This is a genomic window from Serratia sp. LTN-2 (genome assembly GCF_059740205.1).
Window position 1 is genome coordinate 3,816 of the sequence record NZ_JCAXDO010000005.1, and the last position, 55,923, is coordinate 59,738.

Annotated in this window: 55 protein-coding genes and 1 other annotated feature (1 of these 56 cut by a window edge); of the genes, 35 read left to right on the top strand and 20 right to left on the bottom strand. The window is 60.6% G+C overall.

Annotation, left to right across the window (positions count from 1 at the left end):
• Positions 1–172 precede the first annotated feature (172 nt).
• Positions 173–295 (bottom strand) — a sequence feature (Phe leader region).
• From pheM to AC6BYQ_RS11890, 6 genes are all read right to left on the bottom strand, one after another.
• A complete protein-coding gene (gene pheM / locus AC6BYQ_RS11865) occupies positions 247–291 on the bottom strand; it encodes a pheST operon leader peptide PheM (protein ID WP_139074214.1) in 45 nt (14 codons plus the stop codon). Its footprint overlaps the feature before it by 45 nt.
• A 113-nt stretch (positions 296–408) precedes the next feature.
• Positions 409–765, bottom strand: coding sequence for a 50S ribosomal protein L20 (rplT, locus tag AC6BYQ_RS11870; protein WP_004931417.1), 357 nt, complete (start codon positions 763–765; stop codon positions 409–411).
• Positions 766–809: 44 nt separating this feature from the next.
• Positions 810–1,007, bottom strand: coding sequence for a 50S ribosomal protein L35 (gene rpmI / locus AC6BYQ_RS11875; RefSeq protein ID WP_004931418.1), 198 nt, complete (start codon positions 1,005–1,007; stop codon positions 810–812).
• A gap of 98 nt (positions 1,008–1,105) precedes the next feature.
• On the bottom strand, positions 1,106–1,657 hold the full coding sequence (gene infC / locus AC6BYQ_RS11880) for a translation initiation factor IF-3 (RefSeq protein ID WP_048233542.1): 552 nt from the start codon (positions 1,655–1,657) through the stop codon (positions 1,106–1,108).
• A 3-nt stretch (positions 1,658–1,660) separates the two neighbouring features.
• Positions 1,661–3,589 carry a threonine--tRNA ligase gene (gene thrS / locus AC6BYQ_RS11885; protein WP_025159696.1) on the bottom strand — a complete coding sequence of 643 codons (1,929 nt, stop codon included), beginning with the start codon at positions 3,587–3,589 and terminating at the stop codon, positions 1,661–1,663.
• Positions 3,590–3,807: 218 nt separating this feature from the next.
• The gene (locus AC6BYQ_RS11890; protein WP_154746121.1) at positions 3,808–4,431 is read right to left on the bottom strand and encodes a hypothetical protein; all 624 of its coding nucleotides are present in this window, start codon (positions 4,429–4,431) and stop codon (positions 3,808–3,810) included.
• A gap of 247 nt (positions 4,432–4,678) precedes the next feature.
• On the opposite strand from AC6BYQ_RS11890, the gene AC6BYQ_RS11895 reads away from it, so the two are divergent.
• Both AC6BYQ_RS11895 and AC6BYQ_RS11900 read left to right on the top strand, forming a co-directional pair.
• Positions 4,679–4,876, top strand: a complete 198-nt coding sequence (locus AC6BYQ_RS11895) for a hypothetical protein (RefSeq protein ID WP_156785411.1) — start codon at positions 4,679–4,681, stop codon at positions 4,874–4,876.
• Positions 4,877–4,982: 106 nt separating this feature from the next.
• Positions 4,983–5,672 carry a MarC family NAAT transporter gene (locus tag AC6BYQ_RS11900; protein ID WP_019454910.1) on the top strand — a complete coding sequence of 230 codons (690 nt, stop codon included), beginning with the start codon at positions 4,983–4,985 and terminating at the stop codon, positions 5,670–5,672.
• Positions 5,673–5,706: 34 nt separating this feature from the next.
• On the opposite strand, the gene AC6BYQ_RS11905 is transcribed toward AC6BYQ_RS11900, so the two are convergent.
• The 6 genes from AC6BYQ_RS11905 to AC6BYQ_RS11930 all read right to left on the bottom strand — a co-directional run bounded on the left by AC6BYQ_RS11905 (position 5,707) and on the right by AC6BYQ_RS11930 (position 13,362).
• On the bottom strand, positions 5,707–6,840 hold the full coding sequence (locus tag AC6BYQ_RS11905) for an ABC transporter substrate-binding protein (RefSeq protein WP_025159920.1): 1,134 nt from the start codon (positions 6,838–6,840) through the stop codon (positions 5,707–5,709).
• A 148-nt stretch (positions 6,841–6,988) separates the two neighbouring features.
• Entirely contained in the window at positions 6,989–8,272 is a 1,284-nt protein-coding gene (locus tag AC6BYQ_RS11910) for an SLC5/6 family protein (RefSeq protein WP_498056907.1), read from the bottom strand.
• 257 nt (positions 8,273–8,529) lie between these two features.
• The gene (locus AC6BYQ_RS11915; RefSeq protein ID WP_074054383.1) at positions 8,530–9,867 is read right to left on the bottom strand and encodes a c-type cytochrome; all 1,338 of its coding nucleotides are present in this window, start codon (positions 9,865–9,867) and stop codon (positions 8,530–8,532) included.
• Positions 9,868–9,879: 12 nt separating this feature from the next.
• Positions 9,880–11,661: a GMC family oxidoreductase gene (locus AC6BYQ_RS11920; protein ID WP_025159923.1), complete on the bottom strand. Its 1,782-nt coding sequence runs from the start codon at positions 11,659–11,661 to the stop codon at positions 9,880–9,882.
• A gap of 2 nt (positions 11,662–11,663) precedes the next feature.
• Entirely contained in the window at positions 11,664–12,389 is a 726-nt protein-coding gene (locus AC6BYQ_RS11925) for a gluconate 2-dehydrogenase subunit 3 family protein (RefSeq protein ID WP_015377689.1), read from the bottom strand.
• A 307-nt stretch (positions 12,390–12,696) separates the two neighbouring features.
• Complete coding sequence (locus AC6BYQ_RS11930; RefSeq protein ID WP_025159924.1) at positions 12,697–13,362, bottom strand: transglycosylase SLT domain-containing protein; 666 nt, start codon at positions 13,360–13,362, stop codon at positions 12,697–12,699.
• A gap of 109 nt (positions 13,363–13,471) precedes the next feature.
• Here AC6BYQ_RS11930 and ghoS point away from each other — a divergent pair, with 109 nt between their 5' ends.
• The 6 genes from ghoS (at position 13,472) to AC6BYQ_RS11960 (ending at position 18,557) form a co-directional block, all read left to right on the top strand.
• Positions 13,472–13,771, top strand: coding sequence for a type V toxin-antitoxin system endoribonuclease antitoxin GhoS (gene ghoS, locus AC6BYQ_RS11935; protein ID WP_025159925.1), 300 nt, complete (start codon positions 13,472–13,474; stop codon positions 13,769–13,771).
• A 131-nt stretch (positions 13,772–13,902) separates the two neighbouring features.
• Complete coding sequence (locus AC6BYQ_RS11940) at positions 13,903–14,847, top strand: metal ABC transporter substrate-binding protein (RefSeq protein ID WP_019454903.1); 945 nt, start codon at positions 13,903–13,905, stop codon at positions 14,845–14,847.
• Positions 14,844–15,734 carry a manganese/iron ABC transporter ATP-binding protein gene (locus AC6BYQ_RS11945; RefSeq protein WP_019454902.1) on the top strand — a complete coding sequence of 297 codons (891 nt, stop codon included), beginning with the start codon at positions 14,844–14,846 and terminating at the stop codon, positions 15,732–15,734. Before AC6BYQ_RS11940 ends, AC6BYQ_RS11945 begins: the two co-directional genes overlap by 4 nt.
• On the top strand, positions 15,734–16,594 hold the full coding sequence (gene yfeC, locus AC6BYQ_RS11950; RefSeq protein ID WP_019454901.1) for an iron/manganese ABC transporter permease subunit YfeC: 861 nt from the start codon (positions 15,734–15,736) through the stop codon (positions 16,592–16,594). The genes AC6BYQ_RS11945 and yfeC overlap by 1 nt, the downstream gene beginning before the upstream one ends.
• Positions 16,594–17,448 carry a metal ABC transporter permease gene (locus tag AC6BYQ_RS11955; RefSeq protein ID WP_498056908.1) on the top strand — a complete coding sequence of 285 codons (855 nt, stop codon included), beginning with the start codon at positions 16,594–16,596 and terminating at the stop codon, positions 17,446–17,448. Before yfeC ends, AC6BYQ_RS11955 begins: the two co-directional genes overlap by 1 nt.
• Positions 17,449–17,687: 239 nt before the next feature.
• Entirely contained in the window at positions 17,688–18,557 is an 870-nt protein-coding gene (locus AC6BYQ_RS11960) for a fructosamine kinase family protein (protein ID WP_025159926.1), read from the top strand.
• Between the two features lie 38 nt (positions 18,558–18,595).
• On the opposite strand, the gene AC6BYQ_RS11965 is transcribed toward AC6BYQ_RS11960, so the two are convergent.
• Entirely contained in the window at positions 18,596–19,156 is a 561-nt protein-coding gene (locus tag AC6BYQ_RS11965) for a YniB family protein (RefSeq protein ID WP_004931453.1), read from the bottom strand.
• 193 nt (positions 19,157–19,349) lie between these two features.
• On the opposite strand from AC6BYQ_RS11965, the gene AC6BYQ_RS11970 reads away from it, so the two are divergent.
• From AC6BYQ_RS11970 to AC6BYQ_RS11990, 5 genes are all read left to right on the top strand, one after another.
• On the top strand, positions 19,350–20,630 hold the full coding sequence (locus tag AC6BYQ_RS11970; protein ID WP_432525255.1) for an HdeD family acid-resistance protein: 1,281 nt from the start codon (positions 19,350–19,352) through the stop codon (positions 20,628–20,630).
• Between the two features lie 68 nt (positions 20,631–20,698).
• Positions 20,699–21,364, top strand: a complete 666-nt coding sequence (gene hxpB / locus AC6BYQ_RS11975; protein WP_019454897.1) for a hexitol phosphatase HxpB — start codon at positions 20,699–20,701, stop codon at positions 21,362–21,364.
• 59 nt (positions 21,365–21,423) lie between these two features.
• Positions 21,424–21,717: a hypothetical protein gene (locus tag AC6BYQ_RS11980; RefSeq protein ID WP_498056909.1), complete on the top strand. Its 294-nt coding sequence runs from the start codon at positions 21,424–21,426 to the stop codon at positions 21,715–21,717.
• A gap of 71 nt (positions 21,718–21,788) precedes the next feature.
• Complete coding sequence (locus AC6BYQ_RS11985; RefSeq protein WP_049212644.1) at positions 21,789–22,337, top strand: metal-dependent hydrolase; 549 nt, start codon at positions 21,789–21,791, stop codon at positions 22,335–22,337.
• Positions 22,338–22,518: 181 nt separating this feature from the next.
• Positions 22,519–23,910 carry an L-cystine transporter gene (locus AC6BYQ_RS11990; protein ID WP_019454895.1) on the top strand — a complete coding sequence of 464 codons (1,392 nt, stop codon included), beginning with the start codon at positions 22,519–22,521 and terminating at the stop codon, positions 23,908–23,910.
• 63 nt (positions 23,911–23,973) lie between these two features.
• Here AC6BYQ_RS11990 and phnX read toward each other — a convergent pair whose 3' ends face one another.
• Together phnX and phnW are read right to left on the bottom strand one after the other, a co-directional pair.
• Positions 23,974–24,783 (bottom strand): phosphonoacetaldehyde hydrolase, encoded by an 810-nt coding sequence (phnX, locus tag AC6BYQ_RS11995; protein ID WP_019454894.1) that lies wholly within the window; start codon positions 24,781–24,783, stop codon positions 23,974–23,976.
• 9 nt (positions 24,784–24,792) lie between these two features.
• Positions 24,793–25,896, bottom strand: a complete 1,104-nt coding sequence (phnW, locus tag AC6BYQ_RS12000) for a 2-aminoethylphosphonate--pyruvate transaminase (protein WP_019454893.1) — start codon at positions 25,894–25,896, stop codon at positions 24,793–24,795.
• A 155-nt stretch (positions 25,897–26,051) separates the two neighbouring features.
• On the opposite strand from phnW, the gene phnR reads away from it, so the two are divergent.
• The 5 genes from phnR (at position 26,052) to AC6BYQ_RS12025 (ending at position 30,763) form a co-directional block, all read left to right on the top strand.
• Complete coding sequence (phnR, locus tag AC6BYQ_RS12005; RefSeq protein ID WP_019454892.1) at positions 26,052–26,771, top strand: phosphonate utilization transcriptional regulator PhnR; 720 nt, start codon at positions 26,052–26,054, stop codon at positions 26,769–26,771.
• A gap of 177 nt (positions 26,772–26,948) precedes the next feature.
• The gene (locus AC6BYQ_RS12010; RefSeq protein WP_019454891.1) at positions 26,949–27,959 is read left to right on the top strand and encodes a 2-aminoethylphosphonate ABC transporter substrate-binding protein; all 1,011 of its coding nucleotides are present in this window, start codon (positions 26,949–26,951) and stop codon (positions 27,957–27,959) included.
• A gap of 8 nt (positions 27,960–27,967) precedes the next feature.
• The gene (gene phnT, locus AC6BYQ_RS12015; RefSeq protein ID WP_498057020.1) at positions 27,968–29,092 is read left to right on the top strand and encodes a 2-aminoethylphosphonate ABC transport system ATP-binding subunit PhnT; all 1,125 of its coding nucleotides are present in this window, start codon (positions 27,968–27,970) and stop codon (positions 29,090–29,092) included.
• A gap of 1 nt (position 29,093) precedes the next feature.
• Positions 29,094–29,957 carry a 2-aminoethylphosphonate ABC transporter permease subunit gene (phnU, locus tag AC6BYQ_RS12020; RefSeq protein ID WP_025159927.1) on the top strand — a complete coding sequence of 288 codons (864 nt, stop codon included), beginning with the start codon at positions 29,094–29,096 and terminating at the stop codon, positions 29,955–29,957.
• A 2-nt stretch (positions 29,958–29,959) separates the two neighbouring features.
• Complete coding sequence (locus AC6BYQ_RS12025) at positions 29,960–30,763, top strand: ABC transporter permease (protein WP_498056910.1); 804 nt, start codon at positions 29,960–29,962, stop codon at positions 30,761–30,763.
• A 47-nt stretch (positions 30,764–30,810) separates the two neighbouring features.
• Here AC6BYQ_RS12025 and kdgR read toward each other — a convergent pair whose 3' ends face one another.
• Complete coding sequence (kdgR, locus tag AC6BYQ_RS12030) at positions 30,811–31,602, bottom strand: DNA-binding transcriptional regulator KdgR (protein WP_025159928.1); 792 nt, start codon at positions 31,600–31,602, stop codon at positions 30,811–30,813.
• A gap of 231 nt (positions 31,603–31,833) precedes the next feature.
• On the opposite strand from kdgR, the gene AC6BYQ_RS12035 reads away from it, so the two are divergent.
• Positions 31,834–33,228: an MFS transporter gene (locus AC6BYQ_RS12035; RefSeq protein ID WP_063919298.1), complete on the top strand. Its 1,395-nt coding sequence runs from the start codon at positions 31,834–31,836 to the stop codon at positions 33,226–33,228.
• A gap of 51 nt (positions 33,229–33,279) precedes the next feature.
• Here the strand turns inward: AC6BYQ_RS12035 and htpX are convergent, their stop codons facing one another.
• Positions 33,280–34,164, bottom strand: a complete 885-nt coding sequence (gene htpX / locus AC6BYQ_RS12040) for a protease HtpX (protein ID WP_004931482.1) — start codon at positions 34,162–34,164, stop codon at positions 33,280–33,282.
• 370 nt (positions 34,165–34,534) lie between these two features.
• Between htpX and AC6BYQ_RS12045 the strand changes: the two genes are divergently transcribed.
• From AC6BYQ_RS12045 to AC6BYQ_RS12070, 6 genes are read left to right on the top strand one after another with little or no spacing between them, the layout of a single operon-like run.
• The gene (locus AC6BYQ_RS12045) at positions 34,535–35,626 is read left to right on the top strand and encodes an ABC transporter substrate-binding protein (RefSeq protein ID WP_049239999.1); all 1,092 of its coding nucleotides are present in this window, start codon (positions 34,535–34,537) and stop codon (positions 35,624–35,626) included.
• 2 nt (positions 35,627–35,628) lie between these two features.
• Positions 35,629–36,669 (top strand): FecCD family ABC transporter permease, encoded by a 1,041-nt coding sequence (locus AC6BYQ_RS12050; protein WP_345790193.1) that lies wholly within the window; start codon positions 35,629–35,631, stop codon positions 36,667–36,669.
• Positions 36,666–37,451 carry an ABC transporter ATP-binding protein gene (locus tag AC6BYQ_RS12055; RefSeq protein WP_063919296.1) on the top strand — a complete coding sequence of 262 codons (786 nt, stop codon included), beginning with the start codon at positions 36,666–36,668 and terminating at the stop codon, positions 37,449–37,451. Before AC6BYQ_RS12050 ends, AC6BYQ_RS12055 begins: the two co-directional genes overlap by 4 nt.
• Positions 37,439–38,236 carry a nicotianamine synthase family protein gene (locus AC6BYQ_RS12060; RefSeq protein ID WP_309531162.1) on the top strand — a complete coding sequence of 266 codons (798 nt, stop codon included), beginning with the start codon at positions 37,439–37,441 and terminating at the stop codon, positions 38,234–38,236. Before AC6BYQ_RS12055 ends, AC6BYQ_RS12060 begins: the two co-directional genes overlap by 13 nt.
• Positions 38,229–39,536: an opine metallophore biosynthesis dehydrogenase gene (locus AC6BYQ_RS12065; RefSeq protein WP_498056911.1), complete on the top strand. Its 1,308-nt coding sequence runs from the start codon at positions 38,229–38,231 to the stop codon at positions 39,534–39,536. Before AC6BYQ_RS12060 ends, AC6BYQ_RS12065 begins: the two co-directional genes overlap by 8 nt.
• A complete protein-coding gene (locus AC6BYQ_RS12070) occupies positions 39,533–40,378 on the top strand; it encodes a DMT family transporter (RefSeq protein ID WP_498056912.1) in 846 nt (281 codons plus the stop codon). The genes AC6BYQ_RS12065 and AC6BYQ_RS12070 overlap by 4 nt, the downstream gene beginning before the upstream one ends.
• A 67-nt stretch (positions 40,379–40,445) precedes the next feature.
• On the opposite strand, the gene prc is transcribed toward AC6BYQ_RS12070, so the two are convergent.
• From prc to AC6BYQ_RS12085, 3 genes are all read right to left on the bottom strand, one after another.
• The gene (prc, locus tag AC6BYQ_RS12075; RefSeq protein WP_063919293.1) at positions 40,446–42,494 is read right to left on the bottom strand and encodes a carboxy terminal-processing peptidase; all 2,049 of its coding nucleotides are present in this window, start codon (positions 42,492–42,494) and stop codon (positions 40,446–40,448) included.
• Between the two features lie 19 nt (positions 42,495–42,513).
• Positions 42,514–43,224, bottom strand: coding sequence for an RNA chaperone ProQ (gene proQ, locus AC6BYQ_RS12080; RefSeq protein WP_019454878.1), 711 nt, complete (start codon positions 43,222–43,224; stop codon positions 42,514–42,516).
• A 96-nt stretch (positions 43,225–43,320) separates the two neighbouring features.
• Entirely contained in the window at positions 43,321–43,818 is a 498-nt protein-coding gene (locus tag AC6BYQ_RS12085; RefSeq protein WP_154746107.1) for a free L-methionine (R)-S-oxide reductase MsrC, read from the bottom strand.
• Between the two features lie 256 nt (positions 43,819–44,074).
• Here AC6BYQ_RS12085 and yebS point away from each other — a divergent pair, with 256 nt between their 5' ends.
• The 10 genes from yebS to AC6BYQ_RS12135 all read left to right on the top strand — a co-directional run.
• Positions 44,075–45,322: a membrane integrity lipid transport subunit YebS gene (gene yebS, locus AC6BYQ_RS12090; protein ID WP_154746106.1), complete on the top strand. Its 1,248-nt coding sequence runs from the start codon at positions 44,075–44,077 to the stop codon at positions 45,320–45,322.
• A complete protein-coding gene (locus AC6BYQ_RS12095; protein ID WP_435981202.1) occupies positions 45,291–47,921 on the top strand; it encodes a PqiB family protein in 2,631 nt (876 codons plus the stop codon). The genes yebS and AC6BYQ_RS12095 overlap by 32 nt, the downstream gene beginning before the upstream one ends.
• A gap of 102 nt (positions 47,922–48,023) precedes the next feature.
• Positions 48,024–49,460, top strand: a complete 1,437-nt coding sequence (gene rsmF / locus AC6BYQ_RS12100; protein WP_498056913.1) for a 16S rRNA (cytosine(1407)-C(5))-methyltransferase RsmF — start codon at positions 48,024–48,026, stop codon at positions 49,458–49,460.
• Between the two features lie 259 nt (positions 49,461–49,719).
• Positions 49,720–50,256 (top strand): Csu type fimbrial protein, encoded by a 537-nt coding sequence (locus AC6BYQ_RS12105; RefSeq protein WP_063919291.1) that lies wholly within the window; start codon positions 49,720–49,722, stop codon positions 50,254–50,256.
• A gap of 274 nt (positions 50,257–50,530) precedes the next feature.
• Positions 50,531–51,067, top strand: coding sequence for a Csu type fimbrial protein (locus AC6BYQ_RS12110; RefSeq protein WP_498057021.1), 537 nt, complete (start codon positions 50,531–50,533; stop codon positions 51,065–51,067).
• 2 nt (positions 51,068–51,069) lie between these two features.
• A complete protein-coding gene (locus AC6BYQ_RS12115; protein WP_197667533.1) occupies positions 51,070–51,573 on the top strand; it encodes a Csu type fimbrial protein in 504 nt (167 codons plus the stop codon).
• On the top strand, positions 51,567–52,109 hold the full coding sequence (locus AC6BYQ_RS12120; RefSeq protein ID WP_498056914.1) for a Csu type fimbrial protein: 543 nt from the start codon (positions 51,567–51,569) through the stop codon (positions 52,107–52,109). Before AC6BYQ_RS12115 ends, AC6BYQ_RS12120 begins: the two co-directional genes overlap by 7 nt.
• 20 nt (positions 52,110–52,129) lie before the next feature.
• Positions 52,130–52,897, top strand: coding sequence for a fimbrial biogenesis chaperone (locus AC6BYQ_RS12125; protein ID WP_498056915.1), 768 nt, complete (start codon positions 52,130–52,132; stop codon positions 52,895–52,897).
• Between the two features lie 46 nt (positions 52,898–52,943).
• Complete coding sequence (locus tag AC6BYQ_RS12130; RefSeq protein WP_498057022.1) at positions 52,944–55,391, top strand: fimbria/pilus outer membrane usher protein; 2,448 nt, start codon at positions 52,944–52,946, stop codon at positions 55,389–55,391.
• Positions 55,392–55,407: 16 nt separating this feature from the next.
• Positions 55,408–55,923, top strand: partial view of a Csu type fimbrial protein gene (locus AC6BYQ_RS12135; protein WP_177342836.1) — the 5' portion only. Its footprint extends 420 nt past the window's final position; only the first 516 of its 936 coding nucleotides appear in the window; it begins with the start codon at positions 55,408–55,410; its stop codon lies off the right edge, out of view.

Sequence of the window (55,923 nt, forward strand, 5' to 3'; positions counted from 1 at the left end):
TTCCTCTGGCCGGGATGGCCCTAAGTAATTGTTATCTATATTCGAACACGCCTTTGACCATTATTCAAAGACTTTTCAATACGTTGCCGGCCGGCTCGCCTGCGCGCCGCATGGCCCGCGTTGCGTCTGCCGCCCTCACCGCAACGCCTGGCAAGGCGGGACGATGGCCAAAAACAAAAAAGCCTCCACGAGGGAGGCTTAGGCGCTACTTTTCGTTTCTTTTCTTACGCGCAAAGCCTCCTGAAATCAGGCGCTAAAGTAAAAAAAGAAACGAAAAAGAGCTGCGTGCATGATTGCGGTACCTTGTCGATGATTGTCCACCAGTGATATAGCGGCGGCCAATGAAAGTCAATATTTGTCGCTGAAAACAAAGATTAAAAGAGGGAGCAAGCTCCCTCTTCTACTGACTTACGCCAGAGCTGCTTTCGCTTTCTCAACCAGTGCGCCGAAGGCCACTTTGTCGAAGACTGCGATGTCAGCCAGGATCTTACGGTCAATTTCGATCGAAGCTTTTTTCAAGCCGTTGATGAACTTGCTGTAAGACAGACCGTTCTGACGAGCAGCTGCGTTGATACGTGCAATCCACAGCTGACGGAACTGACGCTTACGTTGACGACGGTCACGGTAAGCATACTGACCTGCTTTGATTACTGCCTGGAAGGCAACACGATATACGCGCGAACGGGCACCGTAGTAGCCTTTCGCCTGCTTCATGATTTTCTTGTGACGTGCGCGTGCAATTACACCACGTTTTACGCGAGCCATATGCTCTCTCCTAAAGTCTTATTCTAAATTCAAAAAAAAATGGCTTATGCGTACGGCAGGCACGCGGTAACCAGGACCAGATCGTTTTTAGACACCATGCCTTTCGGACGCAGGTGACGTTTACGCTTGGTTGCTTTTTTGGTCAGAATATGACGCAGGTTGGCATGTTTACGCTTAAAACCACCGCTGCCGGTCTTTTTGAAGCGCTTGGCTGCACCACGTACAGTTTTAATCTTTGGCATTTTAATTAAATCCACTTCGCATTGTTAAACAACGAATCAGTTGGGCGAATAAAGCCCACACAGCGCAAGCGCCGCGCGGGTTCCATTACTTGTAAGCCTTACTGTTTCTTCTTAGGAGCGAGCACCATAATCATCTGGCGGCCTTCGATCTTCGTAGGGAAGGATTCGACCACTGCCAGATCCATATCTTCACACAGGTCTTTACGGACGCGGTTAAGCACTTCCATACCGATCTGCTGGTGCGCCATCTCACGCCCACGGAAACGCAGGGTGATTTTGGCTTTATCGCCATCTTCCAGAAAGCGAATCAGGTTGCGTAGTTTGACCTGATAGTCGCCATCATCGGTGCCAGGACGGAATTTGATTTCCTTGACCTGAATAACTTTTTGCTTCTTCTTCTGTTCTTTCGTCGACTTGCTCTTCTCGTAGAGGAATTTGCCGTAATCCATGATTCGGCAAACTGGCGGTTCGGCATTTGGGCTGATTTCTACTAAATCAACGCCCGCTTCCTCAGCTTTTTCAAGAGCTTCATTCAGACTGACGATACCAATCTGCTCGCCATCGACGCCGGTTAGGCGAACTTCTTGCGCGCGAATTTCTCTGTTAATGCGATTAGGACGCGCCGGTTGAACTCGTTTTCCGCCTTTAATACTTTATTCCTCCAGTTGATGAAGACTACGGCTGCGAATCTCTTTCAGCAGCTTGTCTACGACTTCGTTTACGTCCAGGCTTCCCAGGTCTTTGCCACGGCGGGTACGAACGGCAACTTTGCCTGCTTCGACCTCTTTGTCGCCGCACACCAACATGTAAGGGACTCGACGTAAAGTATGTTCGCGAATTTTAAAGCCAATCTTCTCATTTCTCAAGTCCGCTTTCACGCGAATACCTGCATCCTGCAGTTTTTTGGTCAATTGCTGGACGTAATCAGACTGGCTGTCGGTGATATTCATCACCACCACCTGCACCGGAGCGATCCAGGTCGGGTAGAACCCGGCGTATTCTTCGGTAAGGATACCGATGAAGCGTTCCATGGAGCCCAAAATGGCGCGGTGAATCATTACCGGCACGACGCGATCGTTGTTTTCGCCAACGTACGAGGCGCCCAAACGGCCCGGCAAGAAGAAATCGAGCTGCACGGTACCACATTGCCATGCGCGATCCAAACAATCATGCAGGGTAAATTCAATTTTCGGTCCGTAGAAGGCGCCCTCGCCCGGCTGGTACTCGAACGGAATGCCGTTCTCGGTCAGCGCGGCGGCCAGGTCTTCTTCCGCACGGGTCCACATGTCGTCGGTACCGATGCGTTTTTCCGGACGCGTGGACAGCTTGACGGCGATCTTGTCGAAGCCGAAGGTGCCGTACACGTCATAAACCATGCGAATGCATTCGTTCACTTCGGCGCGCACCTGCTCTTCGGTACAGAAGATGTGGGCGTCATCCTGCGTGAAGCCCCGCACGCGCATCAGACCATGCAGGGAACCCGAAGGCTCGTTGCGGTGGCAGCTGCCGAATTCGCCCATGCGCAGCGGCAGATCGCGGTACGACTTCAGGCCCTGGTTGAAGATCTGCACGTGGCCCGGGCAGTTCATCGGCTTGATGCAGTATTCGCGGTTCTCCGACGCGGTGGTGAACATGGCGTCTTTGTAGTTTTCCCAGTGGCCGGTTTTTTCCCACAGCACGCGGTCCATCATGAACGGACCTTTCACTTCCTGGTACTGGTACTCTTTGAGCTTCATGCGCACGAAGGCTTCCAGCTCGCGGAAAATCGTCCAACCGTCGTTATGCCAGAACACCATGCCCGGCGCTTCTTCCTGCATGTGATACAGGTCGAGCTGTTTGCCGATCTTGCGGTGATCGCGCTTGGCCGCTTCTTCCAGGCGCTGCAGGTAGGCGTTCAGCTGCTTCTTGTCTGCCCAGGCGGTACCGTAGATACGCTGCAGCATTTTGTTTTTGCTGTCGCCGCGCCAGTAAGCGCCGGAGGTTTTCTGCAGTTTGAAGTGGTGGCAGAAACGCATGTTCGGCACGTGCGGGCCGCGGCACATGTCGACGTATTCTTCGTGGTGATACAGGCCCGGACGATCGTCATGGCTGATGTTCTCATCCAGGATCGCCACTTTGTAGATTTCGCCGCGCTCAGCGAAGGTGTCGCGGGCTTCTTGCCAGCTGACCTTCTTCTTGATGACGTCGTAATCCTTATCGGCCAACTCGTGCATCCGCTTTTCCAGCAGATCCAGGTCTTCCTGCGTCAGGGTGCGGTCGATATCCACGTCATAATAGAAACCGTTGTCGATCACCGGACCGATCGCCATTTTGGTATCCGGCCACAGCTGCTTGATCGCATGACCCAGCAGGTGCGCGCAGGAGTGGCGCATGATTTCCAGACCGTCTTCATCTTTGATGGTGATGATGGCCAGCTGCGCATCCGATTCGATCAGATCGCCAGCGTCAACCAGCTCGCCGTTGACGCGGCCGGCGATACAGGCTTTCGCCAGGCCAGGGCCGATATCGCGCGCGACATCCATCGGGGAAACGGGGTGGTCGAAATGACGCTGACTACCGTCAGGAAGAGTAATAACAGGCATTAATAATTCCTTATCTACAGTGGTGACCCACACGACAGATCACATGCAGTACGAAAATTGGGTTTTGGGTTTGGTCAGCCAGGTTTCAGATCTCGCCCACAATTGCCAGATTGAAACCTCACTGGGTATACAGAATGGAACGCATACCTTCTCAGCCGCATTCGGCTAAGCGAATAGTATCACTAAAATTGTTCCGGATAAATAAAGTGCCGCCGCCCTCACATTTTCGCTTTATTCGACACAAAAACGCTTTTCAGGTAGCTGAAGGTGGCCAACAGGCACAGGCCGTAACCCAACAGTTCGCAGCCTTCTTCCACCATGTTTTTCACCACCCGGTTGTAACCGTCCAGCATCAGCGTTTGCCACAGCGCACCCATGCCGAACAGGCGTGAAAACACCAGAATGCACAGCAGACCGGCACACATCATGCCGTAGCCGGGATGTGTCGCAAAATAGGCCAGCCCACGCACCGTCGCCGCGACGTGCCTTGCGGCATGCCACAGACAGGCCAAGGCGACCGCCAGCGCAAACCACACCCAGGCGCCGTGCCACAGCGCATCGAAGGCGAAATCCATCTCGCGGATCAGCATGCAGAGAAAGAAGCCGCCGACCAGCATCCAGGCGGAGCGGCGTTCAGCCTGCCGTCTGGCCGCGGCGAAAAAACCGCCGGCGATGGCGAGCAGCAACAGCTCCTGCGCCACTTCGGTCAGCGAGGTTTCATGCACGAAATTATGCAGCCAGTGCACGTCGATAAACACCAGGCCGACCAAGGCCGCCAAAAAAGCGCCGGAAAGCGCGAAGGCGCCAATTTTCCCCAGTAAAAGTTTCAGTTCGTCTTGCATAGTCAGTCTCATTCTTGTTTTAAAGCGCGCCTATGGTAGGCAGCTGAGCCTGCAGGGTGTAGCAATTGATGCGAAACGTCGGCCTTTACCGGCCAACTGCGGCGAAAAAGGCCATAAAACACAAAAAATGTGCGCATTTTCCAGGCACCGCTCGCTTTGTCGCCGGCGTTTGGCGGCATACCGGCTTCGCGTGGCGATCTTCGCCGCCAGCCGCTATTCTGAAACCAGTCTGTTCCAATCGAGACTTATGCAGAAGATGAACCGGTTACTCGCAGTCCTCGGCGTAGTGTGCGCGGTATTGGCGACCTTGTATGGGCTGGTGCATTTTGGCGCGCGTTCGGTGCCGCGGGCGATCGCGGTCAACGAAGCGCCGCTGGGGTGTGAGGATGAACCAGAACTCACCGCCGAGTGCAGCGGTGAAGATGAAGCGCCCGCCGACGGTTAATTAACGTTACGAGCTATCCCCATTGCCGCCGGCCGTACGGCAGGCTAGGCTGTGGAGCTCATGGGCCGCCGCCTGGCGGCTTGAACGTTGCACAGGGAGTTATTTTATGACGGGTATTTTGCAGTTATTCCAGGCCATCGGACTGGGTTTGGTGCTGCTGTTGCCGCTGGCCAACCCACTGACCACGGTGGCGTTGCTGCTCGGGTTATCCGGCAATATGACGCGTGAGGAGCGCAATCAGCAGTCGCTGATGGCCTCGGTTTATGTGTTCTGCATCATGACGGTGGCGTTTTACGCCGGCCAGGTGGTGATGAACACCTTCGGTATTTCGATCCCCGGCCTGCGCATCGCCGGCGGCCTGATCGTCGCCTTCATCGGTTTCCGCATGTTGTTCCCGCAACAAAGCGCCGATGAGGCGCCGGAGGTGGAGAGCAAGTCGCACGAGCTGCGCCATAAGACCTCGGCCAACATCGCCTTCGTGCCGTTGGCCATGCCGAGCACCGCCGGGCCGGGCACCATCGCGATGATCATCAGCTCGGCGTCGAGCGTCAAAGATAACACGCTGGGTTTTGAACCCTGGGTGCTGGCCGTGGCGCCGGTCGCCATCTTCCTGACGGTCGCGGTGATCCTGTGGGCCTGTCTGCTCAGCTCCGGCGCCATCATGCGGTTGGTGGGGAAAAGCGGCATTGAGGCGATCTCGCGCCTGATGGGCTTCCTGCTGGTGTGTATGGGCGTGCAGTTCATCATCAACGGCGTGTTGGAGATCATCTCCACCTATACGCCGGCCGCCGCCTAAGGATCAAAAACGGGCGCGATCGCGCCCGTTGCCGTTATTTCCCCGCCGGCGCCTGCGCGCCCAAAATGCCCTTGCCTTCCGGCACTTCGGTAAAACGACTGAGGATCTCGCTGTAGGTCTTGGCCGGGTCCAGATCCGGGAACTGCGCCGGATAGATAAACTTCGCCAGATACTCCAGCCCGACGATGTTGTACGGGTGGTTGTAGAAGTTATGGTAGATGCCGTAGAACCGCCCCGCCTTCACCGCCGACACCTGAGAGAAGCCCGGGCGCTGTTTCATGCGGTTGAAAGCCTCATCCACCTGCTGCTGCGTCACGCCGTAGCCGAACGGCACCGCAGCGTTGGTCTTGCTGGCCCACTGCGAGCCGGAAACGATGTAGGCGTCCGGCTTCATGGCGATCACTTTTTCCAGCGCGACATCGCCGGTCGCGCCCGGCAACAGCGCGGAGCCGATGTTGCGCGCGCCGACCGCCTCAACCAGCGCCCCCCAGCCGACGTGCGCATGGGTGAAGCAGCAGGATTCCAGCCCGTTCAGGCCGGCCTTGGCTTCGAAGAACACCTGTGGTTTGGGTTCCACCGCCTGCGTCTTGGCCAGAATCGCCTGATAATGCTGCTGATAATAATCGGTATATTGCCGGGCCTCGCTTTCGCGGTTGAGGGTTTCCCCCAGCAGCGTCACGCTTTTCGGCGTGTTTTCCACCGGCTTGAGCATGGTGTCGATGAACAGCACCGGCACGTTCAGCGCCTTCAGCCGATCCAGCACGCCGGTCTGGCTCAGCGAAGGCTTGGAGCGCAGCTGGGCGATCATCAGATCGGGCCGCTTGGCGATCACGCTCTCCAGGTTCACTTCGCCCTTATCGCTGAATCCCATATCGATGATGTTTTTCGCCGCCGGCCATTTGCTCTGCAAGATATCCCAGGTCGCCGCATCGCTTTTCTTCAGCAGGTTATTCCAGGCCACCAGCCGGCCGAACGGGTTGGCACGATCGAGCAGCGCCAACGTGAGAATGTCGCGCCCGTCCTGCACTACGATGCGTTTCGGCTCTTGCGGGAGGGTGATCGTCTGGCCGGAAGTGTCGGTCAGCGTCAGCGGATAAGTGGTGGCCATCGCCGGAGAGGCGAGCAAGGCGGCGCAAACCAGCGCCGGCAAGGTGATTCGACGGTGCACGAAAACTCCTTAGTCAAGAACGCAATCGGGAAATACTAATGAGAATGGCTTGCATTATCAAAAATAACGCCCGGCAAACCGGCGATTAATTGCAAAGGGATGTGTAGAGGGACGTTAAGAGGCGCGCCGGAAGTGGCGCGCCCGGGGATCACACCAGGCCGTAGATCAGCGCCGACAGCGCGATCAGGCCCATCACCAGCACGAAGACGTTGCTCGCCGCGCGGTATTGGCGCATCGCCGGCACCGCACGCACGGCGTACATCGGCAGGATGAACAGGATCGCCGCAATCAGCGGGCCGCTGATGGTTTCGATAATGTGCAGCGCGCTGGGGTTCCACACCGTCGCCGCCCAGGTGAGCAGGAACAGCAATACCGCGGAGATGCGGTGCGTCAGGCGCGAACTGAGCGGCTTGCCGACCGCGCGCGTGACGCCGTCGATCAGGCTGGTCGCCCCTTCCGTCACCCCCAGCGAAGTGCCGAGATAGGACTTGGCCATCGCCAACATCGCCATCACCGGGCCAAGATAGGCGATCAGCGGATTGGAGAACTTGTTGGCCAGCGTAGTCAGCACGGTGATGTTCTGCTCCTTCGCCTGCAGCATGTCTTCGTGAGACAGGCTCAGCACGCAGCTGAACACGAAGAACAGCACGGTGACGCAGATCAGCACATAGCTGTAACGCATGATGCGTGCGCAGCGGCGTTCCGCCTTGTCGCCGTACAGGCTCTTCTGGGTCGAGGCGAAGGAAGAGATGATCGGCGCATGGCTGAAGGAGAACACCATCACCGGCACCGCCAGCCACAGCGAATGCCACAGCCCCGGCGTGTCAAAGCGGGTGGCGGCCAGGCCGTGAACGAAGTTGGCGGTATTCCAGCTCGGCATCAGATAGAGCGAAATGCCCATCAGGAACACCAGCAGCGGGAACACCAGCATGCCCATCGCCGCCACGATGCTGTCTTTGCCGCGCAGCAACACCAGATTGAGCACCACCACCACCGCCAGGCTGAGCCAGATGCGCGGCAGCGGCGCCACGTGAAACTGGTGGATCAGGAAGCTGTCCAGCGCGTTGGTGATCGAAATGCTGTACACCAGCACGATCGGGAAGAACGCCATCAGATACAGCACCATGATGATTTTGCCGGCCAGCACGCCGAAGTGTTCCACCACCACATCGTGAATGTTGCCGTCGCGGCTGGAGCCGGAAAGCACGAAGCGACTGAGCGCGCGGTGCGGCAAATAGGTCAGCGGGAAAGCGAACAGCGCCATCAACAGCAACACCAGCGGGCCGTTCAAGCCGGCGTTGATCGGCAAGAACAGCGTGCCGGCACCCACCGCGGTGGCATAGAGACCGAACATCCAGACGGTGTCGGTTTTGTTCCATTTGGCAGGCTGAGCGGCCGTCAGCGTGCCTGAATCGGGAGAAATCGTACTCATGAGACAGTCTACCTTAATCTGCGGCGCCAACGATTGCGCCTAACGGGATATCCTTCTCCGCGAATTTTTTAATAGTAATCAGTGAATTAAAGCGATATTTCATACTTACGCCTGATGAAAGGACGGCAAAGGATAATGAAAAATCCGCTGCGGGTCTATGTTTTATCGGCCAAGCGAACGATTTGCGAACAGGAAATGCTGAAAAAACCGGCGCAGGCAGAAAAAACTAAGGGCCCCTTGCGGAGCCCTTAAGCGGTTTATTTCTTCGCGTCCGGGTGGTCCGGCACCTCGGCGCTGCCCATCTCCTTCTCGTCGCGGATCATCGAGCGGTCTTTACGCACGTCGGCCACGTCGGAGGCGCTCACCGGCTTGGCGCTGTTGCCCCAGCTGGAACGGATGAAGTTCACCACGTCCGCCACCTGCTGATCGTTCAGACGCCAGCCGAACGGCGGCATGGTGATGTTGGATACCGCACCCTGCACCGCCGGCGTGGTGTTGCCGGTCAGCACGATGTGGATCAGCGAGGTCGCGTCCTCGGTCTGCACCACCGGATTGCCCTTCAGCGACGGGAAGGCGCGCTTGTAGCCCACGCCATCGGTGCGGTGGCAGGCCGCGCAGTTATCGACATACAACGCCGCGCCTGGCTTGCTGTCGTCGCCACGCCACAGATCCTTGGCCACGCTGTCTTCGACCGGCGCCGCCTGCTGCTTGCCGTCTTTCGGCGGCAGCGATTTCAGGTAGCGTGCGATGGCGGTCAGATCGTCGTCGCTCAGGTATTGCAGGCTGTGTTCCACCACGTCGCTCATGCCGCCAAACACGATTGCCTTGTCGTTGCGGCCGGTTTTCAGGAACTCGGTCAGTTCGGCTTCGCTCCAGCTGCCCAGGCCGTCCTTACGGTCACCGCGCAGGCTGGAAGCGACCCAGCCGTCGATCGGCGCGTTGCTGCCGGACAGGTAGTCGTCGCTGTCGCTGTTGCTCAGCGCTTTTTCCTGCATGGTGATGCTGCGCGGGGTATGGCAGGCGCCGCAGTGGCCCAGGCCTTCCACCAGATAGCGGCCGCGCTCAATCACCGGATCGGCCTTGGCGTCGGCGACGAAGTCCGCCGGCGACGGCGCGAACATACCGCGCCAGATGCTCAGCGGCCAGCGCATCGACAGTGGCCACGGGATGTCGGAGTCCTTGTTGGCCTGCTCCACCGGCTGCACGCCGTGCATGAAATAGGCATACATGGCGCGCATGTCGTCCTCTTTCACCAGCGCGAACGACGGGTACGGCATCGCCGGGTAGAGCGTGCTGCCGTTTTTGGCTACGCCCTTACGCACCGCGTTGTCGAAATCCTCGAAGCTGTAATCGCCGATGCCGGTTTTCTTGTCCGGCGTAATGTTGGTGGAGTAGATGGTGCCGATCGGCGTCTCCATCGCCAGACCGCCGGCGAAGGTCTTGCCGCTCTTGCCGTCGGTATGGCAGGCCACGCAGTCCCCGGCGCGCGCCAGGTATTCACCGCGCTTGATAAGCTCGCTGCTGACGGTGGCGTCCTGCGCCCAAACGGAAAAACTCACTGCACTGAGAACCAGTGCCGGTACAAATGCTTTCATCGTTCGCCGTCCTTATGCCTGCACCAATGGGCCTGGGTTTTTCAGATACTGCTCGCGAATGGCGCGGGCAGACCAGTAAGCCAACGCCGCCACGGTGCCGGTCGGGTTGTAGCCCAGCCCCTGCGGGAAGGCCGATGCGCCGATCGAGAACACGTTGTGCACGTCCCAGCTCTGCAGATAACGGTTTACCGCGCTGGTCTTCGGATCTTCCCCCATCACCGCGCCGCCGTTCATGTGGGTGGTCTGGTAACTGGTGGTATCGAAATGGCTGTTGGCGTTTTTCGGGCTGCCGGCGATCAGTTTCGGGTTCATCGCCTTGGCGATCGGCGCCATCTTGTCGTACATGAACTGCGCCATCTTGATGTCGTTCTCCTGCCAGTCGAACGTCATGCGCAGCAGCGGCTGGCCGAACACGTTCTTGTAGTTGGGATCGAGATCCAGATAGTTGTTGCGGTACGACTGGTGCGCGCCGTGGGCGTCCATCGAGACGTGGTGGGTGTAGGCATCCGCCACCGCCGCTTTCCACTTGCTGCCCCAGGCCGGGGTGCCCGGCGGGGTCGGCAGGCCGGAGATCGGCTTGGTGCCCGCCTGGTTGACCCAGAACGGCGAACCGCCGACGAAGCCTTCTTTGGCGTGATCGAAGTTGTCGGCGTTGAAGTCGTCCACGCCCACGCCGTTGCCGCCGGCGCCGATGAACGGGTTGGTGAACACGTCTTTATCGAAGAACGCCTTGATGGTGGTCATGTTCTGGTAGGCGAAGTTGCGCCCGACCACGCCTTCGCCGGTCACCGGATCGTAAGGCTTGCCGATGCCGGACAGCAGCATCAGGTGCACGTTGTGGAACTGGAACGCGCCCAGGATCACCAGATCGGCCGGCTGTTCAAGCTCGCGGCCCTGCGCATCGACGTAGTTCACGCCGGTGGCGCGGGACTTGTCGTCGGTCAGGTTGACCTTCAGCACGTTGGCGTTGGTGCGCAGCTCGAAGCGTTTTTCCATCCGAAGCGCCGGCAAGATGTTGACGTTCGGCGAGGCTTTGGAATACATGTAGCAGGCATAGCCGCTGCAGAAACCGCAGAAGTTGCACGGCCCCATCTGCGCGCCGTACGGGTTGGTGTAGGAGTCGGAGGTGTTGGCGGACGGCAGGTTATAAGGGTGGTAGCCCACTTCCAGCGCGGCTTTCTCGAACAGCTGGGCGGAGTAGGTATTCTTCTGCGCCGGCAGCGGGAAGTCGCTGGAGCGATCCGCCGCAAAGCGGTTGCCGCCCTTCTGCGCCACTTTCTGCCCCTTGATGGTCCAGGCGGTGCCGGAGGTGCCGAACACTTTCTCCGCCTTGTCGAAGAACGGTTCCAGCTCGTCGTAGGTCACGCCGAAGTCCTGGATGGTCATGTCCTTCGGAATGAAGTTTTTGCCGTAGCGCTCTTCATAGTGGCTGCGCATGCGCAGTTCGATCGGATCGACGCGAAAATGCACGCCCGACCAGTGCAGGCCGGCGCCGCCGACGCCGGTACCCGGCAGGAACGCCGCCAGCTGGCGATAAGGCACCGCGGTCTGGCTGCTGTTGTGGCGAATGGTGACGGTGCTTTTCGACAGATCCTGGAACAGTTTGCGCCGGATGTTATAGGTCAGCTCGTCGATCACCTGCGGATAGGAACCGTCCGGATAGGTGTCGCGCATCGGGCCGCGTTCCAGCGCCACCACGTTGAGGCCGGCCTCGGTCAGCTCTTTGGCCATGATCGCGCCCACCCAGCCGAAGCCGACGATCACCGCGTCTACTTTTTTCATTACCGTTGCCATGATTAGCCCCTCTCCCCACGAATCGATACCGGTGGGAAGGGATAACGTTCCCCTCGCTCAACCCAGTCCATAAAATCGGCGCGCGCGCCCGGAAAATTAATCAGCTTCCAGCCAACCATGTCTTTGTTGCCGCCATGGATCGGATCGCTGAAGAAACCTTCACGGGTGTTTTGCAGCAGATAGGAGAAGAACAGTTTCGACGGCAACTGCTGGAATTCCGCCTCGCCGGATTCGAACTTTTGCAGCATGGCGTCTTGCTGCGCGCCATCCAGTTCGGCGAAGGGCTTGCCGGCGGTTTTTTTGCTGTAGGCGTCGGCGTCAGCGATGCCGAGATTGTAGATCTGCTTGGGCACCAGCGGCAGCTGATAGCCCATCTCCTTCGGCACATCGGGGTTGAACGGCCCCTGCATGTACCAGATGGAGCCGGTGGCGTACGGGGTGTTCATCTGACGATCGATAAACTCCGGCACGCCGGCTTCCAGCGCGCCGGGGCCGCGATCGTCGGCCGGGATCAGGCGCGCGACGGCGGCCTTGATGAAGGCCCACTCTTCCGGGGTGAAAAAGGTCGGTTGGTAATCGTTCTGCGTTGAAGTGTTCGAGGCAGCGACCGCCGGTGTCGGTGCCGTCAGCGCGCCAACGCCGCTGCCACCAATTACCGCCGCAGGAATTAAGGTCATCGATTTCAACAAGAAATCGCGCCGCGAATTGTTGGTTTTATGATTCGACATGTCACATTCCATCCAAAGATAGTCACAACTATTTAACCGCAACCTTGCGATCGATACGGGTTTTTAAAATAATTTGTTACTTATTTGTATATTTATTGAAGGTCAGAATGCGCGCAAAAGCAAAAATGTTACCGGTAACTTATTGAATGAACGTAAAGATTTATCTGCTAACGTAAATTTAACTTTTTGTGCGGTTTTTTCGATAAGCGGTGAGGAAATAACGAAAAATGAGAGGTGTGTCGCGCTCTGAAGCGACAACGGAAAGCAAATCGGCCGCGTTTTGCGGCCGATTCGACAGGATGAAGGGTTACTGCGACATCGCCTGGTAGGCGGTGGTCACCTTCCACAAATAGCGCGGCGCCTGCGGGGCCGGGTGCTTTTTCTGGATGTGCTGATAAAACTCGTCGGGGCTCATCTGATTGATGCGATTAACCGCCACGCGCTTGTCCGAGGAGAAGGTGCGCAACATGGCGCCCGCCCCGTTCACGTACGAAACGATGGTGGCATAACGCAAAGTCTGTGGGTTGTTGATCCCGGCTAGCTGCTGGCTTTGAAGAATATTGATATAGGCCGTTCCCAGATCAATATTGACCGCCGGATCCTTCAGCTCACGCGAGCTGGGCTGCCCGCTTCGTCCTTTCATGCGATAGGCGTCGCGGCCGGCGGTAGAAGCCTTAAGCTGCATCAATCCCACTGCGTTCGAGGTGCTGACCACGTTCGGGTTAAACCCGGACTCCACCTGAATAATCGCTTTAATCAGCGTTTCGTCGACGCCATAGTTGCTGGCGGCCTGACGAATGTAATCGTTATAAACAACCGGAGTGCCTGTGCGGTTTACCGGTGCCTGCGGAGGGGGTTTTAACCAGCCGCCGCGCGTTGTGCCACTGCCTGAAATGTTGCTTGCCGTTTGCGGGTCTTTGGCGCACCCCGACAAAAGCAAAATTGCCGTAAGGCAACCTATTTTTGTTTTCACAGAATCCCTCACTCCTTTCAATGAGTTGCGTAGCATATACAACTTGTAAGGACACCTGCAGTAATTTTTTGGACTAATCTCAAGCTATCCATATACCAAGAGGTGATTTATGAGTCAATCTGCAACAAGCTGCTTTGTCGTGACTTTTCGCTATCAGGAAGAGGGATTGACCGACCTGGCCAAGCTGACCGGGCAATTGACGCGTGAGGGTTTTGTCACGTCGGTGACAGATGAAAATGGCGTTCACCACGAACTCGGCAGCAACAGTTTTGCGTTCATAACCGTTCTGGATCAAGAAGATGTACAGCGCCTGGCGCAGGGGTTCGGGCAGTTGGCATTGGGAAAACAGCCGGAGGTGGCGATCTGCACCTGTCAGGACTACCTTCAGCGGTTACATACTGATACATAAAATGCTATAACTCCCCGGACGGTATTATTTTTTCAGTTGGAGAAATACCCCGCCGGCGGTGGGCAAGTGACGCTTGACTTCGCTTCAATTGATATTGATAATCATTTTCATTTGAACCAGGAGACGTCATCATGCCTTTGATTAATTGCGTTTTTCGTCGCGGTCGCCTTCCCCGCGCCGCCGCACTGTTGCGCCCCTTCACGCTCGCCTGTTTATTGCTTGGCGCCGCCTTGGCCAGCCAAAACGCGTTGGCGGAAAAAAAGCTGCGCGTGGTGACCACTTTTACCATCATTCAGGACATCGCCCAGAACGTGGCGGGTGACGCCGCCGTGGTGGAATCCATCACCAAACCGGGCGCCGAGATCCACGACTACCAGCCCACGCCGCGCGACATCGTCAAGGCACAGCACGCCGACCTGATCCTGTGGAACGGCATGAACCTGGAACGTTGGTTCCAACGTTTCTTCGAGAACATCAAACAGGTGCCGGCGGCGGTCGTAACCGAAGGCATCACCCCACTGCCGATCCGCGAAGGGCCGTATAACGGCAACCCGAACCCGCACGCCTGGATGTCGCCGAGCAACGCGCTGGTGTATATCGAAAACATCCGCAAAGCGCTGGTGGAGCACGACCCGGCCAACGCGGAAACCTATAACCGCAACGCCAAGGCCTACGCAGAGAAAATCGGCGCGTTAGACGCCCCGCTGCGCGAACGCCTGGCGCGCATTCCGGCCGCGCAGCGTTGGCTGGTGACCAGCGAAGGCGCCTTCAGCTACCTGGCGCAAGACTATCAGTTGAAAGAGGTTTACCTGTGGCCGATCAACGCCGACGAGCAAGGCTCACCGCAGCAGGTGCGCCGGGTGATCGACGCGGTGCGCGCTCACCATATTCCTGTGGTGTTCAGCGAGAGCACCATTTCCGACAAGCCGGCCAGACAGGTGGCGAAAGAAACCGGCGCCAAATACGGCGGCGTGCTGTACGTGGACTCGCTGTCCACCCGCGACGGCCCGGTGCCGACCTATATCGACCTGCTTAACACCACCGTGCAAACCATCGCCAAAGGATTCGATCAATGAGCCATGAGCCGTTTGTCCGCCCTGAGCTGAACGTGGACGACGTAACCGTGACCTACAACAATGGGCACACCGCCATTCATAACGCCAGCTTCACCCTGAGCGGCGGTTCGATCTGCGCGCTGGTCGGCGTCAACGGCAGCGGCAAGTCGACGCTGTTCAAAAGCATCATGGGCCTGGTCAGGCCCACCGCCGGCCAGGTGTCGCTGAGCGACAAACCGGTGGCGGACGCGCTGAAAAAGAACCTGATCGCCTACGTGCCGCAAACCGAAGACGTCGACTGGAACTTCCCGGTGCTGGTAGAAGACGTGGTGATGATGGGCCGCTACGGCAAGATGAACTTCCTGCGCATTCCGTCGCGTGAGGATCGGCTGCGGGTCGACAAGGCGCTGGAGCGCGTTGGCCTGAGCGAGCTGCGCGGCCGGCAGATCGGCGAGCTGTCCGGCGGCCAGAAGAAGCGCGTATTTCTGGCGCGCGCGCTGGCGCAACAGGGCACGGTGCTGCTGCTGGACGAGCCGTTCACCGGCGTGGACGTGAAAACCGAGAATGCGATTATCGAGCTGCTGCGCGCGCTGCGCGACGAGGGCCATCTCATTCTGGTCTCCACCCACAACCTCGGCAGCGTGCCGGAGTTTTGCGATCGGGTGATCCTCATCAACCGCACGGTGCTGGCCGCCGGCCCGACCGAAACCACCTTCACCCAGAGCAACCTGGAGCAGGCGTTCGGCGGCGTGCTGCGCCATATCAACCTTTCCGGCCCGGATCTGCACGACGATAACGATCCGCGCACCGTCACGGTGTTGACCGACGATGAGCGCCCGGCGGTGTTCTACGGCCATACCAAGAGCGATCCGCCGGCCAACAGCCAGGCCAGGGAGAAACAATCCTGATGCTGGACCTTCTGCTGCAACCTTTCGGTTATAACTACATGGTGAAGGCCATCTGGGTCAGCGCCATCGTCGGTGCCGCCTGCGCGTTCCTGTCCGCCTACCTGATGCTGAAAGGGTGGTCGCTGATGGGCGATGCGCTGTCGCACTCGGTGGTACCCGGCGTGGCCGGCGCCTACGCCCTCGGCCTGCCCTACGCCGCCGGCGCCTTCTTCACCGGCATGCTGGCGGCGCTGGCGATGACGCTGGTGCGCCACATCACCCGGCTGCGCGAAGACGCCATCATCGGCTTTATCTTCTCCACCTTCTTCGCTGTCGGCCTGCTGATCGTGTCGCTCAACCCCACGTCGGTCAACGTACAGTCGATCATCTTCGGCAATATCCTCGGCATCGCCGACGAAGACGTACTGCAGGTGGAGATCATCATCGGCGTCTCGCTGCTGATCCTGTGCCTGGTGTGGAAAGACCTGCTGGCGGTGTTCTTCGACGAAAGCCACGCGGTGTCGATCGGCCTGTCGCCGCTGCGGTTGAAGATCCTGTTCTTCACCCTGCTCAGCGCCTGCACCGTCGCCGCGCTGCAAACCGTCGGCGCCATTCTGGTGATCGCCATGGTGATCACCCCGGGCGCCACCGCCTACCTGCTGACCGATCGCTTCAGCCGGCTGGTGATCATCGCCATCATCATCGGCGCGCTGACCAGCGGCGTCGGCGCCTACCTGAGTTTCTTCCTGGATGGCGCCACCGGCGGCGTGATCGTTACCCTGCAAACGCTGGTGTTCCTGGTGGCGTTCCTGTTCGCGCCGAAACACGGCCTGCTGGCGGCCAAACGCCGCGTGGCGCAATCGCAAACCGGAGGCCGCTGATGGACACCCTGTATCAACTGCTCAGCGAACCCTTCGCCTACCCGTTCATGCAGCGGGCGATCGTCGCCGCCATCGTCACCGGCGTGGTGTGCGCCGTGCTCTCCTGCTATCTGGTGCTCAAAGGCTGGTCGCTGATGGGCGACGCCATCTCGCACGCGGTGCTGCCCGGTATCGTGGTGGCGTTCGTGGTCGGCATTCCGCTGGCGATTGGCGCCTTCCTCTCCGGCATCTTCTGCGCGGTAGCCACCGGCTACCTGAAAGAGAACAGCCGGGTGAAAGAGGACACGGTGATGGGCATCGTCTTTTCCGGCATGTTCGCCTTCGGGTTGGTGCTGTTCTCGCGCATCGACACCGACCAGCATCTGAGCCACATTCTGTTCGGCAACATGCTGGGCATCACCGACGGCGAACTGAAACAAACCCTGCTGATCGCCGGCATCACCCTGGCGGTGGTGTTGCTCAAGCGCAAAGACTTCATGCTGTACTGCTTCGATCCGCACCATGCGCGGGTGATTGGCCTGCCGGTCAAGCTGCTGCACTACGGGCTGCTGTGCCTGCTGGCGATGACCATCGTCGCCTCGCTGCAGGCCGTGGGGGTGATCCTGGTGATCGCCATGCTGATCGCCCCCGGCATCATCGCCTTCATGCTGTGCCGTCGCTTCGATCGCATGCTGATGGTGGCGACGGTGGTGTCGGTGTTCTCCTGCGTGCTCGGCACGCTGATCAGCTTCCACATCGACGGCGCAACCGGGCCTTGCATCGTCATCGTGCAGGCCGTGCTGTTCGTGATCGCCTTGTTGTACAGTAAATTACGCCCGTTACAGCGTAACCAAATCGCGCTCACCGGCGGTTAATTCCCCCGATGCGGCGAAGCCTTCTGCTCGCCGCATCACATTCCCCCCGCTCATTGCGTCGTTGTCATCAAGTTGCAATCGGTATTGCGCTTAAATTAATCAATAGGGTATATACTTTGAGCTGGCGAGGCGCTGAAAAAATCGCCGCCTTTGACGCCGGCTGTGCGCCGCGTCGTGTTTTCACCAAGGGAAAGACGCTAACCTAATGAATTATCAGGCAGCACAGAGGGGGAAATACCATGTGGCAAGCCGTTAGCCGTCTGTTAAGTGAACATCTTGGCAGCGCAGAGATACGCGAAAGGATTGAACTGCCCGGGGGCGACATTCACCCGGCGTGGCGCGTGAGTTACGGTGACAACGAGGTGTTCGTGAAATGCGACGCCCGTGAACAACTGCCGATATTCACCGCCGAGGCCGATCAGCTGGCGTTGCTGGCGCGCAGCAAAAGCGTGCGGGTGCCGGAGGTGTACGGCGTCGGCAGCGATCGCGACTACAGCTTCCTGCTGCTGGAGTATCAGCAGCTGAAACCCCTCGATGCCCACGGCGCCTACTGCCTGGGCCAGCAGCTGGCGCATCTGCATCAGTGGAGCGAGCAGCCGCAGTTTGGTCTCGACTTCGACAGCGATCTGACCACCACGCCGCAACCCAACGCCTGGCAACGCCGCTGGTCGGAATTCTTCGCCGAGCAGCGCATCGGCTGGCAGCTGCAGCTGGCTGCGGAGAAAGGCATGACCTTCGGCGACATCGACGACATTGTCGATCGGGTGTATCTGCGCTTGCAGCACCACCAGCCGCAGCCTTCCCTGCTGCACGGTAACCTGTGGCCAGGCAACTGCGCGATGACCGCCAACGGGCCGATACTGTTCGATCCGGCCAGCTACTGGGGCGACCGAGAGTGCGATTTGGCGATGCTGCCGCTGTATCCGGAGCTGCCGCCGCAGATCTACGACGGCTATCAGAGCGTATGGCCGCTGGGGGCCGGCTTTATCGAGCGTCAGCCGCTGTATCAGCTGTACTACCTGCTCAACCGCAGCAACCTGTTCGGCGGCCAGCATTGGGTGGCGGCGCAGCGCGCGGTAGAGGCGCTGCTGCAGCCGGAAGCGTCGTAATCAGGTTCCGGGGCGCCGATCGGCGCCCCGTTCAGGGTTCAGGCCGCGCCGGCCAACTGCCCCAACAGGCGGATCACGAACCAGGCGATCACCGCAATCACGATGGGCAGAATGTACAGCGGGAAATACTGCAGGAAAATGGTGTGGTGCGGCAGCGTGATGCGTTCCTCCAACTGCTGACGCGTGTGCCCTTCGCTGCCTTTGGCCTGCTCCAGGATCATCTGATCTTCCAGCCCTTCGCGAATGAACTTGACCTGGCGCGACATGCGCGCGCCGGAAGCCTGCAATGCCAGCCCGACGAAGATCAGTATATAGATGATGATGAACATCAAATTGGCGCCGCTGAACAGGCTTTTATCCACGTCCGGCACCGGCGAGTTGTACCAGAAAAGGTTCAGGAACGGCGTATTGAAACGCACCATGTCCACCATCACGTGGACAAAATCCAGCATCACTGCGTTGATGCCTTTGGTTTTTTCACTGTGCTGATAGATAAAGCCCAGCACGGAAATCAGCGTCGACAGCAACGCCGGGATAAAAACCACCCATCCGAGAATGCGTTTCAAAATGGCGATACGCCCGGCCTGTTGATACGTCATGTGTTCCCCTTGTTAGCGACGTAACCGAATCGGCTAAGTCTACCTGCAGTTGGCGAAACTCGCCCACCGTTTTCTTCATTCCCGCTGTGCTACAAGCTTAGCCGAATTCGCCGAAATCAACTGCTTAACGATGTCCGGGCACTATTATTGAAATATTGAAAAGATAACGCTATCCCTTTGGGCAGAGGCCGCCATGATTCGACTGATTATCTTATTGCTGGGCGCGCAGGCACTGCACGGCCAGCGCCGCCTGCTGGTGCTGTTCGGCTGGCTGTGGATAGCCGCGGGGGCGCTGATGCTGTTCGACATCCTGCAAGATGGCCGGTCCATGCTGGCGCTGGATGCGCTGGCGGTCATCCTGGCGCTGGAGGGGCTGGTGGCGATATCCGCCGCGCTGGTGATCGGTTCCTCCGCCAGCCGGCCGGTGCTGCTTAAGGGGCTGGGCTTCGTGTTTATGGCCTTTTTAATGTTGGACGTGCCCGCAGACGATAACATCGTCGCCACCGTGATGTTTGGCAGCGCGCTGCTGCTTGACGGCGCCGTGCGCATCGCCTCCTCCACGGTGATTCAACACAGCCGATGGAAGACCGTGGCGCTGGCGGGCGGCGGCGAGATCCTGCTTTCGTTGATGATTTTTGTCGGCTGGCCGGCGCCGCATCGGATGACGGTACCCTTTTGCCTCGGGGTGATGATGGTGCTTTCCGGCTGGGCTTTATTGCGCATCGCCCGCAGACTGACGAGCTTCTCTCTGAATCAGCCCCCAGCGCAGCGGCCAGCGCCCCCGACCTCGGAGGCCACGCCGCTCACGGTGTATGTCTGGACACCGCTTGGCGCGGCTAAAGATCCACGCCGGCGTTACATCGTCGATCGATATATCGCGGCGGTCGACGGTGGCGGCAATATCTCCACCGGCCATGCCGCTCTGGCGCTCGCGCCGGACGTGTATATCAGTCACTACCCGCTCAACGACATCAGCCATTCCGTTCAGGATTTCCGCCAGCTGCTGCACGCCGGCGAACAAAACAACGTCGACGGGCGTTTCCTGCCCGATCTGCCGGGCGAGATCGCCGCCTGGTGCCCGCCGGACAAAAAAATTCAGTTCTGTCGCTATAACCCGGCGGCGCTGCGCGCGTTCTGGCTGCGCTATCGGCAGGACGACACCTACAACCTGACACGGCGCAACTGCTCCACCACGGTCATCGCGGCGCTCGACAGCGCGCTGGAAGGCGTGCTGGGCGATAAACACCTGTGGCGCCGCTTTCTGCTGCTGGTGCTCGATCCCAATCTGTGGATGCTGGCGGTACTGCGCAGCCGCGGTGAAAGCATGACCTGGACGCCGGGGCTGGTGCTGGATTATGCGCGCATGCTGCAACAGGTCTCCGAGCGCCAACACCAACGCTGGTGGCTTAAGCTGCGCGAGATGTGGACTATTCTGCGCTTTGGCAAAAACCCAACGCGCAGGCAAAGGTTTTAGTCTCTCCGTCGGCGATGATAAAGTGTCGGGCACATTCATTCATCCGCGCCGGCAGGAGTTAACCGCTAATGGCTTATTCGCAACGCATTGAAACCGCAATTTTTGATATGGACGGCTTGTTGATCGACTCGGAACCGCTGTGGCTGCAGGCCGAGCTGGATATCTTCGGCGCGCTGGGATTGGATCTGTCCGATCGTCACAAGCTGCCGGACACCCTGGGGCTGCGCATCGATCTGGTGGTGAAAATGTGGTATCAGGCGATGCCCTGGCAAGGGGTTTCGCTCGATGAGGTGTCGGCACGGATTATCGAGCGCGCCATCGAGCTGGTGCACGAGACGCGCCCGCTGCTGCCTGGCGTCCGGCAGGCGCTGGAGCTGTGCCGCAGTCAGGGGCTGAACGTCGGCCTGGCCTCCGCCTCGCCGCTGCACATGCAACAGCAGGTACTGAAGATGTTCGATCTTGAAGGCTACTTCGATCAATTGGTTTCCGCCGAATACCTGCCGTACAGCAAACCGCACCCGGAGGTCTATCTGATCGCCGCCGAACGCCTGGGCAGCGATCCGCTGCGCTGTATCACGCTGGAAGACTCCTTCAACGGCATGATCGCCACCAAAGCCGCGCGCATGCGCTCCATCGTGATCCCGGCCGCCGAATACCGCCACGATCCGCGCTGGGCGCTGGCTGACCACCAGTTGGAGACGCTGGAACAGCTTACTCCCGCCCACTTCGCCTGATCCTGCGGCGCCGGCCACCGGCGCCCTGGTTTTCCTCATCGCAGCCGGCCAAGAGATCCGTGCCGCAAAATAAACGAAACGCCGTTTCATTATTATTGAATTGCCGTGACGTTCTCATTATGCTGGACGGCAGGGAAAGCGACGGTCCGCGCAGCGCTGTCACTGCCACGCAGCGCTGTTCAAGGCCGCCGCTTCCTCCCGCCGCACACCGAAAAACCGCCCTCGTTGCTTTCCGTTTCACTCTCTCCAGCGCCGCCTTTTTGTTTTCGCCCGTCAAAATCGATGATTTGTTACGCATTGGCGTAACAAGCCGTTGTAAAACCGGGGAAAATAAACAATTGGTTACAGGGTAACTGCTTCCACTACTGGGAATTTCCCCATATACTGGATAAATTAACAGTTTACCAGCCGGAATCGCAACAGCATGACCGCGGAAGGACATCTTATATTCTCTGTCGCTTGCGCGATCTTCGCCAAGAAGGCGGAAGTGACGCCAGAGCTGGCTACCGGCGACTGGTGGCACATCATACCCGCTGCGCTGCTGACCTCGCTGCTGCCGGACATCGATCACCCCAAGTCGGTGCTGGGCCAGCGTCTGCGCTGGCTCGCCATTCCCATCGCCCGCGCCTTCGGCCACCGCGGTTTCACCCACAGCCTGCTGGCGATCGCCGGCGGCATGGCGCTGTTTCAGCTGGACGTGCCGCGCAGCTGGCCGATCCCGGCCGATGCGCTGCACGCCATGATCATCGGCTACTTCAGCCACCTGCTGGCCGATATGCTCACCCCCGCCGGCGTTCCGCTGCTGTGGCCGTGCCGCTGGCGTTTTCGTCTGCCGCTGCTCAACTCGCAAAAAGGCAACCAACTGGAGCGCGTACTGTGTCTGTGCCTGGTGGCCTTCGCCATCTGCTGGCAAGGTGATTTCACCCTCCCGGTGCAATCCTATGTCGAGCAAATCAGAAATATCAGGCTCTGATCACAAAAAATCGTTCAACCCATCACCCATGCGTATATAAAAAGAACAAAAACGCGCAAAAAGCTATATCAAATTCCATTTGGATATAAGTAGCCCACTCAGCAAACTGTTACGATATTTACATCGCGACATACGTGATGCGTAGTCGTTTTTATAAGAAAGATTATTGGAGACATTGGGGATGAATCTTCCGCTCGTGATTAACGTGCTGGTGTTTGTCGCGCTCCTTTTGCTGCTGGCGCAAACCCGCCACAAGCAATGGAGCCTGGCGAAAAAAGTGCTGGTCGGCCTGGTGGTCGGCGTGGTGTTCGGTCTGGGCCTGCAGCTGGTGTACGGCTCCGACAACCCGGTGCTGAAAGAATCCATCAGCTGGTTCAACATCGTCGGCAACGGCTATGTGCAACTGCTGCAAATGATCGTCATGCCGCTGGTGTTCGCCTCGATCCTGAGCGCGGTCGCCAAACTGCATAACGCCTCTTCTCTGGGTAAAATCAGCGTTCTGACAATCGGCACGCTGCTGTTCACCACGCTGATCTCGGCGCTGGTGGGCGTGCTGGTCACCAACCTGTTCGGCCTGACCGCCGAAGGCCTGGTGCAGGGCGCGCAGGAAAGCGCGCGTCTGACGGCGATCCAGACCAACTACGTGGGCAAACTGGCCGATCTGACCGTGCCGCAGATGGTGCTGTCGTTCATTCCGAAAAACCCGTTCGCCGACCTGACCGGCGCCAGCCCGACTTCGATCATCAGCGTGGTGATTTTCGCCACCTTCCTCGGCGTGGCCTCGCTGCAGCTGCTGAAAGACGACAAGCCGAAAGGCGAGCGCGTGCTGGTGGCCATCGACACCCTGCAAGCCTGGGTGATGAAGCTGGTGCGTCTGGTCATGAAACTGACGCCATATGGCGTGCTGGCGCTGATGACCAAAGTGGTCGCCGGTTCCAACATTCACGACATCGTCAAACTCGGCAGCTTCGTGGTGGCTTCGTACATTGGCCTGGCCATCATGTTCGTGGTACACGCCGCTCTGCTGGCCTTCACCGGCGTTAACCCGCTGAAGTTCTTCCGCAAGGTGTGGCCGGTGATCACCTTCGCCTTCACCAGCCGCTCCAGCGCCGCCAGCATTCCGCTGAACGTGGAAGCGCAGACCCGTCGTCTGGGCGTACCGGAATCCATCGCCAGCTTCTCGGCGTCGTTCGGTGCCACCATCGGCCAGAACGGCTGTGCAGGCCTCTACCCGGCGATGCTGGCGGTAATGGTTGCGCCGACCGTCGGCATCAACCCGCTGGATCCGGTATGGATCGCCACCTTGGTCGGCATCGTCACCATCAGCTCCGCCGGCGTGGCGGGCGTGGGCGGCGGCGCCACCTTCGCTGCGCTGATCGTGCTGCCGGCGATGGGCTTGCCGGTGACGCTGGTCGCGCTGCTGATCTCGGTCGAACCGCTGATCGACATGGGCCGCACCGCGCTGAACGTCAACGGCTCCATGGCGGCAGGCACCATCACCAGCCAGCTGATGAAGCAAACCGACAAAGCCGTGATGGACAGCGAAGACGAAGTCGAATTGGCGCATCGCTAACGCCGTCTCATAACGAAAAAACCGGGGATTATCCCCGGTTTTTTTATGCCCCGCGTTCGGTCGTTACGGCCGCTCGCCCTTCGCCAACCGCCGGTTGATATCGGCGATCGCTGCCGGCAATTGCGCCAGCGTGTCTATCACATAGTGCGCACCCGCCGCGTACAGCTTATCGGCGGCCGCCGCGCGGCGGCGCTCTATCTCGCCCGCCGCCATCTGTCGATACTCCGGCCAGGTGGCGCCGAACTCGTTGCCGGACAGCGCCAGCCCGACGCTCCACATCCCGGCATTCAGCCCTTCGGCAATGCCCGGCACCGCGTCATCCACCTTCACGCAATGCGCCACCGCATCGATACCCAACGCGATCGCGTTCTGCAACGCCATCCACGGCCCCGGTCGGCCGCCGGCCGCGAGATCGTCGGTGGCGACCCAGTAATCCGGCGCGTAGCCGCGCTCTGCGGCGGCGGGCACCAGCACTTCCATCACCGCGCGCGGATAACCGGAGCAGGAACCGATTTTAATCCCCTGCTCGCGCAAAGCGGCAATCACCTGCGGCACGCCCTCGATGGGATCGGCGAAGTCGATCACTTTGGCGATTTGCAGCGGCATAAACGCCTGATACAGCGCGTCGATGTCCTGGTGGCTCATCGAGCGCCCCAGCCGCTGCCGCCAGCGCGCGTCGACCGCCGGCAGTTTCCCCAGCGCCTCGATATGCTGCCATTTGCCCAGCCCCATCGGAATACGCGCTTCCGCCAGGCTGATGTCGATATCGAAGGTCTGTTTGAACGCCTCAACGAAAATCTGCGTCGGCGCAAAGGAGCCGAAGTCCACCGTGGTGCCGGCCCAGTCGAGGATTACGGCGTTGATCTGTTTCATGGTCAATCCTTATTGATTCCAGTACATCGCCTGCCCGACTGCCGCCAGCAAACGTTCGATATCTTGCGGGTAGATCTCCCCGATGTTGCCGATGCGGAAGCAGTCGCTCTGCGACACTTTACCGGGATAAATCACGAAGCCTTGTTGCTTCAGGCGCTGATAAAACTCGGCGAAGCGATAAGTGTCGGCCTTTGGCGAATAGAACGCGGTGATGATCGGCGAATGCAACGCCTCATCGAGCAGGGTTTCAAAGCCCAGTTCGCGCATGCCCGCCACCAGCCGCCGCTGATTGGTCTGATAGCGACGGTGGCGCGCGGCAATGCCGCCCTCCTGCTCCAGCTCTTTCAGCGCCTGCGCGAAGGCCAGCACGGTATGGGTCGGCGACGTAAAGCGCCATTTGCCGGCCTGGTCTTCCATACAGCGCCACTGGGCGTACAGATCGAGCGACAGCGAGCGCGAACGCCCGGCGCATTTTTCCAGTTCGCTGCGGCGGGCGATGACGAAAGCGAAGCCCGGCACGCCCTGAATGCATTTGTTGGCGGAACTGATCAGAAAATCGATGCCCAGCGCGTCCACATCCAACGGGATGCCGCCGAAGCTGCTCATGGCGTCGACGATAAAGGTCTTGCCGTTGCGCGCCGCCAGGCCGGCCACCTTCTGCAGCGGGTTGAGCATGCCGGTGGTGGTTTCACAGTGCACCATGGCGATATGGCTGATGCGCGCATCGCTTTTCAGCACCGCTTCCATCGCCGCCACGTCCGGTTCATTCACCTCGCCGCAGTCAAAGGCGTGGTGGTCGATATCCATCAGCCGCGCCATTTCGATCATCCGCGCCCCGTAGGCGCCGTTGTTGACGATCAGCAGCTTGTCCTGCGGGCCGATGACCGTGCCCAGCACGCCCTCTACCGCAAAGCTGCCGCTGCCCTGCAGCAGCACCGAGGTGTAGCCGGCGGACGGCGTCGCCAGCGCCACCAGCCGTTGGCGGATGCTTTGCACCACGCCGAGGTTGTAATCTTCATCCCAGGTACAGCTGTCGAACAGCATCGCCTCTTTCACCGTTTTCGAGGTGGTCAACGGGCCGGGGGTCAACAGCAGGTAGTTACGGTCGGACATGTTATTCACCTATTTGGTCTATACCAGATTGCACTCATTGTGGCGGCAAATTCCTGCCCCGGTCAAACGACAAAGCGCGGTGAAACAAAAAATTCATCTGGCTATGTATAATAAGCGCGTGCCGGAATGTCGGGCCGATGCCATAGCGAGATGAAATGAAAGAACATCAGGGCGATATGCCCCACTACCTGCAGATCAAGGATCAGCTTCAGGCGCGCATCACCCGCGGCGCGCTGCAGGCCGGCGACAAGCTGCCTTCGGAGCGCGAGCTGTGTGCCATCTTCTCCACCACCCGCGTCACCATCCGCGAAAGCCTGGCGCAGCTGGAAGCCACCGGCGCCATCTATCGAGCCGATCGCCGCGGCTGGTTCGTCACGCCGGAGCGACTGTGGCTGGACCCGACGCAAAACACCAACTTCCACCGTCTGTGTCAGGAGCAGGGGCGCACGCCGCGCACCGCGCTGCTGTCCGGCGAAAAAACCACGGTGCCGCTCGACGTCATGCAGCCGCTGGCGCTCGAACCGTTCGATCAGGTGTATCTGCTGCGCCGCGTGCGCTACGCCGACGGCCGCGCTATCTGCTACTGCGAAAATCACTGCCTGCCGCAGCGGGTGCCGGAACTGCTCAGCCACGATCTCAACGGCAGCCTGACCGAGGTCTATCAGCAGCATTACTCGTTGATTTACAGCAACATGCACCTGTCGTTCTACCCGACGGCCCTGCCTTACCGCGCCGCCAATGCGCTCGGCGCCATGGTCGGCCTGCCCGCCTTGTTGCTGCGTCGACTGAATTACGATCAGCACGGCCGCATCCTCGATTTCGATATTGAATACTGGCGCCACGACAGTCTGCGCATCGAAGTCGATACACTCTAACCTCGGCTATCACGGGGCCGGCGTCCGCCGCCCCGCCTTCCTCACCCACGCTCGATCACCCTTTTAAGACAAATATATTTTGCCGCTTTCATTTGTTTGTCATATTCGCCGATTAGCTTGGCCGCATATCTGGTGTATACCAGTTTCGCATTAACTTGCCACAGTGAGGCTGAAGCTATGAAACTTTCTCGTCTGGTCGTCATGACCGCCATCGCACTCGGTTCCGCACCGGCCTGGGCCGCCGATGCGGTGGTGACCGTCTACTCTGCCGACGGTTTGCACGACGGCGACCACAGCTGGTATCAAACCCAGTTCGACGCCTTCACCCAGGCGACCGGCATCAAGGTGCAGTATGTTGAAGGCGGCTCGGGCGCCATCGTGGAACGGCTGTCGAAAGAACGCAGCAACCCGCAGGCCGACGTGCTGGTGACGCTGCCGCCGTTCATCCAGCGCGCCGCCGCGGAAAAACTGCTGCAGGACTTTACCCCGCAGGCGGCGGCGCAGATCGCCGATGCGCAGCCGCAGTTCGTGCCGCTGGTGAACAACTACCTCAGTTTCATCTATAACGCCAAACTGCTGCCGCAGGCGCCCGCCAGCTACCAGCAGCTGCTGGACGCGCAGTTCCGCAACAAGCTGCAGTATTCCACGCCGGGACAGGCGGGTGACGGTACTGCGGTGATGCTGCAGGCATTTCACAGCTTCGGTAGCAAAGACGCCGGTTTCGACTATCTCGGCAAGCTGCAAAGCAACAACGTCGGCCCTTCCGCCTCCACCGGCAAGCTGACCGCGCTGGTCAATAAGGGGGAGCTGCTGGTGGCCAACGGCGATCTGCAGATGAATCTGGCGCAGATGCGCAGCAACCCGAACGTCAAGGTGTTCTGGCCGGCCGGGCCGGACGGCAAGCGCAGCACGCTGGTGCTGCCTTACTACGTCGGTCTGGTGCAGGGCGCGCCGCAAAGCGCCAACGGCAAAAAGCTGATCGACTTCCTGCTGAGCAAGGAAGCGCAGAGCAGCGTCAGCGCCATTTCCTACGGCATGCCGGTGCGTAAGGACGTCACGCCGACCGACGATAACTTCAGGCAGTCGCAGGCCGCTTTGCAAGGCGTGGACATCTGGGCGCCGGACTGGAATCAGGTGGTGAGCAGCCTGTCCGCCGACATTTCTCGCTGGCACAAGGTGACCGAATGACTCTGGCCATGCCTTCTCTTCTCTCATCTCGCGCCGAGGCGCGGGATAACAGCCAGGATATCGCCGGGCCGTCGGGCATCCAGCTCGATCGCGTCAGCGTGTCGTATCGCGGCACCGAGGTGCTGAAACCCCTGACGCTCACCATCGCTCCCGGCGAAGTGCTGGCGCTGATCGGCCCCTCCGGCTCGGGTAAGACCACCGTGCTGCGGGCGATTGCCGGCTTCGTGCAGCCCTCCGCCGGGCGCATCGCCATCGGCGACGTCGATGTCACCGACGTGCCGCCCTATGAGCGCGGTCTGGGCATGGTGGTGCAGAACTACGCGCTGTTTCCGCATATGCGCGTCGAGGACAATGTGGCGTTCGGCCTGCGCGCGCAGGGCAAGCCGCGCGGCCTTATCGCCGAGCGCGTCGAAGAGGCGTTGGCCATCGTCGGCATGTCCGCCTACGCCAAGCGTTATCCCAGCCAGCTCTCCGGCGGCCAACAGCAGCGGGTGGCGATCGCCCGCGCCATTGCGGTGCGCCCCAAGGTGCTGCTGCTGGATGAGCCGCTGTCGGCGCTGGACGCGCAAATCCGCCACAGCATGGTGGAAGAGATAGCCCGCCTGCACCGCGAGCTGCCGGACCTGACCATTCTGTACGTCACCCACGATCAGGGCGAAGCGCTGACGCTGGCGGACAAGATCGGCATCATGCGCGACGGCCATCTGATCGCCCACGGTGAAACCCGCGCGCTGTACCATCATCCGACGAACCGCTTCACCGCCGAGTTCCTCGGCCGCGCCAACCTGCTGCCGGCTACCGCCCTGGAGACTACCGCGCAGCAAGGTATGACCACCGTCAGCTGCGCCGGCAAAGTGATCGGCTGCTTCACTTATGGCGCACAACGCGGCTTCGACAAGCTGCTGTGCATCCGGCCACAGCACATTGCGCTCGATGCCGATGCCCAGCGCAGCAACTGCATCATCGGCACGCTGCGCGATATTCATTGGCAGGGAGAGTTGACGCACCTGCAGTTCGACGCGGAAGGCCATCCGCTGCGCGTGGTCACCACCCATCGCAGCCAGATGCCGCAGATCGGCGAGCGCGTGCCGCTCTATTTCGCCCCCGACGATGCGGTACTGATCGAGGACTGACATGACCGACTCTACGCTTACTCGCCCGTCCCTGCGGCTGCGTTTGCCGCGCCGCCTGTGGATCCTGTTACCGCTGCTGGTGCTGGCGACGCTGTTTTTCTACCCGCTGGCGCTGATCGTCAAACAGGCGTTTACCGACGACCAGGGGCTGTTCAGCGCCGCCGCGCTGCAACAGGTGTTCGAATCCCGCCGCTTTGTCGGTGCCCTGCTCAACACGCTGCAGATCGCGCTGCTGGCGACGCTGGGCTGCCTGGTGCTCGGCACGCTGCTGTCGCTGCTGCTGGTATTCACGCCGTTCCCCGGCAGCCGGCTGATCGCCCGAGTGATCGATACCTTTATCGCCATGCCGACCTTTCTGATCACGCTGGCCTTCACCTTTATCTACGGCTCCGCCGGCCTGCTGAACGGCACGCTGATGGCGACCTTCGGCTTCACCCTGCCGCCGGTCGACTTTCTTTACTCCATCTGGGGAGTGATCCTGGCGGAAATCACCGTGTTTACGCCGCTGGTGATGCGCCCGCTGATGGCGGCGCTGTCGCAGATCGACCGCAGCCAGCTTGAGGCCGCCAGCATCCTCGGCGCCCGGCCGGGGCGCGTGGTGCGCCAGGTGATTTTACCGGCCGCACTGCCGGCCTTGCTGGCCGGCGGCAGCCTGTGTCTGTTGTTGACCACCAATGAGTTCGGCATCGTGCTGTTTATCGGCGCCAAGGGCGTCACCACGCTGCCGATGATGGTCTACTCCAAGGCGATTCTGGAGGCGGATTACGCCGTCGCCTGCACCATCGCCGTGGTGAATATCGCGCTGTCGCTCGGGCTGTTCTCCCTTTACCGCTATGCCGCGGCACGCGCCGGGCTGAGGAACTGACGATGTTGATTTGGTCTCGCACCGGCCGCACCCTGACCTGCACGCTGACGGTCACGCTGTTCGCCCTGTTCTTCTGCCTGCCGCTGGCGGTGATCCTGATGTCCAGCCTCAGTGAACAGTGGAACGGCGTGCTGCCGAGCGGCTTCACCCTCAACCACTTTCGCCAGGCCTTCAGCGGCGCCTCCTGGGACGCGCTGGTCGCCAGTCTGGCTATCGGCTTCAGCGCCAGCCTGTTCGCGCTGCTGTGCGGTACCTGGGCGGCGCTGGCGCTGCGCCACCATCAGGGGCGCGGCCAGCGGCTGTTGGGCACGCTGTTTTTCATTCCCAGCGCGGTGCCTTCGGTCTCCATCGGTCTGGGGATGCTGGTGGCGTTCAGCCAAGGGCCGCTGCAGATGAACGGCACCTTCCTGATCGTGCCCGCCGCCCACTTCGTGTTGATTTCCGCCTTTACCTTCGGCAACGTGATGGCCGGGCTGACCCGGCTACCTGGCGACTACGAGAACGTCGCTGCCAGCCTGGGCGCGTCGCCGCTGTTCCGCCTGCGCCACGTCACCCTGCCGATGATCGCCCCCTACATGATCTCCGCCTTCGCTCTCAGCCTGTCGCTGTCGATGGGGGAACTGGGCGCGACCATGATGATCTACCCGCCGAGTTGGGCGACGCTACCGGTCACTATCTTCAGCCTGACCGATCGCGGCAGCATCGCCAATGGCGCGACGCTGACCATGATCCTGGTGGCCGCCACGCTATTGCTGATGTTGGTGCTGGAGCGAATTTCGCAGCGGCTGACGCCGGGCATGAAATAGCAACAAGGCGCTGCCGCCGCAGCGCCTTGTTGTTTATTGGCGAAGGGTCAAAACGGGTAGTCGTGATAGCCCTGCTGTTCGGATATACGCCGGGCGGCGACGTGCAGCAACGCCACATACTCCTCCCGCGCCGCGTCGGAAAAACGCAACGTCGGGAAAGAGATGCTCAGCCCGGCGATCGCCACCCCGAACCGGTCGAAAACCGGCACCGCAATGCAGCGGATCCCCGCCTCTTGTTCCTCGGCGTCTTCGCCGTATCCCTGAGCCCGCACCCGATCCAGCACCGGCAACAGTTCGGCGGCGCTGGTCAGGGTATGCTCGGTGCTGCGGGTAAAGTCAATCTGCGACAAAATCTGCGCCACCTCATCCCGCCCGCGCCAGGCCAGCAGCACTTTCCCGATGGCGGTGCTGTGCAGCGGGTTGCGGCGGCCGATGCGCGAATACATGCGCAGGTTGTACATCGCGTCGATCTTGTGGATATAGACGATGCCGTCCTCGTCCAGGGCGCCGAGGTGGATGGTTTCGCGGGTACGGTTCGACAGTTCGCGCATCTCTACATCCGCGCTGCGGATCAGATCGACGTTCTGTAACGATTTGGCGCCCAGCTCGAACAGCTTGAGCGTCAGCGCATATTTTTCCGTCTCGCCTTCCTGCGAAACGTAGCCCAGCGCTTTCATGGTCTGCAGAAAACGGTAGACGGTGCTTTTAGACATCATCACCCGCTGGGACAGCTCGGTAATGCCGATCTCGCGCTCATCGCCGAGCGCCTGCAAAATGCCGAACACTTTCATCACGGATGAGACGGCATCCGGTTGCTTGTCTGAATCTGCGTTAGCCATGGTGAATACCCTACTTAACGGTTTTGTTTCAGGAAATTTAAACAAGGGTTTCAGTATAATCGGAACAGATCGCGACGCGCAACGCACATAGGCGCTAAGCGATTGAAGCCAAATGGATAACCGCCGGCCCGCTCACCGCTATTTACAATTAAGCGGACAACGGGCATGCAATCGCAGGCGATTATGATTAGCATGATAATACTCCCCTGAATAAACACCGCTGAGACCAACATGCGTTCTTGTTCCGACGGCCTCCCCGTCCCGCAACGCTATGGGGCGATCCTCGCCATCGCCCTCGGCATTACCGTATCGGTGCTCGACGGCGCGATAGCCAACGTGGCGCTGCCCACCATCGCGCGCGATCTCAACGCCAGCCCGGCCAGCTCCATTTGGGTGGTCAACGCCTATCAGCTGGCGATCACCGTGTCTTTGCTGTCGCTGGCGTCGCTCGGCGATCTGGTCGGCTATCGTCGCATCTATCAGGCCGGATTGCTGGTGTTCAGCATCACCTCGCTGTTCTGCGCCCTGTCCGACTCGCTGCTCACCCTGACTATCGCCCGCGTGCTGCAAGGCTTTGGCGCCGCCGCCATCATGAGCGTCAACACGGCGCTGATCCGCATCATCTACCCGCAACGCTTTCTCGGCCGCGGCATGGGCATCAACTCGCTGATCGTCGCCTGCTCCTCGGCGGCCGGGCCGACGGTGGCGGCCGCTATCCTGTCGGTCGCGTCCTGGCAATGGCTGTTCGCCATCAACCTGCCGATCGGTATCGTCGCACTGCTGCTGGGGATGAAATTCCTGCCCGCCAACGGCCAGAAAAACGATAATCGCCGTTTCGATCCCACCAGCGCCGTGCTGAATGCGCTGACCTTCGGCCTGCTGATCACCGCCATCAGCGGCTTCGCCCAGGGCCAGAGCCTGACGCTGATCTTCAGCGAGATCGCCGCGCTGCTGGCGATTGGCGCAGTGTTTGTTCGCCGCCAGCTGCGTCAGGAATTTCCTCTGCTGCCGGTCGACCTGCTGCGCATTCCGATCTTCGCCCTGTCGATGGGCACCTCAATCTGCTCGTTCGCCGCACAGATGCTGGCGATGGTGTCGCTGCCGTTCTTCCTGCAAAGCGCATTGGGCCGCGATGAGGTGGCGACCGGGCTGCTGCTGACGCCCTGGCCGCTGGCGATCGTGGTGATGGCACCGATCGCCGGCCGGCTGGTGGAGCGCGTACACGCCGGCCTGCTGGGCTGTATCGGGCTGGCGGTGTTCGCGCTCGGGCTGTTCTCGCTGGCGCTGCTGCCCGCGGCGCCGTCGAATGTGGACATCATCTGGCGCATGGTGCTGTGTGGCGCCGGTTTCGGCCTGTTCCAGTCGCCCAACAACCACACCATCATTTCCGCCGCGCCGCGCAACCGCAGCGGCGGCGCCAGCGGCATGCTGGGCACCGCTCGCCTGCTGGGACAAACCTCGGGGGCCGCGCTGGTGGCGCTGATGTTCAACCTGTTCCCTGCCTCCGGCACCCACGCTTCGCTGATCCTGGCCGGGGTGTTCGCCACCCTGGCAGCGGCGGTCAGCAGCCTGCGCATCACCCAGTCGACGACGCAGACAGTGCAGCCCAGCCGCGAGATGAAATAGCGGACATAAAAAAACCCCGGCAAGCCGGGGTTTTTCATGATATTCAGCCGATTACTTCAGGTACTGGCCGGTACGCAGCGCTTCGATGCGCTTGTCGAGCGGCGGGTGCGACATGAACAGTTCGCTGAACGACTTGGATTTGCCGTTGATGCAAAACGCCATCATGCTGCCCGCTTCCTGCGGTTCGTAGCTGGTTTTCAGGCGCTGCAAGGCAGCGATCATCTTCTCGCGGCCCACCAGTTTGGCGGAGCCGGCGTCGGCGTAGAACTCGCGGTGACGCGAGAACCACATGGTGATGATGCTCGCCAGGATGCCGAACACCAGTTCCAGCACCATCGACACCGCGAAGTAAATCATCGGGTTGCCGTTGCCTTCCCCTTCGCCATCACCGTCGCGGTTGCCCAGGAAGCCGGCGGCGACCTGCGCGATCAGGCGCGAAATGAAGATCACGAAGGTGTTCACGATGCCCTGAATCAGGGTCATGGTCACCATATCGCCGTTGGCGACGTGGCTGATTTCGTGCGCGATGACCGCTTCCGCTTCGTCACGGCTCATGCTCTGCAACAAGCCGGTGCTGACGGCAACCAGCGAGGCGTCGCGGCGCGCGCCGGTGGCGAAGGCGTTGATGTCCGGCGCATGGTAGATAGCGACCTGCGGCATGGCGATGCCCGCCTGCTGCGACTGACGGCGCACCGTTTCCAGCAGCCAGTTTTCGGTTTCGTTACGCGGCTGTTCAATCACTTCTCCGCCGACGGAGCGCAGCGCCATCCACTTGGACATCAGCAACGACACGAAAGCGCCGCCGAAGCCGAACAGACCGGCCATGATCATCAGGCCCTGAACGCTACTGGATTGGATTCCTGTCAGGCTGAGCACCAGCCCGAAAACCAACATCACCGCCAGGTTGGTGAGCAGGAACAGAGCTATACGCATCATAAAATGTTTACTTCCTCATAAATGTTAACAAAACGCTGTCCAAGATACCCTAGATCGTATGGGCATTCGTCACAGTTTCAAGAGTCGCGCGTCATTAACCTACTAAAAATACGAAACTTTACAAAAACGGCGCGCGACCGGGATTTGGCAAATTGTAAACGATTGTTGCGCAAGGCGGAGGGATTTCTCACAAAAAATTCTTTGCCCGCGCAGGATCGCGGCGGGCGATTTTATCCACACCCTTTCTGGGTCAATATCCGCTGGGTGCGATCCGACGTGCCTGCAGCCGATTCATCGACGACGAAAGTTTGAATCTTACGATTAATTGTTACATTATAACATCACAATTAATCGTAAAGGGATGTCAATCATGTTATCGCGTATCGCCTGGATGCTGGCGACGTGGCTGCTTTTCTGCCACCTCGCACAAGCTGAAATTCACCTCACCGACGTTGAAGGACGTCGCGTCACCCTGACCGCCCCCGCACAGCGCGCCTATATCGGCTTTTACTACGAAGATTTTCTGGCGGTGAACGGCCCGGAGAGCTATCAACAGGTCGTCGCCTTTTCCAAAAGCGACTGGGCCTTGCGCACCAGCCAATGGGCGCGCTATCAGGCCGCGCTGCCGCGGCTCGCTCAATTGGTCGATGTCGGTTCGCTCTATAACCAGAGCTTCGATTTTGAACGCCTGCTGACCACGCGGCCGGACCTGCTGATCCTGGCGAAGTGGCAGCTCGACGGTTTCGCCAACTACCTGCCGGTGCTGCAACGGCTCAACATTCCTTACATCGTCGTCGACTTCAACCAGGGCGTCGAGGTCAAGCTCGCCAGCATTCGGTTGATGGGCCAGGCGATGGGCCACGCCGAGCGAGCGGAACGGCTGGCCGACGAATATCGCCAGAGCCTCGAAGATACCCGGCGGCGCATCCGCCAGGCGCAGCTGCCGCCGCCGATCACCTATATTGAACTGGGAGACAAGGGCCCCGGCGAATACAGCAGCAGCTATGGCGCCTCGATCTGGGGGCCGCTGCTGCAGTTGGCCGGCGCCGACAATATCGCCGCCGGCGTCGTCGGCAGCCCCTCTCCGTTGCGCGCCGACTATGTCCTGACCAAACGGCCCGACGTCATTTTTCTCGCCGGAGGCGACTGGGAAAATATGCCGAACGCCGTGCCGATGGGCTACGGCACACAGGCCGCCCCCATACAGGCGCGCCTGACGCAGTATGCCCGGCGGGCGGGATGGCCGCAGCTGCCGGCTATAAAAAACCAACGGCTTTATGCGCTTTATCATGGCGGCGCGCGCACGATTTACGACTTTATTTTTGTCCAGTATCTGGCGAAAGCCCTCTATCCCACCGCATTTGCCGACGTAGACCCCGCGCGCAACCTGGCCCGGTTCTACCGCCAATATCTGCCGATTGAGGCGGACGGCGTCTTCTTGCAACGCTGGCAAGGAGAGTAGTCGTGGCCCGCACAGGACGTGATTTTTTGCAACGGCGCAGGCTGCGCCGCGGGCTATTGACGCTGGCGCTGCTCGGCGCGCTGTTGGCGGCAGCCGCCATCGATCTGACCGTCGGCGCCGCGCATCTTGGCCTCGCGGATATCGTGCGAATGCTCCGGCCCGGTTCTACGCCAGGCAACGAGCTGCATCAGGTGGTTTTCTGGTCGATTCGCTTGCCGATGACGCTCACCGCCCTGGTGGTCGGCGCCAGCCTGGCGCTGGCCGGCCTGCTGATGCAGACCGTGCTGGCCAACCCCCTCGCCAGCCCCTATACGCTAGGGATCTCGGCTGCGGCGGGGTTCGGCGCGGCGCTGTCGATCATCACCGGCTTCAGCCTGGGCGGCGCGCTGGCGCTGGGCACGCCGTTGCTGGCTTCGCTGATGGCGTTGCTCGCCTGCGTGCCTATCTATCTGCTGGGACAACGCCGGGGCATGACGCCGCAAATATTGGTGTTGAGCGGCATCGTCGTGCTGTTTTTCTTTCAGTCGCTGCAATCGCTGCTGCTGTTTCTGGCCGCGCCGGAGGCCATGCAGCAAATCGTCTTTTGGCTGTTCGGCAGCCTGCTCAAAGCGAATATGCACGGGGTGGCGATCACCGGCGCCGTGTTGCTCTGCGCGCTGATCGTCAGCCTGCGGCAGGCCTGGCGCCTTACGGCGCTGTCCGCCGGCGAAGAGCAGGCACAGGGGCTGGGCATCAACGTCAGCGCGCTGCGCAAGCTGGCCTTTCTACTGGCGACTTTGCTGACGGCCGCCTCGGTCTCTTTTGTCGGCACCATCGGGTTCGTCGGGCTGATCGCCCCCCATTTCGCCCGTTTTCTGGTCGGGGAGGATCAGCGTTACCTGATCTGCATTTCCGCCCTCTGCGGCAGCCTGCTGCTGCTGTGCGCGTCGATCGTCGCCAAGCTGGTGATGCCGAACGGCGTGGTGCCCATCGGCATCGTCATCGCCCTGATCGGCGTGCCGGTGCTGTTTTACTTCGTCACCCGACAGGTTAAACGCCCATGACTCAACTGACCCTCACCGGCGTCGACGTCACGCTGCATCGCCGCCCGCTATTGGCCGACGTATCCCTGAGCTGGCCGGAGGCAAAACTCGGCGGCATCATCGGCCCCAACGGCGCCGGCAAGTCCACGCTGCTGAAAGCGATTAATCGCATGTTGCCGTACAGCGGCGAGATCGCCTACCGCGAGCGCCCTCTCGATCCGAAAACCAGCCGCATCGCCTATGTGCCGCAGCTTAATCGCTGCGATTCGGCACTGACCGCTTTTGACATGGTGCTGTTGGGCAAGGTACGGCAGTTGGGATGGCGCGTCAGCGCCGCCCAGGCCGATGCGGTCGAACAGGCGCTGGCGGAATGCGGCATTTCCGCGCTCGCCGATCGCCCCTTCAACCGTCTCAGCGGCGGCCAGCGACAGTTGGTGATGCTGGCTCAGGCGTTCGTCTCTCAACCGCAGCTCATTTTACTCGACGAACCCACCAGCGCGCTGGATATCCATCACCAGCTGCGCGTGCTCAATCAGATCGCCGACTACGGCCGGCGTCATCGCTGCATCACGCTGCTGGTGATCCACGATCTGGGGCTGGCGCTGCGTTATTGCCACTCACTTACGCTGCTCGAGCACGGACGCGTCGTTTGCCACGGCGAGACTCATCAGATGATGGGACACCCGATGATGTCTCGCGTATTTGGCGTCGGTATCGAAAACGGCGTCAGCCCGCAGGGCTACCCCTATCTGCTGCCGACACAGCTGTTACACGCACACGGAGAATCCCCATGTACACCCTGACCAAGGCGGACATGCTGGCGCAACTCGCCGGTTTGCAACAGGAAATTCACCAGCTACACCGCTCCGCCCGGCAAGATCGGCGTCATTTTTCCCTGCTGGAACGCCGCTTCAGTCGCCTGCAAGCCTTTAACGACGAACCACAGCTGCAGGCCTACCGTCGAAAACTGGAAAACGACCGTTTGATAACGGCGCAGATCGCCCAACTGCGGGCAACAGCCAATGCCGCATTGTGCGACTACGAGAAGCATCGCGTCTCTGCACTCTGTCGGCAACCGGCACAGACTAACGCCTACCTGAACAGTTTCGATCGCGCCCTGCAGCTGGAGATCGCCGCCGCCGGCATCCAACCGGGCGAGCGGGTGTTGCTGGTGGGCAGCGGCGCCTTGCCCACCACGGCGCTGGCGCTGGTCGCCAGGCTTGCCGCCACCGTCATTTGCTACGATTGCGATCCGGCGGCCCAGCGGTTTGCCCGCCGCCTCACGCGCCATCTGGGGCTGGTGCGGCAGATGCCCTGCATCGACAAGCTGAACGGCCTGACCCGCAATGACGTCGATCACATCATCATCGCCTCTCTGGTGGCCGACAAGCAGGGCTTGCTGAGGGAGCTGCGGCCTTTGCTGCCGCAACGCGGCAAATTGCTGGTGCGCTATGGCAACGGCCTCAAGTCTCTCTTTAACTGCCCTTACCATCACCAGGCCGCCGGTTCGCCGTGGCGCATCAGCGGTAAACCGCTCGCCACCCCGCTGTACGATCTGTTGATTCTGGAGCCTCTCCGCCATGAATAATGCCTTTTCCACCCTGATTCTGGGCGCCGGCCCGGCGGCTATCCAATTGGCGGCGGATATCAAGGCCGCGGCCAATGCGCGCATCGGCCTGTACAACCGCCCCAGCGAGAAAGGACAACGCCTGCGGCATCATTTGGCTCACGCGCCCAGCCTGTCTCTGACGGGCGCCGGTAAGGCGCAGCGCACCCAAGGCGATACGCAAGTGACGATCGACAGCTATTGCGATGACCTGTCACGGGTCGGCGGTGACTGGCACCGACTGATCCTTGCCGTCCCCGCCGATCAATATCATGACGTGCTGCGGCAGGTGCCATGGGCGGCGTTGCCCCAGCTGCGCTCACTGATCCTGCTCTCTCCTTCCATCGGTTCCGGCCTGATGGTGCAAAGCCTGCTGCAGGACGCCGGGCAATCCCACGTCGGGATCATCAGCCTGTCGAGCTACTACGCCGATACCAAATACCAGGATGCCGCGCAGCCTTACCGCGCCTACACCAAGGCATTCAAGCAGCGGATTTATCTGGCCGGCCAAAGCCCAACGTCAGACCGCGCCGAACTCGATTGGCTTTGCGCGGTGCTGGCACGTCACGGCATCGATGCCCAGCGCTGCGACAGCCTGCTGGCCGCCGAACGCTTCAGCATCACCAACTATGTTCATCCTCCGCTGGCGCTGGCCGATACCACGCTACAGGCGATCTTTCAGCCGCAGGCGCCGATACAGTACCTGTATAAGACCTACCCCGAAGGCCCTATCTGCCCCGAGACGATCGCCGACATGCTGGCGCTCTCGCAGGATTACCGGCAGTTGCTCAACCGGCTCGGCGTCGAGGCCATCAACCTGCTGCGCTTTTTGAATGACGACAATTACCCGGTGCCGCCTCGTATGGTAAGCCGCCGCTGGATTGACCAATTCCCGCAGCTCGCGCCGGCGGAGCAACGCTACGCGCTGTTTGCGCGCTATACCGCGCTGCTGGTCGATCCCTATTCCGAACCGGACGCGCAGGGCCGCTACTATGATTTTTCCGCCGTCAGGGTCGCCCGCGTCTTCCAGGATGCGCAGGGGTTATGGCGACTGCCGCGCGTGCCGCAAGAGGACGTGCGCAAACTGCGCGTTCTGGTCTTGCTGGCGCAGCGGCTGGGCGTCGAGATGCCCGCCGCCCAGCGCCTGTTGACGCGCTTTCAGCAGGCGCTGCACAGCTTCGTCACCCGGATCGGCGCCGAGCATTGTCATCGTTCGTTGCTGGACGATACCTGCCGCGAGCAGGCGGATATCACCTACCGGCAGTGGCGGAGGCAAGCATGAATCAGGGTGCGCTGCTGGCCATTTTCGCCTCGCTGATTTTCAGCGTCATGAACGCGCTGGTCAAAACCATCGCCGACGTCATTCCCACCGGAGAGATCGTGTTCTTTCGCAGCAGTATCGGCTGCCTGCTGGTTCTGCTGCTGATGTATCGCCACCGCGTCGCCTTCAGCCGTGAAGACCGGCCGCTGCTGGTATTGCGCGGCACCATGGGCGGGCTGTATCTGATCTGTTATTTTTACAGCATCGCCCACCTCACGCTGGCCGATGCCAGCATGCTGGCCTACCTGTCGCCGTTTTTCTCCATTTTGCTCTCCTTGCTGGTGCTGCGTGAGCGGGTCAACGCCAATACCGCGTTTTGGCTGGCGATGGTCATCATCGGCGCGGTGCTGCTGGTGCGGCCGTGGCACTTCTCGGCCTATACCCTGGCGTCGCTGGTCGGCGTGATGAGCGCGGTGTTCGCCTCGATCGCCTATCTGTCGGTCAACAAACTCAGCAAACGCCACCACAACTACGAGATCGTGTTCTACTTCCTGTTCATCGCAACGCTGATCTCGCTGCCGCTGATGTGGCAGTCATTCGTCTGGCCCAACGCATACCAGTTTGCCATTCTGCTCGCCATAGCGCTGGTGTCGTTGCTGGGACAGGTCGTCTTAACCCAGGCCTTCTCTTCCGATAACCTGATCGTGGTCTCGGTGGTGCGCTATATCGGCATCGTGTTCAATATCGCCTGGGGCTGGCTGTTCTGGCACGAAGTCCCGCTGCTGCTGTCGCTGCTCGGCTGTCTGCTGGTGGTGGTTTCCTGCATCCGGCTCGGGCTGCGCCACCGCAAGAAAACCGTCTGAGCCGCGCATACCGCAGCCATAAAAAAACGCACCCGAGGGTGCGTTTTTCATTCTGCCAACCGCCGCCTTATTTGGCCGGCGCCGGCTGTTGAGCGGGCTGATCCTTCTCCAAATGAGCCAGGTCCAGCGCGATATGCACGGTTTCATCCAGGTACGGATCCGGTTCCTGGTAATCCTTCGGCAGATCGTCGAGCGATTTCAGCGGCTTCTTGCCGGCGCGCTCCAGACGCTCGTTGATGCGTTTCAGACGGGTCGCATCGTCATCGTGGTTCTCTTTCTCGCGCACCGCCAGATTGAGGGACACGATGTTGCGTTTATCCTTCAGCGCCTTGTAATGCGCGATATCCTGCGCGATGTACTGGAACTCCGGATTCTGCGCGATGCGCTGCTGGTGATCTTTCAGCAGCTCCGGCTCGAACGGCGTCAGATCGCCGGTCTTGCTGTAGGTCGCCGCATTGATGCTGTCCCACGGCATGGCGTTGTCTTCAAACGCTTCGCCGGTTTCCGCCGGATCGACGCCGGTCGGCATCAGAATGTCCGGGGTCACCCCTTTGCGCTGGGTGCTGCCGCCGTTGACGCGGTAGAACTTCTGAATGGTGTACTGCACCGACCCCAGCGCCGGCCACTCAGGGCGCAGCATCTGATCGTAGATGCGGTTCAGCGAACGGTACTGCTGCACGGTGCCTTTACCGAAGGTCGGCTCGCCGACGATCAGCGCGCGGCCGTAATCCTGCATCGCTGCCGCGAAGATCTCGGAGGCGGAGGCGCTGAAGCGATCGACCAGCACCACCAGCGGGCCTTTGTAGTAGGTCACGCCGTCGGTGTCGGCGTCTTCACGCACTTTGCCGTTGTTGTCGCGCACCTGCACCACCGGGCCGCTTGGAATGAACAGGCCGGACAGCGAGACCGCTTCGGTCAGCGCGCCGCCGCCGTTGGTGCGCAGGTCGATGATCACGCTCTTGACGTTCTGCTTGGCCATCTTCTGCAGCTGCACTTTCACGTCATCGGTCAGGCCGACGTAGAAGCCAGGGATGTCGAACACCGCCACCTTCTCTTTGCCGACGGTCTTGATGGTCATTTTCACCGCGCGGTCTTCCAGGCGGATGCGCTCGCGGGTCAAGGTGACCACGCGGGTTTTAGTGCCCTTGCCGGCCGGCAGGATCTCCAGGCGCACCTTGCTGCCCTTCGGCCCTTTGATCAGCGACACCACGTCGTCCAGACGCCAGCCGATCACGTCCACCATCGGTTTGCCGGCCTGGCCGACGCCGACGATGCGATCGCCCACGGTGATCGCCTTGCTCTTCGCCGCTGGGCCGCCCGGCACCATCGAGTTGATCAGGGTGTAATCGTCATCCATCTGCAGCACCGCGCCGATGCCTTCCAGCGACAGGCTCATCTCGGTGTTGAACTGCTCGGTGTTGCGCGGCGACAGGTAGTTGGTGTGCGGATCGATTTCATGCGCAAAGGCATTCATCGCCAGCTGGAAAACGTCTTCGCTGTTGCTTTGCGTCAGGCGCTTGATGGCGAACTGATAGCGCTTGGTCAGCGTGTCGCGGATTTCTTTGTCGGTCTTGCCGGTCAGCTTGAGGTTCAGCTCGTCATAGGTGACTTTCGCATCCCACAGGCTATCCAACTCGGCCTTGTCTTTCGGCCACGGCGCTTTGCTGCGGTCGAGATCGATAGTGCCGTTGCCGGTAAAGTTCATCGGCTTTTCCAGCAGCGACAACGCATACGTGTAACGCTCGAAACGGCGTTTCTGCGCCAGATTGAACAGCGCGTAGAAGGTATCCAGCTTGCCGGTTTTCAGCTCTTCGCCAACCTGATTGCGTTTGCCGGCGAACTGCGCCACGTCGGAGGCCAGCAACACGTTATGGTTGTAGTCCAGCATGTTCAGGTAGCGATCGAAGATCTTGCCTGAAAACTCCGCATCGAGCGCGAACTGGCGGTAATGAGAGCGAGTGAAGCGCGAGGTAACGCGCTCACTCACCGTAGCGTGCTGAGGTTCCTGTTGCAGTTGGGGCAATTGGCCGATGCGGATGTTGGCTGTTTCCGCACCGTAACTGACACCCGCCCACAGCAGCCCTGCAATCGCTGTTAATCTGACGAATTTGTTCATGCCTTGGTTGGCCTCCGTATCAGAACTGCAAGTGTTCTGCGCGCACAATCATCGCCAGACCGGAAGAGAGCTGCACACGTACGCCATCTTTAGCGATTTCGAGTACGGTAGCATCCATCGCGCTCTTGCCTGCTCTGACTTTGATTTCCTGGCCAATTTGCAGTGTAGAGATATCCGTGACTGGCGCATAACGCGGCTGGCTTTCCTCTTTTGCTGCACGAGGTTGGCGAGCGGGCTGCGGGCGAGTTTGTGGGCGCGGCTTGCGGGTTTCCGGCGCGGCTCCGCCTTCGCGACGTGCAGCGGGCTTTTTACCGGCTGGACGCGGACGGCGCGGAGCGGCATCGGCGGATTCGCCGGCGGCTTCACGTTTTTTGGCGTTTTGTTCGGCACGCTGTGCCTGAACGCGCGCTTTGGCTTCTTCAAGCTGCTGGCGAGCATGATCGACATGCTGCTGCTCCAGTTCACCGCACGGATTGCCGTCCAGATCGACGCGCTGAGCGCCAACCTTGACGCCGTACAGGTAACGCCAGCTTGAGGTGTATAGGCGCAGGGCAGAACGCAATTGCGTTTTGCTGAGATTCTCTTCCCCCTGCACGCGCTCTACCAAATCCTGAAAAATACCGATTTTCAGCGGACGAGCTTCGCCTTCGGCGCTAAAGCAGAGCGGAAAACGCTCGGCAAGAAAAGCAATGACTTCTTTACTAGAGTTCAACTTAGGTTGATTTTCCATGAAATTTCCTGATTACAACGGTATTGCCAACAAGCCACAGGCATGAACAGGCGTCATTATAATGACGCCATCGGTAATTGCCACGTTAACCGTCGATCAACTTGCCGCTACAGTCACATATTTCGCACTGTCGCACTGTTCCAGTTGCTCACAAAGCCCCGCCACCACTGCTTTCAGGCCCGCTTCGTCCTGTTCGTCGAAGCGTTGATAAACCGTGCTGTCGATATCCAAAACGCCGATCGTTCGGCCGCCAACCGCCAGCGGCAGCACGATTTCCGCGTTGCTGGCCGCATCGCAGGCGATATGGCCCGGAAACGCATGCACGTCGCCGACGCGCTGCACGCGATTTTCCGCCACCGCCGTGCCGCACACGCCCTTACCCACCGGAATGCGCACACAGGCGATCTTGCCCTGGAACGGCCCCAGCACCAACTGGTCGCCCTCCATCAGATAGAAACCGACCCAGTTCACGTCATCCAGACGCTCGTTGATCAGCGCGCTGGCGTTGGACAGCGCCGCGATAAAGTTGGTTTCCCCGCCGAGCAACGCGCTCAGGTCACGTTTTAATTCCGCGTAGAATTGTTCTTTTGTCATGTGTTAACCATTGCAACAGTGAAGATGGCCAGAAGCCCAAAGCTTAGGCCCTATAAAATAAGCATTAAATGCGTATAGCCACAAGGTTAATCATCTGTTGCTTCACAAAACCCCGCCGCTCAGGGTATGTTTGCCGCTCAGAATCCCGGTTTACCTCGTTTTTACCGTCCGGCGCCCGATCGCCGGTGACGCGGCCGGTTTATTTTTCAGCTACGCTGACAGTTCCGGCGGGCTCAAGGGCAGCTACTTGTCAAAAATGAAAATACACGCGATCACCGCCCCCCTTTCCAAAGCGCGCCACCAGCGCTGCTGCGAGTGCGACCTGCTGTTCGTGCTGCCGCCGCTCAGCGGCAACCAGGCCGCCTATTGCCCGCGCTGCAACGCCAAGGTAGTGCACGGCCGCGACTGGTCGATGACGCGCCTGACCGCCATGGCGATCACCATGCTGCTGCTGATGCCGTTCGCCTTCACCGAACCGCTGATCAGCATTCGTCTGCTCGGCACGCGCATCGACGCCAGTTTGCTGGAGGGCATCTGGCAGATGAGCCGCCAGGGCGATCCGCTCACTGCCAGCATGGTGGCGTTTTGCACTATCGGCGCCCCGCTGACGCTGGCGCTGTCGCTGCTGTACCTGCGCTTCGGGCATGCGCTCGGCATGAACCTGCGCCCGGTGCTGTTGATGCTGGAGCGGCTGAAAGAGTGGGTGATGCTGGACATTTATCTGATCGGCATGGCGGTGGCGGCGATCAAGGTGCAGGATTACGCCGACATCCAGGCCGGCAGCGCGCTGATCGCTTACCTGTCGCTCACCCTGCTCAGCATCCTGACGCTGATCCACGCCAACCTGGAGCAGCTCTGGGAGCGTTACTACCCGCAGGAGCAGCCGGAAGGCCCGCCGGCGGCGCTGCACATTTGCCTGTCCTGCCACTATACCGGCTATCCCGACACGCGCGGCCGCTGCCCGCGCTGCCACGTGCCGATGTGCCACCGCCAGCCCTACAGCCTGCAGAAGACCTGGGCGGCGCTGATCGCAGCGATGATCCTGCTGATCCCGGCTAACCTGCTGCCGATCTCCATCATTTACGCCAACGGCGTGCGGCTCGAAGACACCATCTTCTCCGGCGTGGTCTCGCTGGCCACCTCCGGCAACGTGCCGATCGCCGCTATCGTGTTCATCGCCAGCGTACTGGTGCCCTTTACCAAGGTGATCGTGCTGATCACGCTGCTGTTCAGCATCCACTTCAAAACCTCGCACAGCCTGAAGACGCGCATTCGTCTGCTGCGCCTGGTCACCTGGATCGGCCGCTGGTCGATGCTCGATCTGTTCGTTATCGCCTTGATGATGTCGCTGGTGAATCGCGACCAGCTGTTATCTTTTACTATGGGACCGGCCGCGTTTTACTTTGGCTCGGCGGTCATTTTGACTATTCTTGCCGTTGAGTGGCTGGATAGCCGATTGATTTGGGATGCACATGCAACAGGAAACGCCGACTACACCGACTGAAGCGCGGGTCAAGAACAAGCGCCGCATTTCACCGTTCTGGTTACTGCCGTTCATCGCCCTGCTGATCGCCGGGTGGCTGGTCTACAACAATTTCCAGGAACGCGGCACCACCGTCACCATCGATTTCCAATCGGCGGCGGGCATCGTCGCCGGCCGTACGCCGGTGCGCTACCAGGGCGTTGACGTCGGCACGGTGCAAAAGATCAGCCTGAGCAAAGATCTGCGCAGCATCGTGGTGGAAGCCAGCATCAAAAGCGATCTGGAAGACTCGCTGCGTGAAGGCACCCAGTTCTGGCTGGTGACGCCCAAGGCCTCGCTGGCCGGGGTCTCCGGGCTCGACGCGCTGGTCGGCGGCAACTACATCGGCATGATGCCCGGCAGCGGCAAGGCGCAAACCCACTTCGCCGCGCTCGATACCCAGCCGAAGTACCGCCTGAACACCGGCGAGCTGATGATTCACCTGCACGCCGACGATCTCGGCTCGCTCAACAGCGGCTCGCTGGTCTACTACCGTAAAATTCCGGTCGGCAAGGTGTACGACTACACCATCAGCGAAGGCAACAAGGGCGTGACCATCGACGTGCTGATCGACCGTCGTTTCGCCAACCTGGTGAAGAACAACAGCCGTTTCTGGAATGTTTCCGGCTTCAAGGGCGATTTCAGCCTGTCCGGCGCCACGGTGCAGATGGAAAGCCTGGCGGCGCTGGTCAACGGCGCCATCGCCTTCGATTCGCCGGCCGATGGCCAGCAGGCCAAGGGCGATCAGAGCTATACCCTGTATCCGGATCTGGCCCACAGCCAGCGCGGCGTCAATATTCTGCTGGACCTGCCGAGCGGCAACAACCTGAGCGAAAACCGCACGCCGCTGATGTACCAGGGGCTGCAGGTCGGCACCCTGACCAAGCTGACGCTGCAACAGGACAGCAAAGTGATCGGTGAACTGACCATCGATCCTTCGGTGGTCGATCTGATGCGCAGCGGTACCCGCATCGTGATGCGCAGCCCGCGCATCAGCCTCAACGACGCCAAGCTCAGCCAGCTGCTGACCGGCACCACGCTGGAGCTGGTGCCCGGTGAAGGCGAACCGCAGCAGCGCTTCAACGTGCTGGACAGCAGCGAAACGCTGCTGCAACAGCCGGGCGTGCTGACCGTCACGCTGAATGCGCCGCAAAGCTACGGCATCGACGTCGGGCAGCCGCTGGTAGTGCACGGCGTGAAAGTCGGCCAAATTCTGAGCCGCACCCTGACCGCCGGCGGCGTGGTATTCACCGCCGCCATCGACGCGCAATACCGCGCCCTGCTGCACAAAGACAGCAAATTCGTGGTCAACAGCCGCCTCGACGTCAAGCTGGGCATCGACGGCATGGAGGTGCTCGGCGCCAGCGCGCAGGAGTGGGTAGACGGCGGCGTGCGCATCATCCCCGGCAGCAAGGGGGAACCGGGCGGCCAATATCCGCTGTACGCCAACAGCGAAAAGGCCGAGGAAGGCATCGTCGGCAACGCCCCAGCCACCACCCTGACCCTCAGCGCCACCAGCCTGCCGGACGTACAGGCCGGTTCGGTGGTGCTGTATCGCAAGTTCCAGGTGGGCGAGATCGTCAACGTCCGGCCCAAGGCCAACGAGTTTGAGGTGGACGTCTACATCAGCCCGGAATACCGCAAGCTGCTAACCCGTGAAAGCATCTTCTGGGCCGAAGGCGGCGCCAAGGTGCAGCTCAACGGCAGCGGGCTGACGGTACAGGCTTCGCCGCTCAACCGCGCGTTGAAGGGCGCCATCAGCTTCGACAACCTGCAGGGCGTGACTCTGAACAAAGGCGCCAACCGCGTGCTATACGCCAGCGAAACCGCCGCGCGCGCGGTGGGCAGCCAAATCACGCTGAGAACCTACGACGCCAGCAAGCTGTCGGCGGGCATGCCGCTTCGCTACCTCGGCATCGACGTCGGTCAGGTGGAGTCGCTGCAGCTGGCGCCTGAGCGTAACGAAGTATTGGCCAAGGCGGTGCTGTATCCGGAATACGTGCAGACCTTCGCGCGCCTGGGCAGCCGCTTCTCGATCGTTTCGCCGGAGATCTCCGCCGCCGGCGTCAGCAATCTCGATACCCTGCTCCAGCCTTATATCAACGTGGAGCCGGGGCGTGGCCGCGAACTGCGCACTTTCGAGCTGCAGCAGGCCAGCATCACCGATTCGCGCTATCTCGACGGCCTGAGCGTGGTGCTCGACGCCGCCGAAACCGGCTCGCTGCAGATCGGCACGCCGGTGTTGTTCCGCGGCGTGGAAGTCGGCACCATCACCGGTTTCTACCTGGGCGCCATGTCCGACCGGGTGCACGTCGCGCTGCGCATCAGCAAGAAGTACCAGCATCTGGTGCGCAACAACAGCGTGTTCTGGCTGGCTTCGGGTTACAACCTGCAGTTCGGCCTGACCGGCGGCGTGATCAAGAGCGGCACCTTCCAGCAGTTCATTCGCGGCGGCATCGCTTTCGCCACGCCGCCGACCATTCCGCTGGCGCCGAAGGCCACGCCGAACAAGCACTTCCTGCTGAATCCGGAAGAGCCGAAGGACTGGAAAACCTGGGGCACCGCCATTCCACGCGATTAACTTTCGCGATTTCCTCAGTGCCCGGCAACGCCGGGCCCTGTTTTTTTCCGCTTTGTGATAAACTCTCGCCCTTGTCTTTATTGCACCCTGAGAGTTCGCCCCGTGGCCAAATCCACCGCCGTTTTTCTGCCCCCCGCTTTCCTTGACGCCACCCGCGCCATCATGCCCGCCGAGCTGGCGATGGAAGATTTTATCGCCGCCTGCCAGCGCCCGCTGCGCCGCAGCCTGCGCGTCAACACGCTGAAAATCAGCGTCGCCGACTTCCTGGCGCTGGTGCGGGATTACGACTGGCGACTGGAGCCTATCCCCTGGTGCTCGGAAGGTTTCTGGATCGAACGTGACGACGAGGAACTGCGCCTCGGCAGCGCGGCCGAACACCTGAGCGGCCTGTTTTACATTCAGGAAGCCAGTTCGATGTTGCCGGTCAGCGCGCTGTTTGCCGGCGGTGCGGCGCCGAATCGGGTGCTGGACGTGGCGGCGGCGCCGGGATCCAAAACCACCCAGATCGCCGCGTTGATGGGTAATCAGGGCGGCATCGTCGCCAACGAATACTCCGCCAGCCGGGTGAAAGTGCTGCACGCCAATATCAGCCGCTGCGGCGTGAAGAACACCGCGCTGACCCACTTCGACGGCCGGGTGTTCGGCGCCGCGCTGCCGGAGAGTTTCGACGCCATTCTGCTCGATGCCCCCTGCTCCGGCGAAGGCGTGGTGCGCAAGGATCCGGACGCCATGAGCAACTGGTCGCCGGAAAGCGTGACCGAAATCGCCGCCACCCAACGCGAGCTGATCGACAGCGCGTTCCATGCGCTGGCGCCGGGCGGCGTGATGGTTTACTCCACCTGTACCCTCAATGCGCAGGAAAACCAGCAGGTGGTGCGCTGGCTGCTGGACACCTACGGCGACGCGGTCAGCGTCGAGCCGCTGGGCGAGCTGTTCCCCGGAGCCGACAAGGCGCTGACCGCCGAAGGCTTCCTGCACGTGTTTCCGCAGATTTACGACAGCGAAGGCTTCTTCGTCGCTCGCCTGCGTAAACAGCACGCCGTGGCGCCATTGCCGAAACCGACCTATAAAGTCGGTAACTTCCCGTTCAGCCCATTGTCCGGCAAGGAAACGGCGCAAGTCGCCCAGGCTGCCGCCGCATCCGGCTTAAGCTGGGGCGATGACAGCCGGCTATGGGAACGCGACAAGGAGATCTGGCTGTTTCCGGCCGAGCTGGAGCCACTGTTCGGCAAGGTGCGCTTTTCACGCATCGGCCTCAAACTGGCCGAGCGTTTCCCGAAAGGTTTCCGCTGGCAGCATGAGGCGGCGATCGCCCTTGCGGGCAGCGACGGCAAACAGCATTTCGAGCTGGACGCCGCGCTGGCGCAGGAGTGGTATCACGGCCGCGATCTCTATCCAGAGCAGCCACCGACAGGCGACGAGTGCATCGTCACCTATCAGGGGCAACCGCTGGGCATCGCCAAACGCATCGGCAGCCGCATCAAGAACAACCTGCCGCGCGAGCTGGTGCGCGACGGCGTGCTGGATTTCCATCAGTAATCGTCCGGGCGCCGGGGGCTATCCCCCGGCGTTAAAATAACGCTAATAGTATTCTCATTCGTTATTATTCTAATCATTTCACCTCTCGCTATTGCGCCTACTTATTATCACCCCCACGCTAAATAAAAAAGTTTTTGGCCTTTGATCAAGACAATTTCGCGTTCTTATCCTATTAATTTAAATGTAAGTAAATTAATGCGTTCAACTCAGCTCTGGGTGGCGTTTTTGCGGGCTTTCTCTGACACGGCAAGGAATCACGATGAAAAAAATTCTGATGGTTTTGACCTCGGTAGCCTCTCTGCTGTGCGTCAGCGGCGCAGCTAACGCAGCGGGCACCATTCAGGGCACGGTGGGCGTGACGATTACCATCGGCGCCGGCTGCGTGGTCACCGGCGGCAACAGTTCCGGCACCACCAACGACTTTGGCTCCATCAGCTTCGGCACCTACTCGTCGCTGGCTAACGTCATCACCGCCAGCGCCACCGGCAGCGGCGGCACCGGCACCCTGGGGCTGAACTGCACCACCGGCACCAACTATACCGTAACGCTCGACAACGGCCTTAACGCCTCGGGCAGCCAGCGGCGCATGGCCAGCAGCGTGCCCGCCTACATCAGCTATAACCTCTACCAGGACAGCGCTCACGCCACACCCTGGAACAACACCACAAGTCCCTTGACCGGTACCGGCACCGGTTCGGCGGTACCGCTGATCGTCTACGGTCTGGTGCCCGCCGCTGGCACCACCCCGGCGGCCGGCGTGTACAGCGACACCGTCACCATGACCGTCACCTGGTAATCTCGCCGACCATGGAGCGCCATCGTGGCGCTCCTTTATTCATTCGAGTAATAATATTCCCATTCATCATTTTCATTATCCCAAACCCGTTCATCCAGGCTGACGCCTTGTTTGCATGAAACCTGCGACCCGCTTAAAAATAAATAAAGTTTTTAATCTTTTAGCGAGACATTCTCGCGTTCTTATTCTATTAATTAATCTGTAAATAGATTAATGCATTTGACTCATTTTTCGGGCTTTTTGGCAGGCTTCTCTACTACGGCAAGGAACCATGATGAAAAAGACTCTGGCGGCATTAACCTCGGCAGCTATTCTGCTGTGCGCCTCTGGTGCCACCTACGCGGCAGGCACCATTCAGGGCACGCTGGGCGTGACCCTGACCATCGGCGCCGGCTGCGTGGTCACCGGCGGCAACAGCTCCGGCACCACCAACAACTTCGGCTCTCTCAGCTTCGGCACCTACTCCTCACTGGCTAACGTCATCACCGCCAGCGCCACCGGCAGCGGCGGCACCGGCACCCTGGGGCTGAACTGCACCACCGGCACCAACTATACCGTGACGCTCGACAACGGCCTCAACGCCTCGGGCAGCCAGCGGCGCATGGCCAGCAGCGTGCCTGCCTACATCAGCTATAACCTCTATCAGGACAGCGCCCACTCCTTACCGTGGAACAACACGACCAACACGTTGACCGGTACCGGCACCGGTTCGGCGGTGCCGTTGATCGTCTACGGTCTGGTGCCCGCCTCGGGCACCACCCCGGCGGCCGGCGCGTACAGCGACACCGTCACCATGACCGTCGTCTGGTAACTATGGCGCGCCTGGCCGTCACCTGCATGCTGCTGTCGTTGGCGGGCGTTTGCCGCGCCGACGTCAGCACCGCGACGGTGGGCGTCAGCGCCACCCTGGTCAAATCCTGTGTCGCCGGCACCACCAGCGGCGGCAACACCACGTTCGGCACCTTCAACTTCGGCACGGTCTACTTCCTGAATACGGCGATAAAGGTAACCGGCCAGGCGAACGCCGGCGCGCTGCAGATCAACTGCAACAACGGCACCAGTTACACGGTGCTGCTCAGCGGTGGGCAGAGCGGCAATACCGCTGCGCGCTATCTGCAAAGCTCAGCGGGCGCCCGCGTGAACTACAACCTGTATACCAGCGGCAGCTACGCTACCGTCTGGGATAATGTCACCGGCGTGACGCAGACCGCTACCGGACAAAGCGTCTGGCTACCGGTGTACGGCATGATCCCGGTGCAGACGACGCCGGCGACGGGCACCTACACGGATACGGTGCAGGTGACGATAAATTGGTGATTAACGGAACGCTGCGCACTCTGCTGCTGACGGCGCTGATCGGCACCCCTGCGGCCCATGCCGACACCGTCAGCCAGGGTTTTACGGTCAACGCCTCGATCATCAAAGGCTGCGTGCTCGGCAGCGGCGTCACCAACGTCACCTCGTTCGGCAGCATGAGTTTTGGCCAGGTGGCGTCCTTAAGCAGCCCGATAAAAATTGTCTCGAGCGCCGGCGCCGGCTCGATCCTGATCCGCTGCAACCCTGGACTCAGCGTCAGCCTGGCATTGAACGTCGGCAATAATGTCACCGGCTCCATCGCCGGCGGGCGAAAGCTGTTGAACTCAGCCACCTCGGAAACGCTGGTTTATCAGCTCTACCAGGATACCAACTACACCGTTTTGTGGGGCGACGGCGGCAACGGCGGCGCCGTCCAAACCGTCTCCTCCACCGGCAGCACGCAAGAAATAAAAATCTACGCCAGTTTAATGGCGAGCAGCACCTTGCCCACCAGCGGCACCTACAACGATACGGTCTTAGTGACAGTGAGTTATTGAGCTTTTAAAAGGATCACATTATGCGTAGTACTCTGCTCCGCCTGCCCCTGCTGGCAGGATTGCTGTTAGCCGGCCAGCCGCAGGCCTTCGCCGCCGCCTCCATTCTGATTTGGCCCATCGATCCGGTCATCGAAGACAATCAGCAGGCGACGGCCCTGTGGCTCGAAAACCGTGACAGCAAGCCGGTCTATATGCAAATTCGCGTGCTCGGCTGGCAACAAACCGGCGGCAAAGACGACTACCGCAACCAAAGCGAGGTGGTCGCCAGCCCACCGGTCGCCACCATTCTCCCCGGCAAACGCCAACTGATTCGTCTGATCAAGCAGACGCCGGTCGCCGCCGGGCAAGAACGGGCTTACCGGATACTGGTCGATGAGGTGCCGATCAAAGATAAAGACGGCGCGGCGCCCGATAAGGGCGCGCAGATGGGGCTGAAATTCCAGATGCGCTATTCGGTGCCGCTGTTCGTCAGCGGCAAAGACGTGTGGACCAAGCAGGACTTCGAACACCCGCGCGACTATGCCACCGCCAACCAACCCAAGCTCAGCTACCGCCTGCAGCAGCAAAACAGCCAGCGCTGGCTTGACGTGCGCAATGACGGCATCGTGCACGCCCGTCTGTCGCAGGTCAGCATCCAGGGCAAGCCGCTCAACAACGGGCTGCTGGGGTATGTGCTGCCGGGTTCGCAGATGCGCTTCGCCCTGCCGTCGTCGGGCAGTTTCGCCGCCGGCAAGCTGCAGGCGATAGTCAACGACAACAAACAACCCGTAACCATCCCGGCTTACTGAGCCTGAGGTGCAGGTGAAGCGGATGTCGTCGCCGGCCACCCGCGGCATGCAGCTCAAGCCGCTGGCCCTGGCCGTACTCTGTGTGGCGGTGGAACTGTGGCCGACGTTCGCCGCCGCCGACGATCTGCCGCCGCCGCCCAGCGCCATCAGCATGCCGGATACCACGCTGTATCTGGAGCCGGTGGTGAACGGCCGCCAGACCGGTAAAGTGGTGCCGGTCGCCTACCGCGGCGGCCACTATTATTTAACGCCGCAGCAGCTGATCGACGCCGGCCTGCCGGTGGCGGACAAGCAGGCGAAAGAGATCGCCGTCGATCTGCTGGATAAGGTCGAGGTGACCTACAGCGGCGAAACGCAGCAGTTGCTGATTTCGGTGCCCAACGACTGGCTGCCCAAGCAAACCCTCGGCGACACGAATCAGGAACAGCGTCTGCCGGCGCAGAGCAGCCTGGGCTTTTTGCTGAATTACGACGCCTACGTCAGCCAGAGCGGCGGGCGCGGCAATCCGGGCTATTTTTCCGCCTGGAGCGAACAGCGGCTGTTCGATGGCTTCGGCGTTTTCGCCAACACCGGCATCTTCCGCAGCAGCTTCAACGGTGAGACCGCCGCGCAGCAGAACAATCGCTATATCCGCTACGACAGCAGCTGGCGCTACAGCGACGACGACACCATGCTCAGCTATACCGCCGGCGATCTCACGACCGGTTCGCTGCCCTGGACCAGCTCGGTGCGCATCGGCGGCCTGCAGGTGGCGCGCAACTTCGCGACCCGGCCGGACCTCATAACCTACCCGCTGCCGCAGTTCTCCGGCCAGGCCGCCGTGCCGAGCAGCGTCGATCTGTACATCAACAGTTATAAAAACACCTCCGCCAACGTGAACCCTGGCCCGTTCACCCTGAACACCGTGCCCTACATCAACGGCGCCGGTCAGGCGACGGTGGTGACCACCGATGCGCTCGGCCGCCAGATCAGCACCACGGTGCCGTTCTACGTCGCCAGTTCACTGCTGCAGGCCGGGTTAAGCGATTTCAGCCTGTCGGCGGGCGCGCTGCGCCAAAACTACGGTTACCGCTCCGCTGATTATGGCCAGTGGGTGGCCAGCGGCAGTGGCCGTTACGGCGTCACCGATTGGCTCACGCTCGAAGGGCGAGCGGAAGGTGCGGCGGAGCTGGCGGTCACCGGCGCCGGGGCCGGGGTGCGCCTTGGGCAGTTGGGGGTGATCAATGCCTCCTACAGCTACAGCCAGGCGGGCAGCGACGCCTTCAACGCCCCGCCGGTCACGCCGCTGTATTACGATCCGATCACCGGCCAGCCGGTACAGCAACCGGATGCCGGGCCGGTCTATCAGTACACCGGCCGCCACGGCGATCAAACCAGCCTGAGTTACACCTACAGCAACCAGTATTTCAGCCTCAACGCCCAACGGGTGCTGCGCAGCGCGGACTTTGGCGATCTTTCCACCTATAAGAGCAGCTACCGGCTGAGCCGCCGCACCGATCAGCTGACCGGCAGCATCGGCCTGAGCCGCTTCGGCAGCCTGGGCGCCGGTTATTTCGACGTGCGCGACGCCATCGGCCAGCGCACCCGCCTGATCAACCTGTCATACAGCCTGACGCTGTGGCGCAATATCAGCCTGTACGCCTCGGCGAACCGCGAAATTGGCGGCGACGGCTACAGCTCGCAGCTGCAGATCAGCATTCCGTTCGATGCCTGGGGCACCGCTAACGTCAGCACCGCGCGCGACGCCGGCAACCGCTGGAGCGAGCGCGTCGCTTATAGCCGCGCCGCGCCGACCGACGGCGGTTTCGGCTGGAACCTGGCCTATGCCGGCGGCCAGGGCAGCAACAGCGATTATCGTCAGGCGGACCTGACCTGGCGCACCTCGCTGCTGGAAACCCGCGCCGGGCTGTACGGCAGCCGTAACGACTACACTCGCTGGGGAGAAGTCAGCGGTTCGCTGGTGGCGATGAACGGCGGCGTGTACGCCACCAACACCATCAACGACGCTTTCGCCCTGGTATCGACCAACGGTTACGCCGGCATTCCGGTCAGCTACGAGAACCAGCGCATCGGCGTCACTAACGATAGAGGCTACCTGCTGGTGCCCACCGTCACCTCGTATTACCACGCCAAATTCCAGATCGATCCGCTCAACCTGCCGGCGGACGTCAATTTGCCGTCGGTGGAAAAAACCGTCGCCATTCGCGATCACAGCGGCTATCTGGTCGAGTTCCCCGTTCAGCGCCTTTCCGCCGCCGACGTGGAGCTGGTCGACGCGCAAGGCAAACCGCTGGCCAACGGCAGCCAGGTCGCGGTGATTGGCGGCAATCAACAGAGCTACGTCGGATGGGATGGCATGACTTACATCGATCCGGTACAGCAACACAACCGACTGAGCGTAATCCCGGCCGACGGCGGCCCGCCGTGCCAGGTCAGTTTCAGCCTGGCCAATCCGCAGGGGCTGCAACGCGTCGGCCCTCTCGTCTGCCAGTAACACACGGAGAAGAAGAATGATGTCTCGGCAAGTGAAAATCTTTTTGGCGGCGCTGCTGTTGATGTGCGGGCAACGCGCGATGGCGGACTGCGCCACCACCAACGGCACGGTTACTCTGCCCAGCAGCAACTCTTTCGCCGTCTACAACGGCCAGATAAGCGCCCAGGGCACCGCTGGGCTGAACTGCACCGGCCTGGGGCTCAACCTGTTGACGCAAAACACCGTCACGGTCAAGATCGCATCCACCACCAATAACATGGCTTTGCTGAATACCAATGGCTCCGGCGATAAAATTTCCTACCTGATCTATCCAGATTCTAACTACCAGTACCCTTACAGCGTCGGTCAGACCATCGATTACAGCTCGCTGAACCTGCTGTCGCTGATCCTGATCTCGTCCAACGTCAACTTTCCGGTATATATCAAAACCGTCGCTGGGGCGAACGTCAGCGCCGGCACCTATACCGACACCATCAACCTGGTGTGGAACTACCATATTTGCGGCCTGGGTCTGATCGGCCTGTGCATCTGG

Coding starts and splice junctions, on each gene's coding strand:
- rplT (WP_004931417.1), bottom strand. CDS start 765: ATGGCTCGCGTAAAACGTGGTGTAATTGCACGCGCACGTCACAAGAAA.
- rpmI (WP_004931418.1), bottom strand. CDS start 1,007: ATGCCAAAGATTAAAACTGTACGTGGTGCAGCCAAGCGCTTCAAAAAG.
- thrS (WP_025159696.1), bottom strand. CDS start 3,589: ATGCCTGTTATTACTCTTCCTGACGGTAGTCAGCGTCATTTCGACCAC.
- AC6BYQ_RS11890 (WP_154746121.1), bottom strand. CDS start 4,431: ATGCAAGACGAACTGAAACTTTTACTGGGGAAAATTGGCGCCTTCGCG.
- AC6BYQ_RS11895 (WP_156785411.1), top strand. CDS start 4,679: ATGCAGAAGATGAACCGGTTACTCGCAGTCCTCGGCGTAGTGTGCGCG.
- AC6BYQ_RS11900 (WP_019454910.1), top strand. CDS start 4,983: ATGACGGGTATTTTGCAGTTATTCCAGGCCATCGGACTGGGTTTGGTG.
- AC6BYQ_RS11910 (WP_498056907.1), bottom strand. CDS start 8,272: ATGAGTACGATTTCTCCCGATTCAGGCACGCTGACGGCCGCTCAGCCT.
- AC6BYQ_RS11915 (WP_074054383.1), bottom strand. CDS start 9,867: ATGAAAGCATTTGTACCGGCACTGGTTCTCAGTGCAGTGAGTTTTTCC.
- AC6BYQ_RS11920 (WP_025159923.1), bottom strand. CDS start 11,661: ATGGCAACGGTAATGAAAAAAGTAGACGCGGTGATCGTCGGCTTCGGC.
- AC6BYQ_RS11925 (WP_015377689.1), bottom strand. CDS start 12,389: ATGTCGAATCATAAAACCAACAATTCGCGGCGCGATTTCTTGTTGAAA.
- ghoS (WP_025159925.1), top strand. CDS start 13,472: ATGAGTCAATCTGCAACAAGCTGCTTTGTCGTGACTTTTCGCTATCAG.
- AC6BYQ_RS11940 (WP_019454903.1), top strand. CDS start 13,903: ATGCCTTTGATTAATTGCGTTTTTCGTCGCGGTCGCCTTCCCCGCGCC.
- AC6BYQ_RS11945 (WP_019454902.1), top strand. CDS start 14,844: ATGAGCCATGAGCCGTTTGTCCGCCCTGAGCTGAACGTGGACGACGTA.
- yfeC (WP_019454901.1), top strand. CDS start 15,734: ATGCTGGACCTTCTGCTGCAACCTTTCGGTTATAACTACATGGTGAAG.
- AC6BYQ_RS11955 (WP_498056908.1), top strand. CDS start 16,594: ATGGACACCCTGTATCAACTGCTCAGCGAACCCTTCGCCTACCCGTTC.
- AC6BYQ_RS11960 (WP_025159926.1), top strand. CDS start 17,688: ATGTGGCAAGCCGTTAGCCGTCTGTTAAGTGAACATCTTGGCAGCGCA.
- AC6BYQ_RS11965 (WP_004931453.1), bottom strand. CDS start 19,156: ATGACGTATCAACAGGCCGGGCGTATCGCCATTTTGAAACGCATTCTC.
- AC6BYQ_RS11970 (WP_432525255.1), top strand. CDS start 19,350: ATGATTCGACTGATTATCTTATTGCTGGGCGCGCAGGCACTGCACGGC.
- hxpB (WP_019454897.1), top strand. CDS start 20,699: ATGGCTTATTCGCAACGCATTGAAACCGCAATTTTTGATATGGACGGC.
- AC6BYQ_RS11985 (WP_049212644.1), top strand. CDS start 21,789: ATGACCGCGGAAGGACATCTTATATTCTCTGTCGCTTGCGCGATCTTC.
- AC6BYQ_RS11990 (WP_019454895.1), top strand. CDS start 22,519: ATGAATCTTCCGCTCGTGATTAACGTGCTGGTGTTTGTCGCGCTCCTT.
- phnX (WP_019454894.1), bottom strand. CDS start 24,783: ATGAAACAGATCAACGCCGTAATCCTCGACTGGGCCGGCACCACGGTG.
- phnW (WP_019454893.1), bottom strand. CDS start 25,896: ATGTCCGACCGTAACTACCTGCTGTTGACCCCCGGCCCGTTGACCACC.
- phnR (WP_019454892.1), top strand. CDS start 26,052: ATGAAAGAACATCAGGGCGATATGCCCCACTACCTGCAGATCAAGGAT.
- AC6BYQ_RS12010 (WP_019454891.1), top strand. CDS start 26,949: ATGAAACTTTCTCGTCTGGTCGTCATGACCGCCATCGCACTCGGTTCC.
- phnT (WP_498057020.1), top strand. CDS start 27,968: ATGCCTTCTCTTCTCTCATCTCGCGCCGAGGCGCGGGATAACAGCCAG.
- phnU (WP_025159927.1), top strand. CDS start 29,094: ATGACCGACTCTACGCTTACTCGCCCGTCCCTGCGGCTGCGTTTGCCG.
- AC6BYQ_RS12025 (WP_498056910.1), top strand. CDS start 29,960: ATGTTGATTTGGTCTCGCACCGGCCGCACCCTGACCTGCACGCTGACG.
- kdgR (WP_025159928.1), bottom strand. CDS start 31,602: ATGGCTAACGCAGATTCAGACAAGCAACCGGATGCCGTCTCATCCGTG.
- AC6BYQ_RS12035 (WP_063919298.1), top strand. CDS start 31,834: ATGCGTTCTTGTTCCGACGGCCTCCCCGTCCCGCAACGCTATGGGGCG.
- htpX (WP_004931482.1), bottom strand. CDS start 34,164: ATGATGCGTATAGCTCTGTTCCTGCTCACCAACCTGGCGGTGATGTTG.
- AC6BYQ_RS12045 (WP_049239999.1), top strand. CDS start 34,535: ATGTTATCGCGTATCGCCTGGATGCTGGCGACGTGGCTGCTTTTCTGC.
- AC6BYQ_RS12055 (WP_063919296.1), top strand. CDS start 36,666: ATGACTCAACTGACCCTCACCGGCGTCGACGTCACGCTGCATCGCCGC.
- AC6BYQ_RS12060 (WP_309531162.1), top strand. CDS start 37,439: ATGTACACCCTGACCAAGGCGGACATGCTGGCGCAACTCGCCGGTTTG.
- AC6BYQ_RS12065 (WP_498056911.1), top strand. CDS start 38,229: ATGAATAATGCCTTTTCCACCCTGATTCTGGGCGCCGGCCCGGCGGCT.
- AC6BYQ_RS12070 (WP_498056912.1), top strand. CDS start 39,533: ATGAATCAGGGTGCGCTGCTGGCCATTTTCGCCTCGCTGATTTTCAGC.
- prc (WP_063919293.1), bottom strand. CDS start 42,494: ATGAACAAATTCGTCAGATTAACAGCGATTGCAGGGCTGCTGTGGGCG.
- proQ (WP_019454878.1), bottom strand. CDS start 43,224: ATGGAAAATCAACCTAAGTTGAACTCTAGTAAAGAAGTCATTGCTTTT.
- AC6BYQ_RS12085 (WP_154746107.1), bottom strand. CDS start 43,818: ATGACAAAAGAACAATTCTACGCGGAATTAAAACGTGACCTGAGCGCG.
- yebS (WP_154746106.1), top strand. CDS start 44,075: ATGAAAATACACGCGATCACCGCCCCCCTTTCCAAAGCGCGCCACCAG.
- AC6BYQ_RS12095 (WP_435981202.1), top strand. CDS start 45,291: ATGCAACAGGAAACGCCGACTACACCGACTGAAGCGCGGGTCAAGAAC.
- AC6BYQ_RS12105 (WP_063919291.1), top strand. CDS start 49,720: ATGAAAAAAATTCTGATGGTTTTGACCTCGGTAGCCTCTCTGCTGTGC.
- AC6BYQ_RS12110 (WP_498057021.1), top strand. CDS start 50,531: ATGAAAAAGACTCTGGCGGCATTAACCTCGGCAGCTATTCTGCTGTGC.
- AC6BYQ_RS12115 (WP_197667533.1), top strand. CDS start 51,070: ATGGCGCGCCTGGCCGTCACCTGCATGCTGCTGTCGTTGGCGGGCGTT.
- AC6BYQ_RS12125 (WP_498056915.1), top strand. CDS start 52,130: ATGCGTAGTACTCTGCTCCGCCTGCCCCTGCTGGCAGGATTGCTGTTA.
- AC6BYQ_RS12130 (WP_498057022.1), top strand. CDS start 52,944: ATGCAGCTCAAGCCGCTGGCCCTGGCCGTACTCTGTGTGGCGGTGGAA.